This is a genomic window from Mesorhizobium sp. C395A (assembly GCF_030323205.1).
In the GTDB taxonomy this organism is placed as follows: domain Bacteria; phylum Pseudomonadota; class Alphaproteobacteria; order Rhizobiales; family Rhizobiaceae; genus Mesorhizobium.
Genome location: NZ_CP100473.1, coordinates 1,630,755 through 1,687,994 on the forward strand (window position 1 = coordinate 1,630,755; position 57,240 = coordinate 1,687,994).

The window sequence follows — 57,240 nt, forward strand, 5'->3', positions numbered from 1 at the left end:
TCTCATAGGCCTGCGCCAGTGCGGGCGGGTCGAAATCGGCGCGGATCAAGCCTTTGGATGGGCTTGCCTTTTTGATCTCGGCGATCAGGCCGAAGCTGCCCGATCTGCGCTTCGCCTCAAGCGCCCTCAGAAAGCCACGCGGTGCGTCGGCATCCTTGGCTCGCGCCTTGATCTCGGCCAACGGTATACGCGCCTTCGCCGCCGCGATCTCGTCCCGCTTGTAGGCCTCGATCTTGCGCAGAATGTCAGCCACGGCTCATCCGTTCGAAATCTCGACCAGCCTGTCGAGCACGCCCAGCGCCCGGCCGCTGTCAATGGCCTGTGTGGCCGCGGCCATGCCGTCGGCAAGCGTCGTCGCCTTGCCGGCCACCACCATGCCGGCGCCGCCGTTCATCAGCACCGTATCGCGATAGGCCCCGGCAGCACCTCTCAGCATGTCGCGCAACGCCGTGGCATTGTAGGCGGCGTCGCCGCCGCGCAACTCGTCCTTGGTGTGGCGCTGCAGGCCGACGGCTTCCGGGGTGAGCGTGAAATGGCGGATCTCGCCGCCGGCCAATTCCGCCACCTGCGTTTCGCCGGTGGTGGTGATTTCGTCATAGCCATCCCCATGGACCACCCAGGCATGCTCGGTGCCCAACGCCTTCAATGTCTCGGCCACCGGCACGATCCATTCCGGCAGGAACACGCCGACCATCTGCCTGCTGACGCCGGCCGGATTGGACAGCGGTCCGAGCAGGTTGAAGATGGTGCGCGTGCCGAGCTCGACGCGGGTCGGGCCGACATGCTTCATCGCCGGGTGGTGCGCCGGCGCGAACATGAAGCCGACGCCGGCCTCCTGGATGCAGCGGCCGATCACCTCTGGCGGGATATCGATCTTGACGCCGAGCGCGACCAGCACATCGGCGGCGCCCGTCAGCGACGACAGGCCGCGATTGCCGTGCTTGGCGACCGGCACGCCGCAGCCGGCAATGACGAAGGCCGAAGCGGTCGAGATGTTGACTGAATGCGAATTGTCGCCGCCCGTGCCGACAATGTCGATGGCGCCCTCAGGAGCTTCGACGCGCAGCATCTTGGCACGCATGGTAGCGACGGCGCCGGAAATCTCGCTCACGGTCTCCCCGCGCACGCGCAACGCCATCAGGAAGCCGCCGATCTGGCCCGGCGTCGCGTCGCCAGACATGATGATGTCGAAAGCTTCGCGCGCTTCCTCGAAGGTAAGCCCGGTTCCCGTGGCGACCTTGGCGATATGGGTCTTCAGGGCGCTCATTGGGCCAAGACGTTCATTGGGCTAAGGCCATTCATTGGGCGAGGGCTTGGGCAACGGCGGCCTGGTCGACGCTGACCGCGTACTGCGTCTGCAACTGCGCCACCAGCTGGTCGAGCAGATCGTCGGACATGCCTTGCGTGAAGGATTTTTGCGCATCGTCGGGTACCGAGCTGGCGTCGGCTCCGGCCGGCTCGAACACTTCGGCGACCTTGAACAGGATCTGGCCGTCGCCGGTGGGCGAGGGGATCAGCCCGGTGCCGCCTTCGCCGACGCCGAACATCGCAGCAGCACCCTCCTTGCCGAAATCGACATCGTCGGCCTCGCGCTTCACGCCGCGCTTGGTCTGCTTTTCAAGCTTCAGTTCGCCGGCGATGACGTCGAGTGTGGTGCCAGCCTTGAGGCGCTTGTCGAGTTCGTCTGCTTTCGCGGTCAGCCGCTTGGTCGTTTCCTCTGTCGTCCAGTCCGCCACCACGCGCTGGCGGACTTCGTCCAGCGTGCGGTCGCGAGCCGGCGTGATCGATGTCAGTTCATAGAACACGAAGCCGTTGTTAGGCGTGGTCAGGGCTTGATTCTCGGTGTTGGGCTCGGCTTCGAACACCGCCTTGATGAGGTCCGGCGATGCCGGCAGGTCCTTGATGATGGTGCCGTCCGGCTTGAGGCCGGTGCGGTCTATGGCCTCGACGGTGACGTCCTTGAGCTTGAGTTTGGCGGCGGCTTCGGCCAGCGTGCTGCCGGCGGCGCGGGTGTCTTCGTAATTGTCGTGCACGTCGAGCAGGATGCGGCTTGCTTCGCCAAGCGCCAGATCCTTGCGGATCTGGTCTGACACTTCCGCCAGCGGCTTCACCGTTTCCGGTTTGATCTCGGTAACGCGCAAAAGCACCGGACCGAACGCGCCCTGGACGACCGGGCTGACTTCGTTGACGGCAAGCGCGAATGCGGCATCGGCGACCGCCTTGTCGGTGATCTTATCCTTGGAGAGCGTGCCGAGCAGCGTGTCGGCCGGGGTCTTGCCCTGCGCGGTGACGATCTTGTCGAAAGTGGCGCCCGTCTTCAGCGAATCGGATGCCGCCTTGGCGGCGTCCGCGGAAGGAAACACCAGCTGTTCGATGGTGCGCATTTCCGGCGTGGTGTAGCGCCCCTTGTTCTTGTTGTAGTCGTCGCTGACCTGCTGGTCGGTCACGGCGCTGACATCCATGATGTCTTCGGGCTCGAGCCGAACATAGGAGAATTTGCGGTATTCTGGCGCCGCGTAGGTTTTCTTGTTGGCCTCGAAATAGGCCTGAAGCACGCTGTCGGATGGCGCCTCGATCGGCTCCACCAACGCCTTTGGCAAGATCAGATAGTCGATGGTGCGGTCTTCGCCGCGATAGAGCGCAACTGCCTTGAAGAAGGTGTCCGGAGCCTTGAGGCCGTCCGAAACCGCTTCGACGATCTGCTGGCGCACCGCCACCTGAGCCCGGTTCTTGAGATAATCCTCCGGCCGCATGCCCAGTTCGCGCAGCCGGGATTCGAACAGCCGGCGGTCGAACTGGCCATTCGGGCCCTGGAAGGCGGGTTCCTGCCGCGTTAGTTCGGCCAGCCTGTCCTTGGAGAAGCCAAGCCCGAGCTTGCGCGCCTGTTCGTCGAGGACGGCGCCGGACACCAACTGAGCCAGCACCTGGTTGTCGATGCCATAGGCCTTGGCCTGGTCGCGGCTGATGCGCTGGCCGATCTGCTGTTGCAGCATGGCGATCTGGCGATCGTAGGCGAGGCGGTACTCGGTGATCGACACGGTGGTGCTGCCGGCGGTGATCACCGCATGATGGCCGGCCAGGAAGCCGCCCGTCATCCGCGTGGTGACGCCCCAGGCAAGGAAACTCAACACCAGCAGCGACAGCAGGGCTTTCGCGACCCAGGTCCCTGCCGCGCTTCTCAATATACCAAGCATTGTTACTTCCGAGTTTTGCGCAGTTTTGCGTGCGCCCGAGTCTGAAACAAGCGCAATAGCGCCCTTCCGGCTCACTGTCGATTGCTTTGTGGCCTGATTTTGATAGGGAGGGCGAGACCCCAATGTCGCCCGGAGAACCAGATCCCCATGACGCCAGGAATTCGACCGCTCGTTGCCGGCAACTGGAAAATGAACGGCACCAGCGCTTCGCTGAACGAGCTCAGGATGATCGGCAACGGCTTCATGAGCGGGCTCGACGCAGAGACCGAAGCATTGGTCTGCGTGCCGGCGACCTTGCTGTCGCGCGCCGTCGAAATCCTGTCGCGCACGCCGGTGCGGGCCGGTGGCGAGGACTGCCACATCAAGGAAAGCGGCGCCTTCACCGGCTGTGTCTCAGCCGAGATGCTGAAGGATGCGGGCGCCAGCCACGTCATTGTCGGCCATTCCGAGTGCCGCGAACAGCGCAGCGAGGACGATGCCATCGTCCTCGCCAAGGCCTCGGCGGCGTGGCGGGCAGGGCTCGTCGCCATCATCTGCATCGGCGAGACCAAGGCCGAGCGCGAAGCGGGCACAGCACTCGACGTATTATCGCGGCAGGTCGCCGGCTCGGTGCCACCGAGCGCAACGCCCGCCAACACCGTTATCGCCTACGAGCCGGTATGGGCTATCGGCACCGGCCTGACGCCGACCGCCGAAGACGTGGCGGAGGCGCACGCACATATCCGCCAAAAACTGGCGGAAGCGCTCGGCGCAGCCGTGGCCGGCAAGATGCGCATCCTCTATGGCGGCTCGGTCAAGGCGTCCAACGCGGTCGAACTGCTGGGCGTCAAAAACGTCGATGGCGCGCTGGTTGGCGGCGCCAGCTTGAAGGCGTCCGACTTTCTCGCCATCGCCGAGGCATACCAGAATATCGCGTAGGCCCCGGAATCCCGTTGCCGACCAGTTCCGTCATCGACTTATGAACGCAGCAGTTCGGCGGAAATCGTTGCAAAGGGCGCATTGCTTCCCATATTCCGGCCACGGGCTTGGAAATGCCGTTAAAGCATTGTATGGAGCCGCCTCCAAATCACCGGCCCTGATCGCCAGGGAGCGGCAGGGCTTGCCAGGATAAAATATGGAAACCGTACTGATCGTCATCCACCTCATGGTCGTGCTCGCCCTTGTCGGCGTGGTGCTGCTGCAACGCTCCGAAGGCGGTGGTCTCGGCATTGGCGGCGGTTCCGGTTTCATGACCGCGCGTGGCGCCGCCAATGCGCTGACGCGGGCGACGGCGATCCTGGCCGCGGCCTTCTTCGTGACGTCGCTGACACTCTCGATCGTTGCCCGCTATGGCGAAAAACCGATCGACATTCTCGACCGCGTGCCGGCCGACAGCGGCAACGGCGTGCTCAATCAGTTGCCCGGCACGACGGCGCCGACGCCGCCTTCGGGCAACACCGCACCGGCCGCGCCCGCGGCCAACGGCGCCGCCACGACGCCGCCCGCGACGGCTCCCGCCACCACAGCCCCGGCGACGGCTCCATCTCCGGCGACGCCACCTGCAACCGACGATTCGGCTGCGCCGCCGGCTACCAATGGCGTTACCTTGCCGGTCACGCCGCAGGTTCCGAACCAGTAGTCGGTACGGTCAGATGCCGCGATCTGTTGTTGTTTCAACACAGTCGCGGCAAATGGCACACGATCACGAAGATTCGACCGCACCCCGTGCTTGAGGCCCGTACGCCACTTCCATTATAGATTGCCGGCGGCACTTTCTGCGCCCTTGGGGGGCGCCGGGCGACGCCGTGGGCAACAAGCATTGAACGATCGGATCTTCGCCATGCAGCTTCGCAGCTTCATTCTCATGGGGTTTTGTGCCGTATTCGGCATGAGCTCCACGGCCTTCGCCGGCACTCCGGCAATGACCTCACCGCAGGCGGTTGGCAAAACCGCTGTCATCAACGTCGCCGCCAAGAGCGATGCGACGCAGCTGAAGCTTCTCAAGAAGAAGAAAAACCCGAGCCCGGATGATCTGGCTCAGATCAGCAAGCTCGAAGACAAGATCGCCGCCGACAGGGATCTCGCCCGCGTCAAGGCGCTCGAGGCCCGCAAGGTGGCGATGCGCGATGCGGCGAAAGCCAGGGCCGACGCCCAGCGCCAGGCGTTCCTGGCCAGCAAGGGCAAGCCGGTGGTGATCGCTGACGCCAAGCCAGGCAAGAAGATCACCAAGATCATCGCTCCGGTTGACCCGATCGCGCCGGTCGAGCCGATCGAATCGGCCGAACCGCTTCCGGCCGAAGCGATGAATATCGCGCTGACCGGCAACAATGGCGAATTGCGCAGCGAGGCCCCGGGCCAGAAGCCGACGAGTGGCGGACTGTTCGCCGGCCTGTTCGGCGGCACGTCCTCTGCCTCGTCCATTGCCTATCTCCCCGAGACGCGCGCTCTCGACCAGGCTCTCGCCAAGCGGCAAGCCAAGAAACAGTTCAAGGTGAAGCCGGAATTCGTGCCGCAGGACGTCGAATTCAGCGGCTACGAGCCGGGTACGATCGTCATCGATACCAGCGCGCGCCGCCTCTACCTCGTCGAATCGGCTTTCACCGCCCGCCGCTATGCGATCGCGGTCGGCCGCGAAGGCCTGCAGTTCAAGGGCAAGGTTGCCGTTGGCGACAAGCAGGAATGGCCGCGCTGGATCCCGACGCTCGACATGCAGAAGCGAGAACCCAAGCATTATGGCCAGTACAAGGACGGCATGCCCGGCGGCGGCCAGAACCCGCTAGGCGCCCGCGCCATCTATCTCTACGACGGCAAGAAGGACACGCATCTGCGCATCCACGGCACCATCGCGCCGCAGTCGATCGGAACCAGCGCCTCCAATGGCTGCTTCCGCATGATCAACGAGCACGTCATGGACCTCTACAGCCGCGTCAGGGTCGGCACCAAGGTCGTCATCATCTGACGCTTTCACAAACCTGCCGAAAGGGCCGGCTTTTGCCGGCCCTTTTGTTTTGACCAAAACACCAGTCTCGAACCTCGGGACTATCGCGCCTTCTCTGGAAAAAGCCTCAGCGGCGGTTTTTTCTCTGGCGGAATCAATTCGGCCGCGTTAAGCGATGACTCCCATGGCGCGATATGTATTCATCACAGGCGGCGTGGTTTCCTCACTTGGAAAAGGCATCGCTGCAGCGGCCCTTGGGGCTCTCTTGCAGGCGCGAGGCTATCGCGCACGCATCAAAAAGCTCGATCCCTATCTCAATGTCGATCCCGGAACTATGTCGCCTTACCAGCATGGCGAGGTTTTCGTCACCGATGACGGCGCCGAGACCGATCTCGATCTTGGCCATTACGAGCGCTTCACCGGCCGCTCGGCCAACCAGCAAGACAACATCACCACCGGCCGCATCTACAAGAACATCATCGAGCGCGAACGGCGCGGCGACTATCTCGGCGCCACCGTGCAGGTCATTCCGCATGTCACCGATGAGATCAAGAATTTCGTGCTCGACGGCAATGACGACTATGATTTCGTGCTGTGCGAAATCGGCGGCACGGTTGGCGATATCGAGGCGATGCCGTTTCTCGAGGCGATCCGCCAGCTCGGCAACGATCTGCCGCGCAACAACGCCGTCTATGTCCACCTGACCTTGATGCCTTACATCCCCACGGCCGGCGAGCTGAAGACCAAGCCGACCCAGCATTCGGTCAAGGAACTGCGCGGCATCGGCATCGCGCCCGATATCCTGCTGGTCCGCGCCGACCGCGCCATCCCCAAGGAAGAGCGCAGAAAACTGTCGCTGTTCTGCAATGTGCGCGAAAGTGCCGTCATCCAGGCGCTCGACGTGCCCCACATCTATGACGTGCCGATGGCTTACCACAAGGAAGGGCTCGATTCGGAAGTGCTGGCCGCCTTCGGTATCGATCCGGCGCCGAAGCCGCGCATGGAGCCCTGGCAGGCCGTGTCCAACCGCATCCACAATCCGGAAGGCGAGGTAACGATCGCCATTGTCGGCAAATACACCGGCCTCAAGGATGCCTACAAATCGCTGATCGAGGCTTTGTCGCATGGCGGCATGGCCAACCGCGTCAAGGTCAAGCTCGACTGGATCGAGAGCGAGATTTTCGAGAAGGAAGACCCGACGCCGTGGCTGGAAAAGGTGCATGGCATCCTGGTGCCCGGCGGCTTCGGCGAGCGCGGCTCGGAAGGCAAGATCCTGGCGGCGAAATTCGCCCGCGAGCGCAAGGTGCCGTATTTCGGCATCTGCTTCGGTATGCAGATGGCCTGCATCGAGGCAGCGCGCTCGCTGGCCGGCGTCGAACACGCCTCGTCGACCGAATTCGGTCCGACCGACGAGCCGGTCGTCGGCCTGATGACCGAATGGCTGAAAGGCAACATGCTGGAGAAGCGCCGCGAAACGGGCGATCTCGGCGGCACCATGCGGCTTGGCGCCTATCAGGCTGAACTCGCCAAGGGTTCGAAGATCGCCGACATCTATGGCGACACCCAGATTTCCGAGCGCCATCGCCACCGCTACGAGGTCAATATCGACTACAAGGAGCGGCTGGAAGATTGCGGCCTGGTGTTTGCCGGCATGTCGCCCGACGGCGTGCTGCCGGAAACGGTCGAATACCCCGACCATCCCTGGTTCATCGGCGTCCAGTACCATCCGGAGCTGAAGAGCCGGCCGCTTGAGCCGCATCCCCTGTTCGCCAGCTTCATCTCGGCCGCGGTGGACCAGTCGCGACTGGTCTAGGGCCACGGTGAGGTTTCGCAGCTGATGCAGACCTATGTTGCGCTGCTCTACAGCATTATCCTCGGCGAAGGCCGCCGGGTCGTCATGGCCGACCTCAAGGCGATGGCTGAACAGCTTGGGCTGAAGAACCCGCGCACCCTGGTGGCGACCGGCAATCTGGTCTTCGAGACACGGGCGACCGGCATCGCCAAGCTGGAACAGCGGCTGGAAACGGCCTTCGAAAAAACCTTCGGCCGCAACGTCGTCATCATCGTGCGCACTGCCGAGGATTGGCTGAAACTTGCCGCCGGCAACCCATTCCCGGCCGACTCTGCCGAGGCAGGCGATCAGGTGGCTGTGCGGGTGATGCGCAAGCCAGCGCCAGCGGATGGTGTGGCCGCGCTCCAGGCCTATGCCGCCGAGGACGAGAAGGTGGCTTCGGTCGACGGCGACATCTGGGTCGTCTTTTCGCGCGAGCGGCCAAGCTCGCGGCTGCTCGCTGCCATGAACCACAAGCGCATGGGCATCGGCACCGCACGCAACTGGAACACGGTGCGGAGGTTGGCTGAGATGGTAGGGAGTAGGGAGTAGGGAATAGGGAGTAGGGAGTAGGGAGTAGGGAGTAGGGAGTAGGGAGTAGGGAGTAGGGAGTAGGGAGTAGGGAGTAGGGAGTAGGGAGTAGGGGTTATACTATTCCCTACTGACTACTGACTACTGACTACTGACTACTGACTACTGACTACTGACTACTGACTACTGACTACTCCCTACTCCCTATCTCTCATTTCACGCCTTCGCCGTCCTGGCCCCTGCGCCAAGGGCGGCGGTGCGAAGGACGTAGTAGATGACCCCTGCAATGCCGACGCCGAAAAACCAGCCATAAACGCCCCACCATGCCGGCAGCAGGTTCGTGAAGTTCGGCAGGACCGAGGAGAAGATGGCGCCGATGCCGGCGGCTATGAAGGCGTTGACGTGCCAGCCGCCCTGGAAGCGGAACTCGCCATCTTCGCGGTACAGTGCCTCGACGTCGACCTCGCCCTTCCGGATCAGATAGTAGTCGACCATCATCACCCCGAAGATCGGCCCCATCGTCGCGCCGATGACGTTGACGAAAGACGCGGCACTGCCTTCCCACGGCGCGAAGGGATAAAGCACCAGCGCGATCACGGCCGCGATATAGCCGCCCTTCTTGAAGTCGATCTGCCGGGGAAAGACATTGGAGAAGTCGAAGGCCGGCGAGACGAAGTTTGCCACCACATTGATGCCGAGCGTTGCCACGGCAAAAGTCAGGGCTGCAAGCGCTGCCAGGAACCAGCTGTCGAATTTCGCCGAGATCTGGTCGGGATGCAGAAGCACTTCGCCATAGACGTCGAAGGCAGCGATGGTGGTCACGCCGGCGACCAGCGAGAACAGGATGAGATTGATCGGCAGGCCCCAGATGTTGCCCTTGCGCAGCGATGCCTTGTCTGGGGCATAGCGGGCGAAATCGCAGAAATTGAGATAGAGCGCCGAGAAATAGGTGACCCAGATCGCGGCCACCGCAAACAGCGACGTCCAGGAGCCAGGGGTTCCGGGTACGCCGGCATCCTTTGTCTTGTCGAGCAGCACATCCATCGGGATGTCGCTGGTAAAGGCAAATCTCCCGGATTTTACACAGAGATAGATCGCCAGGATCAACATCATCACCCACACCGCCGGTCCGGCCCAATCCTGGAAGCGGCGCACCGTTTCCATGCCGTTCTGGATGATCAGCAATTGCAGTGCCCAGATGACCACAAAACAGATCACTTCCAGACCCGTATGGCCGAGGAAATGCGTGTTGGCGTTGAAATCGGCGAACCATTGCGAGCGGATCAGCAACGCCACGATCGCGCCCGATGCCGCTGCCGTCTGCGCGCCGTACCAGAAGCAGGCGACGATGGCGCGCACCAGGGCCGGAATGTTGGCGCCCCAGATGCCGAAGGACGCGCGCGCCAGCACGGGGTAGGGCACGCCGGTCTTCACGCCGGCATAGCCGACCATGTTCATCAGCGCGTAGATGATCAGCGAACCGATGCCGATGGCGATGATGAAATTGACGAAGCCGCCGCAAAACAGGAACAGGCTTGCGGCGAGATAATAGCCCCAGAGGCTGTGGACGTCCGACGTCCAGACGTTGAAGATCGAGAACGGCCCCCAGTTTCGGACTTTGGCCGGAGCCAGATCCTCATTGTATAGATCAGGTGATGCGCCTTGTATGGTCACTGCGATGTCCTCCCCTTGATGCCGCACGCGCCCTCACGCGTCGACTGCGCAGGTTATGCCTGACGCAGGGGAACCGGCAAGCAATCCATTTGCCGGCTTTGGCCTTAAAGATATTCAATGAGAACAGCGCTTATCGATCGGCTTTTGGCGAAGGTCGGCGCAATCGCGGCGATCTTGATTCGACCCGCAGACGGCAGGGATCAGGACGCTTTGCGGTTGAGGGCCGGTGATGCGTCGAAATTGGCGGCAATCCAAGCTATCGCGCAGGTGACATCATCGAGCCTGTAGTGGGCCACGGTCGGCCCACGCGGCTTGACCCGGATCGAGATGCCGCCGGCCTCGTTGATCGCCTCGAAACCGTTTTCGTCGGCGGTGTCGTCGCCGAGAAAGACCGGCCGGCGTCCGGCAAAGGGCGGGATTGCCATGAAACGCCGCACGGCAGCGCCCTTGGCCGCTTCGAGCGGCATGAGTTCGACGCCGGCATTGCCCGGGATAACCCGATAGCCCTGGGGAAGCTCGGTCAAAGCCTGTTCGACAAGATGCGTTGCCCTGGCCAGCAGATGCGGCGCCGCACGCGTATGGATGGCGAGGATCGGACCCTTGCGCTCGATATGAACAAGGCCGTCATCCAGTTCGGCCTCGATGGCGTCGGCAAGGGCAGCTATATCGGCGGGAGCATCCGCGGTAACGACCGGGCCGTCCGGCGTCAGCCGGTGTTCCAGCCCATAGAGACCGGCAACACGCAGCTTCAACGGATGAAACAGGCGGTCGGCGCCTTCGACCGAGCGGCCGGTGATAAAGGCGACAGCGCCGTCCAGCCGTTTGTCGACGACGCCGAGGAGGTTGCGCAGTTCGTCGCTTACGGACACGGCGTCGGGGTGCGCCGCGTGCTCCAGCAACGTGCCGTCGATATCGAGGAAAAGCGCCCATTGTCCTTCCGGCAGGTCGGGTGCGGTTGGCAGGCCCGGTGCTTTTGACAGGCTATTCATGACGCCACCTTCCGCATGCGGTCGAACAGCGAGACGATGTTGGTGTCGGTGTTTGCGGGCCGCTCGGCGACACTTGTCGCTCTTTCGAGGTCGCCGCGTTTGCGCAGGCGCGCCGCATCGAGCAGCATGCTGCCGGCCCAGCGAAAGACATTGTTGTCGCGCACTATTTCGCGCATCGGGCGCATGCGCTCGCGTTGTTCGTCCGGTGACATGGTTAGCGCCTGCAGCAGCACCTGGCTCATCATCGCCGCGTCGTAAGGATTGACGATCAGTGCTTCCAGCAGTTCGCGCGACGCGCCGGCAAACGTGCTGAGCAACAGCACGCCCTGTTCGTCGTCACGCGCGGCGACGAATTCCTTGGCTACGAGGTTCATGCCGTCATGCAGGCTGGTGACCATGCAGATGTCGGCGGCGCGATAGATCTCATAGACCTGTTGCTGCGAATGGTGCTCAGCCACCATGACCACGGGCTTGTAGCCGTCATGACCGTAGCGCTGGTTGAGCTCGTTGGCATAACGCAGGCATTCATCGTGCAATTGCTGGTACGCCGGCAGCGTGCCGCGGCTTGGGGCAGCAATCTGCAGGAACACTACCTTGCCGATCCACTCGGGGTGGCGCGTAAACAATTCGTCCAGCGCATGGAAGCGGTCGAGGATGCCCTTGGTGTAGTCCAGGCGCTCGACGCCGACGCACAGCTTGACGTCCGCCGACAGGCCGAACCGCTCACGCAGGCGGGCGCGGCTTTCCTCGACCGGTGGCAGTTTGGCCAGGAGTTCGGCCGGCCATTCGATGGAGATGGGATAGGCGTGCACCAGTGTCGTCCGCCCGCCATACGAGATCGCGGCGTCGGCGCGCTCGATGCGGCTTTCCAGGAACCGGTCTACGCTTTCAGTGAAATTATTGGCATGAAACTGGGTGTGAAAGCCGATGATCGAGCTCCCGAGCAGTCCATCAAGAACGCGTTCGCGCCATGGGCAGATGCTGAACACTTCGGAGTTCGGCCACGGGATGTGCCAGAAGGTGATGATGATCGCCTCCGGCAGGCGCTCGCGGATCATGCGCGGCAGGAGCGCGAAATGGTAATCCTGAACCAGCACGATCGGCCGCTCATTGCGCGCCTCGGCAACCACCATATCGGCGAATTTGCGGTTGACGGCCTCATAGGCCTCCCAGTCCGAGGCACGGAAGACCGGCCGGGTGAAGGCGATATGGCAGAGCGGCCAAAGTCCTTCATTGGCAAAGCCGAGATAGTAGCCCTGATATTCGTCGTCGCTCAGCCACACGCGGCGCAGCGTATAGGACGGACTGTCCGGCGGCACCTGAACCCGATCGTTGCTATCGACCGTCAGACGATCCGCCGTTCCGCCGCCATAGGCGATCCAGGTGCCGCTGCAGGCGCGGGTGATAGGCTCAAGCGCCGACACTAGGCCGCTGGCCGGCACCAGAAGCTCGACGCCGTCGTCCTTGATGTTGTGGATATAGGGTTCTCGGTTCGAGACGACGATGACCTGCGCGTCCGGCAGGTCGTCGGCAAGTATCTTGCGCAAGGTGTCGGGCGACCAGTTCACCAGCGCCGCGTCGGGAGATTGTCCATTCTTCTCGAACTCCCGCAAAACCTTGCGCGTCGCTTCCGATGCGACGTCCTCGCCGGCAGTCGGTGCAACCGTCAAGCTATGGCTACGACGTTGCCTGGAGATCGATAACAGAACGGCTAGAATCGAAAGGCCAAGGCTTGCAAGGATCAAGACCCAGAGCAGGGCCATGCCATAATCAGTCATTCCAATTCCAACTCAATTTTGGCCGTCAGGGCCTTTTTCTTCATGGTTCCATTCGAGTGTTCGCAGCCGACGATCGCCCGTGAGAACCTGTGTTTTTTGCAACGCACAAACCTTGGGATCGGTTCCCGTTGAAAGCCGTTCCGATCATGTCCGCACGATCAGCGGAACCAGTCCCTCATGGCGGTCGGCGAGAAAGGCGACGACGCGGTCGCCGACGCGCTGGAAGGTAAGATCGACCCTCTTTTCGCCGACACCCAGATGCCTGAGCGTCAGCGTATCGATGCCGATCGGCAAACGGGGTCGGGTCACATGGATTTCGCCGTTCCAGCCGTCGATTTCCAGACCGAGGCACGCCTGCATCAGCATGAAGGCCGAGCCTGCCGACCACGCTTGCGGCAGGCAGGCGACGGGGTAGGCGATCGGCGCTTCGCCCGGCGAGCGGGTGAAACCGCAGAACAGTTCCGGCAGTCGCATGTTGAAATGCACTGCCGATTCGAACGTACCGCTCATCAGCCGCACCACGCTGTCACGCTCGCCGAACCGCGCCAGGCCGGCGCCGCACATCGCCGTGTCATGCGGCCAGATGGAACCATTGTGGTACGACATCGGGTTGAACAGCACAGCATCGTCGGAAAGCGTTCGCACCCCCCAGCCGGAGTGGAAGGAGGCCGAAAGCAACTGGTCGGCGACCATCTTAGCCCGCGCCGGTTCGGGCAGGCCGACATAGAGCAGGTGTCCGGCATTCGAGGTGCGCACCTTGCACGGCTCTCCGGCGCCGTCGATCGCCAGCGCATAGAAGCCGAGATCGTCCAGCCAGAAATCACGCTCGACGGCGATCCGCATCTCTTCGGCGCGATTTTCCCAGTGCTCGGCCTGCGCGAACTCGCCCCGGCGGCGGGCGAGAGCGGCAAGGCCCCTGAAGGCGGCGAAGACATAACCCTGCACTTCGACCAGCGCGATCGGCCCCTTGGGAATGCGCCCGTCGGCGTGGAAGACGGAGTCGAAGCTGTCCTTCCAGCCCTGGTTCGCAAGGCCGGATTCGGCAGCGCGCTGATAGGTGACGAAGCCGGTTGCGCGGCTCGCCTCTTCCGTCCACTTGGCGGCGGCGCAGAGAGACGGCCACAGGCTGGCGATGAAGTCCATGTCGCCGGTGCGTTCGGCATAGGCGCAGGCGAGGTGGATGTAGAGCGGCGTGGTATCGACGCCGCCATAGTAGCGGCCGAAAGGCAGTTCCTGCAGCGCCACCATCTCGCCCTTGCGCGTCTCGTGCATGATCTTGCCGGGCTGCGAGTCGCTGAAAGGCGATGTCTCGGTCGCCTGGTGCTGGGCGAGGAAGGCAAGCACGCCGCGCGCCAGGCCGGGGTTGAGCCATAGCATCTGCAGCGCCGAGATGACGCCGTCACGGCCGAAGGCCGTCGAAAACCAGGGGATGCCGGCATAGGGGTAGGGGCCGGTCGACAACTCGGTGGTCAGCAAGGCGACATCCGCGCGGGCGCGTTCGACCCAATCGTTGAAGACGCGACCCGAACTGTGCACCGTCGCGCCATGGCGGCGCTTGGCCCGCATGCCGAAACGGGCGCGCGCCGCGGCCGCCCGGAAGCGGTCGCGGTCGGGCGTTTCGGTCAGTTCCGCGCCGACCTCGACGTAAAGCATCTTGCTGCTGCGCTTGGTCACTGCGATGAGGAAATCCGCGCGCTCGGCGCTCAACTGGTCTGGCGGCTGCGAGAACGAGATCGCCGACACCCGCGCCAGCCCGTCCAGTCCGTCATAGCGCAGCAGCACCGAGGCAGGCGCGATCTCCGCTGCATGCGCCATTCCGCGCTTCGGCCGGGTCGAACCGCGCACCTCGAACATGTCGCGGAAATCGGCGGCAAAATGCAGCGAGACGCGGATTGCCGAATGCTCCTGGCTGTAGTTGGAAAGGGTGATGCGCTCGAACAGCCGGTCCTGCCACAACAGCCTGACGCGCTCGATATGGATGGCGCCCTGCGGGATGTCGCGGCCACCGACGCTTTGCATCGGCAAATTGGTCATATTGCTGGTGAACAGCACATTGTCCTGGCTGAGCGACGCGCCGAGCAGCGATGTCTGCCGGCCGCCGACGGTGAGCCTGAACTCCGACAGCACCCGGGTGTCGTCACGGAAGAAACCGTCGCCCGCACCCCTGATATCGCCGTAGGCGTCGGCCACGGCAAAACAGTCGCCTTGCTTTAGGGCAAACAGCCGGTGCGGCTCGCGCGGCGCGGTTTCGTCCAGGGAGGCAAGGGCCACGGCAGGGTCGAGCTTGCGCTCGTCAAGTTCGGTCATCAGTCACAAATCTCTGTTTCGGGCTCGGAACGTCCGCCGTCGTTCACGACGCTTTCGATTCAGCGGGGGCGCCGATGAGACGCGCATAGGCAGTGAGATAGTCGCGCGCCATCCTGTTGGCGGAGAACCGACTTTCGAAGACGGCGCGCACCTTTCGCCGGTCGAGCTGCAGCAAGGCTGGCACTGCGGCGACCGCGGCATCGAGAGAATCGACGACAAATCCGGTGACGCCATGGTCGATGACTTCCGGCAACGCACCGCAGTCCCAGCCGATGGTTGGCGTACCGCACGCCATCGCCTCGATCGCGGCAAGGCCGAACGGCTCGGGCCAGTCTATCGGAAACAGCAGACCAGCGGCATTGCCGAGGAATTCAGTCTTCTCACCCTCGGCGATCTCGCCGATATAGTCGATGCGGTCGCCATCGATCAATGGCTCGATCGTCTCATCGAAATAGGCGCGATCATCGTCGCCGATCTTGGCCGCCAGCTTGAGCTTCATGCCCGAGCGCAAGGCGATGTCGATGGCCCGGTCCGGCCGCTTGTCGCGAGAAAGCCGGCCGAGAAAGGCAAGGTATGGTTCGCCCGCCGCCGTCTCGAAGGTCGGCTGATAGAGACCCGTCGGCAGCCCGTGATGGATGGTGGCCAGCCAATTGGCATTCGCAAGCCCGGTCTTCTGGCTATGTGAGATCGAGATCAGCGGAAAGCGCGGAAAACGCTCATAGGCTGGCGCCAGGTCGACATAATCGAGCCGGCCATGCGGCGTCGTCACCGTCTTGTCCGGCATGGTCTCGAAGAACGAGAAATGCAGGAAATGACTGAGGTGAAAATGAATGATATCAAAGTCGTGGGCTCGGTTCCTCACATCGGCAAGCATCGCAAGATGCGCCGCCGTGTCCGATTTCAGTGGACGCGGATCGAGGCGTAGCGCGCGTTCGCGACCTGGTATCAGTCTGGCCGACGTCCGGCTGTCGCCGCTGGCGAACAGCGTCACCTCATGGCCGAGTTCGACCAGCCCTTCGGTCAGATAGGAAACGATGCGCTCGGTGCCGCCATAGAGAAGGGGTGGCACCGATTCGTGCAAAGGGGCGACATGGGCTATCCGCATGGTTTGAACGTGTCCCTCAAGGCATCACGAGAGCGAAATGCATCAGCCGGCCTAACGTTCCGGACAAAAGCGGGCGTCGGCAACCCAAGCCCACCAGCGCAGATTTTTTTTCAATAAGCGGAACAAACGCGCCATCCGCGAATTTAGTAGGGTTGGTCCGCGCTGCGGCCGACCAGGGAGAGAACAAAATGGACCGCTTGCATTTCTTTACGCCCGTGCGCATTGCGCGCGGGCAGGGACACCCCGTCGAGGAAGTCGATAGCGTTGCCGAAGCGATGGTCTTTTTGCAGAAATGGCCATTGGGACGGCGTGGGCCTGTGTATCAATGCGCCGTGAATTGCTGCTCCGCGGCCCTGTCGGGCAGAATGTCGGCCGAAGCAGCCAGGAAGGCGTTTACGGGCTTTGCCCGCATCACCCGGCTGCTCGATGATGAGATGGCCCTGCCGATGGGCGGCGAAAGCATGGCGGAAGTCCACGCGCTGAGGCGCTAGGCGCCGGTCCAGCCATTTGGCTATTGAACACCCGGGCTTTGGCGGCGCGGGCATCATCTTTTCCGCACCGGAGTATTCCGGCGCGGCCCTTCACCTCATGGGCCACACTGTGCTTTCATGCGGCGTTTCGCATGACCGGTGGGTGACGACCATCCACAGGCGGCCCGAACGTGGAGGGGTAGACAATGCCGAAACTGATCCTGGGAACACTCGGCGCTATCGTCATCGCCCTCATCTGGGCGGTCCTTGCCAGTTTGATGGGCGCGCCATCGATCGTGATCACGGTCGGCGCGGTCGCCATTGGGGCCGGCGTCTGCACCTACGTCGACCGACGCTCGACTTGACGCGTCCCCGGTCTGCCGCGCGCTCGACCAATTGCACGCCGGGTTGATGCGCGCGGCAGCCGCGGCGGGCATTCTTCAAGGATGAGCTTGCTGGCCGCATAGAGAGCCAATGCTCCGCGAGAACTTGGGAGAGATCGTCAAAGATCTTTCAATCCGGCCAATCTAGATCGAACGGCGAATCCGTGGATTTCCGGTGGAACATCGTCGCCTCGAAACACTTCGGGCGTTGCACTGCCCCATCAGTGCACGTTCCCTTGTTCTGTTGGAACTGGCCGGCTGCCGAAAGGTGGCCGGCTTTTTTGTATATAAGCGGAACCTGAAATTACGGGGCTTGTTCTGGATGCGGCAGCGAGCCCCTCGCTGCTGGTCGAGGGCCGTAACCCTTGGCCGGGCCCGCATCGCTCCGCCAGTGGTGCGGGCCCACGGCCTCCGGTTTTTCCGGGCGTCTCGACTCGCCGATCCTCACCCTGGTCCGGCTAATGCATGTCACTCAAAAAATGGCTCGGTTGTGAGACAATGACATGCACACGCGGCGCGCTTTAGCACAATCATTCACAAAGCCGTGGGTTCAACTGTTGCTACCCTTCTTGGCTGGATTGTGCGAATGATGACTGTCCTTTTCACCGCCACCCCCTGAAACTCGGCTTTTGGATCGACGGTCTTCATCCGCCGGGGGTTTGTTGACCTGCAGGGGTTTTCTGGCGTTCTCGTGCGATGCGCCTGGCCCGCCCTGCCGGATCGTGTTCGGGTGTTTCTTCGATGTGGACATGATCACCGATCCTGCTGACGGCCCTGATGAGTGGTGTTGACCTTGGTGTTGGCTTGCTGCCCTTGGCGCTCCGGATCCGGCGCTCCGTGAGTGCCGTGCTGGGCATCATCGTGGCTAACCTGTCGCCCTTCTCCTCGACCCTTCTGGCTCTGGTTCTCAGGCGGCACGGGCGGCATTTTGCTCGACATCTGCATCTCCTTGGGTTGGTATCGTGACTCAAAACCGTGATCGTGGGGGGAAGTTCCGTCTGCTTCGTCAGCACCTGTGCTTTTCGGTGCCGACGGAATCTGACTCCCAACGCGGATTTCAAGGAACGGCAGCGGCCCGCCCGCGTCGCCCTGCCAGTGGTGCGGGCCTGCAATATAAATCCTAAGCCTGGGCTGCTATCGCTGTTTATTGCGAGCTTGCGGCGACTTGCGTAGCGGGCCGCCGTGGCTTTCAGGGGACAGCGTGTGTATCCGGTCGATCTGGAGCGACCGAAATACAGTGCTTGACCACGTTGCTGACATGATCGGTGAAGAGCGCGGTGTCGCCTGGATCGCGGCAGCAGCCTCTGGTCCGATCTGCCTGCAGCTGATGGCAGCTAAAACGACGTCAAAAGACCTAAGCCTCTTTGATCGCCCTCGCTGCTCGCACGAGCGATGACCAGTCAGCTCCCATGGCTGCGACAAGGTCTCGAGCATCTTCGTCTGATATTCCGGTACGGTCTACGAGCTTCCGTGCCAGCAATTCGAATGCCAATTCTATGATCGTCATAGCTCAGCCCCTACGAGAGTGCCCGTGACGATAGCTTGCAAATGGGTCTTCCGCATTTGCACATGTTAAGCGACCATCACGAATGTCTCATGTACCGCAGAATGTCTGCAGGACGCGCTCATCCGGGCGTGGCGGCTCAGCAAAGCGTTCCATTCCCGGCTGCTCATCGAAGGGACGGCTGACGACCGCCAGAATCTCCTCGAACGGTCTGAAGTCGCCGCCCAACGCCGCCTGGATCATCGCCTCGATGCGATGATTGCGGGGGATGAATTTGGGATTGACCGATTGCATGGCAGAACGGCGCGTGGCCGTGTCGCCCTCGCTTGCGATGCGCTGGCGCCACCGCGCCGACCAGGCATCGAATGCACCTGGATCCTTAAACAACTGCCGCGCCGTGCCTTGGCCGTCCGCAGCGTCGAGGTCATCGCCCAGGCGCCGGAAGCCGAGCGTAAAATCCGCTTCGCCGCGAGCCAGCACATCCAGAAAGTCGGCAGCGAGCTGCAAGTCGCCTTCCGCTTCGGTCAGCAGTCCGAGTTTTCTGCGGAAGCCGCGCTGCAACACAGCCTCATAGGAGGCCTGGAACGACCTCAGCACCTCTTCCGCTTCAGACACTGCTTCATTCTCGTCCGTGCTCATGAGCGGCAGCAGGGTCTCGGCAAAGCGCGCAAGGTTCCATGTGGCGACACGAGGCTGGTTGGCATAGGCATAGCGACCGGCGCGGTCTATCGAACTGAACACCGCGCTGGGGTCGTAAGCGTCCATGAAGGCGCATGGGCCATAGTCGATCGTCTCGCCCGAGATCGACATGTTGTCGGTGTTCATGACGCCATGGATGAAGCCGACCAGCATCCAGCGCGCCACCAGGTCCGCCTGTGCGGCGACAACGGCCTCCAGCAAAGCCCGGTACGGCCGTGCTTCCCCCGCCAGCTGTGGGAAGTGACGCTGAATGGCATAGTCGGCCAGTATCTTGAGCGCCTCGGTGTCGTGGCGCGCGGCGAAATATTGGAACGTGCCGATCCTGATATGGCTTGCCGCCACCCGTGTCAGGACGGCGCCGGGCAGCCGGACCTCGCGATAGACCGGGTCGCCGGTGAGCACCGCCGCAAGGCTTCGCGTCGTCGGAATGCCGAGCGCCGCCATCGCTTCGCTGACGACATATTCGCGCAGGACAGGGCCGAGTGCGGCGCGGCCGTCACCGTTGCGCGAGAACCGCGTTGGTCCCGATCCCTTCAGCTGGATGTCACGGCGAATGCCGTTGACGTCCACCACTTCGCCAAGAAGCAGAGCGCGCCCGTCGCCGAGTTGAGGCACGAAGTTTCCGAACTGGTGGCCCGCATAGGCCAGAGCGATTGCCTGCAAGCCTTCCGGAAATTTGTTGCCGGCCAGCATCGCCACTCCATCCGGGCTGGTAAGCAGGTCGGCATCGAGCCCGAGTTCCTCGGCGAGGGGCCGGTTGAACCGGATCAGCCGCGGTTCGGACACCGGCTTCGGATCTGTTTGCGCGAAGAAGCGCTCCGGCAGTTGCCCATAGCTGTTGCTCAGGGCGGGAAGCCCCATCTGAATGACCGGGGGTTGTTCAGCAGTCGCAGGTGACGTCATGACAAGCTGTCTCTGAAGAGGGGTTCAACAGCTCCCTTCTCGAGGAGCCTGTGTTCATTTGTGCATATAGGGACGCAACGTCGTTGGTGCCATCCGGATCCATCAGGCCGGCACGGGATACAAGCTGGGAACCACCCGCCTCGATTATCGAGGTTCGGGCTGCCGTGGGACGCCGGGCCGTGGCGGAATCCAGAGCTGACCCCCGCATCGCCACTATCTCCGAACTGAGCACCCGGCAATCTAGTCAGTGCGGGCGGGCAATGTCGGGGCAGGGTCTGCCTTGGGTGGCAGCGGCTCTCTCGGGGCCGCTCCCGGCGACGATGTTGAACCCGGTTCGACTCGCTCCTCGGCGATGAGCCGGGCGCCACGCTCATAGGTCAGGTAGCGCCAGAGCCACTGGATCGAGACCTGAACGCGGTGCTGAAAACCGACGAGCAGGTAGACATGGATGAGCGCCCAGGCAGACCAGGCGAACCAGCCTTTCAGTTTCAGCCTACCCGATTCGAACACGGCAGCGTGGCGGCCGACAATGGCCGTGTTGCCTCGATTGCTGAAGACAAAAGCGGGCAGCGTATCGCCAGCATCTATCCGGCGTGCCAGTGCCTTGCCGAGGTGCTCGCCCTGCTGCTTGGCGACCTGGGCAAGACCCGGCAATGGCTGGCCGTTCCCATCGAGGACCAGTGCGACGTCGCCAAGCGCGAAGACATCGGGATGGCCGACGACCTGCAGGTCGGATTCGACCTTCACCCGACCGCCGCGGTCGAGCCCGACACCAAGCTGGGCGACCAGCGGAGAAGCCGCCACCCCGGCGGCCCAGAGCGTCAAGGCCACCGGGATCACCTGGCCGCCGACGGTGATCTGATGCGCTTCGATCGCCTCGACCCGGTTGCCGAGCGCGACCTCGACGCCAAGGCTTTCAAGGCGCAGACGTGCATATCTGGAAAGCTCCGGGGCGAATCCGGCGAGCAGACGCTCGCCGGCTTCTACCAGTATGATCCTTGTCTTCTCGGGCCGGATGTTGCGGAAGTCGCGCGCCAGTGTGTGCCGGCTGAGTTCGGCGATCGAGCCCGCCAGTTCGACACCGGTCGGGCCGCCGCCGATAATGGCGATCGTCATCAGCCGGGATTGCTCGACTGGATCGGTGGTCCGTTCCGCGTGCTCGAACGATAGCAGCAGCCGTGACCGGATCGTGCGTGCGTCCTCGATGGTCTTCAAGCCGGGACAAACCCGAGCCCAGCTCTCCTGGCCGAAATAGAATGGCTGCGAACCGGTGGCCAAGACCAGGATGTCGTAGGGGACCGTGGTCCCATCGGCCAGCACCAGTATCCTGGCTTCGGTGACGATCTCGGTGACATCGCCGAAGAGAACCTGAACCGAGGGATAGCGGCCCAGGATCTTGCGGATTGGCTCGGCGATGTCAGGCGCCGACAAGGCGGCGGTTGCAACCTGATAGAGCAAGGGCTGGAACAAGTGGTGATTGTGGCGGTCGATGATCGTCACCCCGATTTCCGCCTTGCCGAGCGCCTTGGCAACCTCCAGACCGGCAAAGCCTCCGCCGACCACGACGATGCGCGGTGTCAGGCTCCGGCCGTGGCTGCTCTCGGTGGCGAACTGCATGCTTGATACTCCCCTATCCCTGTCCGGAAGTCATAGCCTGGCAGGAGTGCCTCGCTGCTGGCTGGAGCTACTGCTCATTCCGGCGGCATCGGTCCAGGCGAGGCATCCGGCAATGACAGGCGTTGTGCTGACCACAAGGGCGCCGCGCGCGTGAAGGGATACCAACCCGCGCCATGAGACGCGGTCGACCGCCCAGATGGTGCCGCTGGCGTCGACCCATTTGAGATGGGCGTCGGCGACTTCAACGGCCCGCATCATCGCCGCCGGTTCCATCCCGGCCCGAAAGACGATGATGGAATTGGCGGCACCGTTGAAGAACGGGCCGGCGCCGGCTGCCAATCCCGCGAGCAGGACGATGCTGGTAAGCGCTGCCGAAGCACCGCGTGCCGGTCCGCCGCGGTTGGGCAGCACCAGCACCAACACAAGCGGCACGATGCCGAAGATGACCAGCCACGCAATATCCCAGGCGAGCGGCAAGTCGCTGTTCATCTTGATCCGGTGCAGACCCAGCAGCCAGTGAAACACGACGGCATCGACGACATGCCAGACGCCGAACCCGGCGAAGGCGAGCCGCAGGATCTCCGTGGTGGTCCCGGGCCGCGCGCCGGCCGCCCTCGCGGCCACCAGCAGCACCGTGCCGGCGACGGCGAGCACATACATGAAAAGATGGAAGAGACCGTCGGCCATGATCTGGAAGCGCAGGTCGGAACCCACCGGATCGGCGACGCCCGAGAGAAGATGATGCCATTGCAGGATCTGATGCAGGACGATGCCGTCGAAGAAACCGCCGAGCGCGAAGCCGAGCAGCAGCCAGCCGGCTCGCGTTCTCGGGTCGAGTGTCGCGGTGATCGCGTCCATGTCAGGACCACCGGCTCCAGGCCGGGGCGTTCAGTTGCCTGCGCACCGACATGTCCGGCGGCATGGGGTCATGGAGACCATGACGCGCCTCGAGCCAGAAGGCGGATATCAGCCCACCAACCACCGTCGTCAGAACCAGTGTCGCAGCAATTATCGCCAGCATGGACGTCGATCCTCAGCCGCGCAGGGTCGGCCGCGCGGAACCTAACAGCGGCTTCCGTGGAATGTTCCTGGCTGTCGGTTCGGTGGAGGGAACAATCAAGTTCCAGCACGGTTCGATGCTGGCGACGGACGGCTCAAGCGGAGAAGGTCATGAACGAATATACGGCGGCAGATCCGGGCGGTCTCGACGGCCATCAGCCGAGCGGCATCACCCGATGGCTGTTTTCGACCAACCACAAGGACATCGGCACACTCTATCTGGTCTTCGCTTTCATCGCGGGGGTGATCGGCATGCTCTTGTCGGTGAGCATGCGAATCGAGCTGCAGCAACCCGGGATCCAGTTTTTCCCCGGACTGGCGTCGATGATCTACGGTTACCAGGGCGACGCGGCGATCGACGCCGGCAAGCAGCTTTACAACGTCTTCACCACGGCCCACGCGCTGATCATGATCTTCTACACTGTGATGCCCGCCCTGATCGGCGGCTTCGCCAACTGGATGGTTCCGATCATGATCGGCGCCCCCGACATGGCCTTCCCGCGCATGAACAACATCTCGTTCTGGCTGCTGCCGCCGGCATTGATGTTGCTTTTATTGTCGATCTTCATGCCCAGCGTCCCCGGCGGCTATGGCCCTGGGACCGGCTGGTTCCTGTACCCGCCGCTGTCGACCTCCGGCCATCCCGGTCCCGCCGTGGATCTGGTCATCCTGTCTCTGCACATTGCGGGCGCCTCCTCGATCCTGGGAGCCATCAACTTCATCACCACCATCTTCAACATGCGCGCGCCGGGGATGACCCTGCACAAGATGCCCCTGTTTGTGTGGTCGATCCTCATCACCGCCTTCCTGCTGCTGCTGGCTCTGCCGGTGCTGGCCGGCGCCATCACCATGCTCCTGACCGATCGCAATTTCGGAACCACGTTCTTCGCGCCGGACGGCGGAGGCGACCCGCTGCTGTACCAGCATCTCTTCTGGTTCTTCGGCCACCCGGAAGTCTACATCATGATCCTGCCGGCGTTCGGCATCGTCAGCCAGGTGATCTCGACCTTCTCGCGAAAGCCGATCTTCGGGTATCTCGGGATGGTCTACGCAATCGTGGCGATCGGGGTGATCGGCTTCGTCGTCTGGGCCCACCATATGTACACCAGCGGGATAGGCCTCGACACGCAGCGCTACTTCACCTTCGCCACGATGGTGATCGCAGTGCCGACCGGGATAAAAGTGTTCTCCTGGATTGCAACCATGTGGGGCGGCTCGGTCGGCCTGCGGACGCCGATGCTCTGGGCCCTCGGCTTCATATTCCTGTTCACCGTAGGCGGGGTGACGGGCGTTCAACTCGCAAATGCCGGCCTCGACCGTGAACTGCACGACACATACTTCGTCGTCGCGCATTTCCACTACATACTTTCACTGGGAGCGATCTTCGGCATCTTCGCGGGCTGGTATTACTGGTTTCCGAAAATGACGGGATATCTCTACAATCCGCTTCTGGCTGGGGTCCATTTCTGGACGACCTTCGTCGGCGTGAACCTCGTCTTCTTCCCCCATCACTTCCTTGGATTGGCGGGCATGCCGCGTCGCTATGTCGACTATCCCGACGCATTCGCCGGCTGGAACATGGCGTCCTCGTATGGATCGTACCTGTCGGCCGCGAGTGTCGTGATTTTCCTCTTCGGCATCTTGGAAGCTTTCTACCGGCAAAGAGCCGCCGGCATGAACCCATGGGGGCCAGGAGCTACCACATTGGAGTGGGAGCTGACCTCTCCACCCCCTTTCCATCAATGGGACAGGCTGCCGCAAATCAGATGAGGCCGGGTTGTCGAACTCCTGTGCGCAAGCCAGCCCGGTTCGCCGCTGAGGCGAACTTCAGCCTGCCGGTGGCAGACGTTGGCTGCAGCTGAGAACCGGATCGCTATCTGAAGCTGATTAACAGCACAGCGAACAAGCTTGCGAGCGCGACTGCCCAGCAGAATAACCAATTGGCGATCAGAAGAAGCGATTTGAGCACGGTGGCATGGCAGTAATCTTCGATGATCGATTGCATTCCAAGCCGCATGTGAACGCAGCTTACGAGAATGAAGCCAATAAGGGCTGGCGCGACATAGATCGATCCTACGACGCTGAGGACGGCGTCTCGAGGCTCACCGACCAGCATTATAACGACCGCGACGATGTAAATGACAAGGATCAACAGGGCAGCAGATGTCAGCCGCTCCAGCATGAACGTTTCGGTTCCGTGTTTCGCCGATCCAAGGCCCCGCACTCGAGCTAGCGGAGTTCTGATTGAGGGTCTGTCAGCCATGGCGTTTCCCCAAAATTACTTGGTTGACTTGCGGGCAACTCAAGCTGTTGCTGTTTCGATGCCCGGGCCGTCGGTGCCGACGGATAGTGGGCAAGCACGGTCTCCAGTCGAGCAAGGCGGGCTTTGTGGGCGTTCAGTTCGTATCCTGAACGCCATCCAATTTGCCTGGGTCTGCCATCTCTGCATAGCTCGCTTTCAAGCAGCGAGATACGAAGGCGGACCGCGTCGATCTCCTTGACGAGCGCGGCCTTCACCGATTTTCGACTCTGCATGGCTGTAGTTCCGGTGCAAGGATGGTTCCAAACCTGACGCGTCTGGAAATGTTCCCGGGTGCCGAAGGCGTGCTGAAGATTAATGCCTCAGTGCTGGACCCGCACAATGGGTCGCCATGAGCTAAAGCCGGGCACTAGCTCAACGGCCGCGATGTGCCCGGCGAATGCTTGTGAAAACGAGCGAACGCCTGGCCCGCCTCGTCCCGAGAGATAAGTAGCCCCTCAGAACAGCGACCGCACGTGGCCGAGATGACCAGAGGGTGTTCTTGGGCCAACATATGTTATCGGCCACTTTTGTTTCTCTCTCCTGCAAAAATATTTGGGCTGAAAGGCCGGGAACTAACCGATCCTCCGGATGTTGCGGAGTTAGTCAGGAGAAACGGACTATGTCGGACAAAGAAATTCATCGGGGCGCCTCGCGTTTTCGCCCTATCCGCGTCGTGGACGCCCGCGTGTTTCGCGGGCCGCACCTCTATAGCATGACGCCAATGGTCCAGATTCGGATCGACCTCGGAGCCCTTGAGGCGTTCCCGACAGACAAACTGCCCGGGTTTTCCGAACAAATCGTCCGACTGTTGCCCGGCCTTGCGGGCCATGGCTGCAGCTATGGCGCCGCCGGCGGCTTCGTCCGCCGCATGCAGGAAGGAACCTGGCTCGGCCACGTCGTCGAGCATGTCGCCCTGGAACTGCAGAGCATGCTCGGTCACCGGGTGACACGAGGAAAGACACGGTCGGTCAAAGGCAGTCCGGGCACTTATAATGTCATGTTCGCCTACAAGGACGAGCTTGTCGGGCTGCTCGCCGGGCGCGTCGCGCTCGAACTGGTGGACAGCCTGCTGCCGGCCAATCTGCATGGTGTCGAGGGGCTCGGCGACATTGCGGAAACGCAGGGGCCATTCGAGTTCGCAGCCAGGCTGCAGCAGCTCAAGCTTCTGGCCGCCGAGCGTGCCTTGGGGCCTACGACTGCTTCCTTGGTGCGCGAGGCCGAGAGGCGAGGCATTCCGGCGGCGCGGATCGACGACAGCAGCCTCGTGCTGTTTGGTCACGGAAAGCATCAGAAGCGCATCCGCGCCAGTTGCAGCGACCTCACTTCCGAGATTGCGACCGAGATCGCCTCGGATAAGGACCTGACCAAATTCCTGCTGCAACAGGCCGGCCTGCCGGTGCCACGCGGGGAGCTGGTGCGATCGGCGCAGGACGCGGTCGCGGCAGCCGCACGGCTGGGCTACCCCGTGGTCACCAAACCACTCGATGGCAATCATGGAAGCGGCGTCAACATCGGTCTGGCAACAGAAGACGACGTCCGCTGGGGTTTCGAACAGGCGCGAGAACACAGCCGCAGCGTTATCGTCGAGCAGCATTTCGTCGGCTCGGATCACAGGATCCTGGTAATCGGCGGAAAGGTGGTGGCGCTTGCCGAGAGGGTTCCGGCCCATGTGGTCGGCGATGGCCGGAGTTCTGTCGCCGAGCTCGTCGAGGAGACGAACCGCGACCCGCGGAGGGGAGAGGGCCATTCCTCGGTATTGACCCGCATCGAAATCGACGAATGCGTCGAGCATTTCCTGTCAAAATCGCAGCTCGCCCTGGCGAGCGTTCCAGCGCCGGGCCAAATGGTGCTCTTGCGGCCCACCGCCAATCTCTCCACCGGTGGGACCGCGATCGACCGGACGGAAGAAATCCATCCCGAAAACGCGCTGATCGCCAGGCGGGCGGCACAGATCGTCGGTCTCGACATTGCCGGGATCGACTTCGTCTGTCCCGACATCTCACGGCCGGTGAGCGAAACCGGCGGCGGCATCATAGAGGTGAATGCCGGTCCTGGCTTTCGCATGCATCTCGAACCCTCGTCGGGGCGCGCCCGCAACGTCGCACGGCCCGTGCTCGATCTTCTCTTCAAAGGCGGCAAGGACGGCCGGATTCCGATCTTCGCGATCACGGGAACCAACGGCAAGTCGACCACTGCCCGGATGCTGGCGCACATCCTGCAGGCGAATGGGGCAACCGTCGGGCTCACCTCCACCACCGGCGTCTACTTGAACGGCGAGCGGATCATGACAGGGGACTGCTCCGGTCCGCAGAGCGCCAGGATCGTGCTGCGCGAGCCGGGTGTCGATGTCGCGGTGCTGGAATGTGCGCGCGGCGGCATCCTGCGCGAAGGGCTTGCCTTCGATGCATGCGATGTTGGCGCCGTTCTGAACGTCCACGGCGATCATCTCGGGCTGAGGGGCATCGACACGATCGAGGACCTGGCGGAGGTGAAATCGGTCGTGGTCGAGTCCGTCCGCCGCGGGGGATGGAGCATTCTCAATGCCGACGACGTCCATACGTCCGCAATGTCGCGAGATGCCGGCGGCAGGATCTGCTACTTCTCGCTGGCGAGCAGGAGCGAGTGGCCCGATTTCTTGCGCAGCCACCTGGCGGAAGGCGGCCGCGCCGTGACGCGGGAGCCCAGCAGCGACGGCTGGGACATTTTCATCCACGAGGATGGGGAATCGATGTTCCTGATGAGCGTCGACGAAATTCCCGCGACCTTCGAGGGTTCTGCCGAATTCAACGTTGCCAACAGCCTGGCAGCCGTCGCCATGGCGCATTGCCACGACGTTCCGGCGGCAACGATCCGGGCGGCGCTGGCCGAGTTTGGCACCTCGTTCGAGCAATCTCCCGGTCGCCTCAACGTCTTCGACGGGCATGGTTTCCGCACGATCGTCGACTATGCGCACAATCCGGAAGGGCTGAAGGCGCTCGGAAAGCTCGTTTCCCACATGAGGCGCGGCTATCAGCGCACGATCGGCTTGGTCGCCATACCCGGTGACCGCCGCGATTGTGATATACGCGAGATGGGCGCGATCGCTTCGCGGATATTCGACGTCATCGTCTTCAAGGAGGATGAGCAGGAGCTGCGCGGCCGAGCCCCCGGAGCGATCGCCGGCTTGCTGCGGGAAGGTGCCTTGAACGCCGGCTGCGCCCCAGGCCGCATTCACGCCGTCTGTCCCGAGAAGGAGGCCGTCGACGTGTGTCTCAGGCTTGCACGGGAAAACGACCTTGTCGTGCTGACCGTCGACGACGTTGAAGCCGTGTGGCGGCAGGTAACCGGCTTCGGAGGCGCGACGCCTTCGAGGGGAGGGCCCGATCAGACCCATATTCGCCATCTGAGGGCTGGCTGATGTGGTCGCTGATCCTGCACGGCGGCGCCAAGAAGATCGATCCGCAAGAGGAGGAGGCGCATCGCAACGGATGCATCGAGGCGCTCGAGGCAGGTCGGGCCGTCCTGGCCGGCGGCGGAACGGCGGTCGATGCGGTGGAAGCGGCCGGTCGCATCCTCGAGGCGGACCCGACGTTCAATGCGGGATATGGAAGTGCCCTCAATTCGGACGGCGAGGTCGAGATGTGCGCTGGCCTGATGGAGGGCAGGGACTTCAATGTGGGTGCCGTCGCAGTGATCAAGGGCGTGCGCCATCCAATCAGTGTCGCGAAGGCCATGCTGCATGAGGAGCCGATCCTGCTGGCGTCGGAGGGGGCCCGGCGTTTCGCCGCCGAGAAGCAGCTGGAGCTTTGCGATCCGGCGGATTTGATCACGCCGCAGCAGCGCGACGCCTCCAGCAAGTCGGAGGCGAAGGATACGATCGGTGTGGTTGCCCTGGATCAGTACGGGGACATCGCCGTCGGCACTTCGACCGGCGGACTGGACGGCAGTGCTCCGGGTCGTGTGGGGGATTCTCCGCAACCCGGTTGCGGCTACTATGCCGACAACTGGTTGGGAGCCGTCGCCTTCTCGGGAGATGGTGAGCATATTGCGCGAAAGGCTCTCGCGGCCCGTGTCATGCAGGCACTCTCGGCGCGGCAGGCATTGTCCTCGGGGCAGGCTGAAGGCGGCCTGGAGCAGGTGCTGAATCCCGCGCTCAAGGAAGTCGAGGCGATCGGCGGCGAAGCCGGAGCCATAGTGCTTACCGCGACCGGCGTGTCTGGATGGGCGCATAACAGCAGGGAGTTCGCAGTCGCTTTCATGACCAGCGAGGACAACCACCCGCACGTTTTCCTGCGCAAGAAAGACGTGGGCAAATGACCGACAAGAAGAAAAAACGATCCTCGAACGGTAAAGCCGGAACGCTCGTCATCATCGGCGGCCACGAGGACCATGATGGCGATCGTGTCATCTTGAAGGAGGTGGCGAGCCTGGTTCCGAACGGCCGCCTGGTGCTTGCCACCATCGCGTCTCATGAGCCGGATGGCTATCTCGAGAAGTATCAGAGGTCCTTCGGTGAGCTGGGCATCAAGGATGTCATCGAGCTCTACGTCAACGACCGCCTCGAGGCAGCTCATGAAAAGAAAATAAGTGCGCTTGCAGACGTGAGCGCGGTGTTCTTCTCCGGCGGCGACCAGCTCCGCATCACCAGCCAGATAGGCGACACGCCCATCGACGAGCGGGTGCACGAAATCTATGAAGCCGGAGGCGTCATTGCCGGCACCTCCGCGGGCGCGTCGGTCATGAGCGACACAATGATGGTGAAGGGGCCGAACGCAGCGTCCTTTCGGATCGGCCACATTCGGATGGCGCCGGGACTGGGCCTGCTGCCGAATGTCATCATCGACCAGCACTTTGCGGAACGGGGCCGCATTGGGCGGCTCATCGGGGCGGTGTCGCAGAACCCGCGCGTCCTCGGCATCGGCATCGATGAAGACACCGCGATCGTGGTGAAGGGCGAGATGTTCAAGGTCATCGGCAGCGGCGCTGTCTATCTGGTCGATGCAGCCGGCGTGACCCATTCCAACATCGCGGAAGGTGAGCCTGATGCCGCCCTTTCCATCCATGATCTTAGGGTTCACGTGCTGAGCTCAGGCGACGGGTTCGATCTCGCGCTGCGACGGCCGGTGGGGATTCCTTAAGACTTCGCCGCACTCAAGCTGGTGGTGTGGCGCGGTCCGCGTACCGCGAAAACCGCATATATGAAGCAGTTCTCCTATTTGAAGTCGCCCAACCAGGATTGTCGCGTTGTTGCAGGCCCGGCAGGATTACAGACGGCCTCTCGTCGGCTCGAATCCCGCAAAGCTGAGACCTTCGCTCGCCCGGCGTTCTGCCGGGCTAACCCCGCCGGCGACTGGCCGGAATGGCAGCAAAGGTTACCGGACGATACCCCCATGCGTCGACGCCGACATCATGCTGGCGCGTCATCGGCTTCAGACGACCGTGCGAATGACCGTGCAGGTTTACCGATCTCTTGCCGATCTGGTTCCAGGTGCGAAAAGGATAGTGACACAGAACCAGCAAGCTGCCCTCGACAAGAAGCTCCATATAGTGGTGCACGCTCGCCCAGGCCGGGTCGCCAATGGTGGCAGCGCCATCATTGTTGCCAATTATCAGGTGCTTGGACCCGTTAAGAGACGACAGCAGTGAAGACACGGTCTCGGCTGGACCCTTGGCGAAATCGCCGAGGTGCCAGACCTCGTCGTTCGGGCCAACCGTTTCGTTCCAAAACGCAACCAGCGCCTGGTCATGCTCGACCAACGAGGCGAAGGGACGCCGGTCGAGGCGCAGAATGCGCGGATCGTTGAAATGCGTATCGGAAGTGAAGAAGATCATGCGCCGCGGCCGGCTGCGACGCGCGACCGGCGATCGCGTCTAAATGCCGGAGCGCTCTTCGGCTTCATCATCGATCCCGATCGGGGCTTCCCTGAGCATCTTGAGTGCCTCTTCCTTCGTAAGGCCGCACTTGCGCGCGAAGTAGAGCGCCTCGATCGCCTTTTCGCGATCCGCCGTGGATTTTGCGTGCTGTTTGGGCTTTTTGCCCATCGTTCTCTGCCACCTTCCGAGGCCACCAAACCATCACAGTGCCGCGTTGTTCCCGTGCATCGGCTGACCTGCCGGACTGCGCGAATGCCGATGTCGCCGGCATCCCGCGAGCCCCGGACAGCGCGTATATCAGCCGGCTCGCGACAACGGCGGAGCGACTCCAACCCCGACAGCGTGAATTCAAACGAAAGCCCGCGCCGTGGGAGGGGCCGGCGCGGGCGATCGGGCTACCGATCTTGCAGCGCGGGGGTCGACCGCTGCATGGCTCGAACTGTGCAAGCGAGCATTTGTTCCGGGCCGCATGCAAAGCATCGGCGTTTCATTGCAATTCTGGGGGACACAACCAGCATTTCGCTTCAGTCCGCCGCCGATGTGGGAGGATGAATACCGCCTTGCGCTAATTCGTCCGCCCTGGACACGAAACCAACCGCGCATTGAGCGCGTAGCTTCGGCGATTTAAAAACACCTGCACTGGAATATTTCCGGGCGCATGGAACATCTCCGGCCGCTGATGTTTAGGCCGGAATGACGATGATCTCTGTTCTTACAATGATTTACTCTCTCGCCATCTTTATCGGCGCGAAGCGGCGCAACCTCTTGGTGAATGCGAAACTCGATAGAGTTTTGCGCAATATGGCTGGCGCAGAACTGAATCAACGTGGCCAGTAAACCGCAACACCGCCGGTTCCAGTTCACAGCCAGTGTCCTCGCGGCCGCTACCTCGGTTCGGGTGGCAAGCGGCTCGGCAGGACTGCAAGGGCCGCCCCCTCTGGGCTGGCTGGTGCGTGGTCGATCCGATTTCGTCGATGAGGGCGGAGCACGATGCTCCCGCAGTGCGCCGTGCTGGCTCGAATTGCGGGGCCGCGTCCACGATCCGCTCACGGGGCACGCACCTTTAGGTCCGGCCCACGCGAGTGGCTTCGGAGGACCTATCCATGAACGATGATGATCCTATAAATTCGCTCGCCAATGCAATTCGTCATCGCAGCGCAATTTTGTTTGTGGGGGCGGGGGTATCGATCAGCGTCGGACTTCCGTCTTGGGAGAAGCTCATCGAGCGAATGGCAAAGGAGCTCGGCGTCGACGATGAATTTTCCACGCGACGCGATCGTTTTCAGACCTTGGCCGAATACTATCGGATCAAGCATGGCAGCATCGGACCACTTCGCAGTTGGATGGACAGAAACTGGTCTGTCGCCAAGGAACGGATCGAGAAATCGGAATTGCACCGTCTCATCGTGACGCTCGATTTTCCCGTCATCTATACGACGAACTATGACCGGAACCTGGAACTCGCTTTTGAAATCCACGGTCGAGAGTACGTGAAAGTGGCCAACGCACGGCACGTTGCGCAGGCCCGTCGAGGCATAACGCACATCGTGAAATTTCACGGCGACTTTGACGAGGACTCTTCCCTTGTCCTCACCGAAACCGACTATCTTGACCGCCTGTCCTTCAATTCTCCCCTTGATGTCCGCTTTCGCTCCGACGCTCTCGGCAGCACGATCTTGTTCATTGGCTATAGCCTCTCCGATCCAAACATCCGGCTGCTGTTGCACCGGCTTTGGCAAACCTGGCACCGGTCTGGATATGAGAAAGATCGTCCCCCTTCGTTCATCTTCATGCCCAGCCGCAACCCTGTGGAGGAGGCCGTGCTTGGGCGCTGGGGTATTTCGGTGCTCGTTGGCGCAGGTGATGATCCTGAAGCCGGTCTGACGGATTTCCTCAGGCGTTTGGTGGAAGCGGTGGGGGTGACCTGAGGCGCGCTCCCCAGTGGACTGCAGTTGGGTTTTCTCAGGTGCGCGGTGACCGACGCACCAGGCGGTGGCCGACAGGCACCAGATCAGCGACTGTTGGAGCTAGGACTTCCACAATCAATCCCGCCGCGATCATCTTGGCGTGAAGTCGATCTCCGGCGTCAATTGCCGGCAATATGCACAAACAAGGTCAATCGTCGTTTGCACATCATCCAGGCAAACAACTTCGGACGGGGTATGCATGTAACGCAAAGGCACGGAGAGCACTCCACTTGCGACGCCGCCTCGGTTCTGCTGCATGACACGCGCGTCGGTAGGGCTTGAGCTGCCCACCGCCTGAAGCTGATAAGGTAGGCCCTCTTTCTCGGCCACCGACTTCAGCAGATTGAACACCACCGGGTTGGTGTTCGCGCCTTGAGTGATTGCCGGCCCTTTCCCAAGGTCCAGTTTGCCCTGATCCTCGGCGCGAGCGCGCGGATAGTCCATCGCCACGCCCATATCGATTGCGAGGCCGGTTCGAGGTGCGATGTTGAACGCTGAGGTCATCGCGCCTCGGGACCCAATTTCCTCTTGAACCGTACCCAGGATATAGAGGCCCACGCCGGGGTGAACGCCTCCCTCCTCGGAGAGGCAGCGCAGGACCTCGGCGCCGATGAGGAGGCCAACCTTGTTGTCGAACGCTCGTCCGACAGCAAGGTTGGCCTGTAGCGCCGCAAACTCGCCGTGGATAGTGACCGCGCTGCCGACCTCTACGACCTTCAACGCTTCCTCTCGCGAACTCGCGCCGATATCGATCCACAGTTCCATCAGCGAGGGAGTCTGAGACGTGTCAGAGGCTTTGAAGGTCTGGATTGCTTTGCGACCCACGACGCCCAGGATCGGCTCCTTGCCGTGCACCCAGACACGCTGGCCGATTTCAGTGGCAACGTCCGTTCCACCTATGGTGCTGAAGAAAAGAAAGCCGTCATCGTCGATGTAATGGACGATGAAGCCGACCTCATCCATGTGCCCGGCATACATGAAGCGCATAGACGCCTCAGGATTGATGATCGCCGTGACATTGCCCATGACGTCCGTCGTCAACCTGTGGGCATAGGGACGAACATACTCGCGGAAAAGCTCCGCTACGGGTTGCTCAAAGCCGCTCGGCGACGGGGTCGCCACAATTTCCTTCAAGAACTTGAGTGATTCATCGCGCATCAAGCTGACTTTCACGGTTCACGGGGTGGAGGGCCATTCGAGCATGGTCATACTCGTCGGGCTTCGCGCCAATTTTGGCCTTCTTCGGTGCGATCGCCCGCGAATTGGTCAGCCCAAGGCAGGTTGTGGAGCCAGGCTTCGCGCCGGGGGGTCCAAAGCTCGTATGTCGGGAGAAGGTCGTTTGGCGCATCGTCGAGAGTGCCGGTCATGATCTCGGCTTCGTCGTCGCGGAGATTCACCACGCGCGACCCGCATGCCGGACAAAAACCTCTGCCGTTGAACGCCGCAAGCTCGCCCTTGCACTGGTAAGCCGACCGCGGCCACACGGCAAAGGCACTGTAGGTGCTGCCGCTGGTTCGCTTGCAATCCTGGCAATGACACAAGCCAACGCGCAACGGCGCGCCGGTAACAACATACCTCACAGACCCGCAAAGACAGCCGCCGGTCCGCTCTATCTTGTCAACCTCGTCGTTCATGGTCGCCGCCGACATGAGTGAGGGAAGCGTGTTGGACTCCGCTCTGCCGTTTGCATCGAGGCATCAAGTTAATGGGCAATGTCTTCAACAAGGCCTAGCTCCAAAGCTCTTGCTGCCATCAGGTAGCAGCTGTTCAGGGCATGGTCGCGCAGCTCTTCCAGCGATGTTCGAGAACCTTGGACGAGATCGGCGAACCCTTCATTCTCGAGTCGCTCTGCCGTTTCCAACAGCGCAAGTTGTTCGCGAACGATCTGAAGACAGCTTCGAATTGGTCCATTCAGAACCAAGTCTTTCTCAAGCCTTCTTTCATGAATCAGCAGGACTGCTTGCGGGCAAAGGAACCTGCAGGCTTTCGGGAAAGCGGCAAGGACCGTTACCCCGGCAGAGTAAACCGTATTCTTGCCAATGATGTAGCCGTTGCGGCCCGAGTGTTTCAGAAAAAGTTTGAACTCTAGAGCTAGACGTCGCGCGCCGTCGGCGTCGCCTCCGGGCGTGTCGATTTCAACGTAGAGATCGTCTTCCCCGGAACGCACGGCTTTCAAATCGTCCAAGGCTTTGGTGACGACAGTGTCATCAATCAAGCCGTGTATACGCAAGTTTGGATCGAACAAAAGCCGGTGAAGGTCTGGAGCGGGCGGCGGGGAGACGGTGTGTTCGGCTGACTGGGGCAACAGGTCCATATAGGCATCCTCATTATGGGGGCCGAACTTAGTTGGTACCCTTTTGTTCCCTTGAGGGAGTTCGAGCGGTGGTGATCACAGCCGCGTCTCTCGGCGGCTGTGGAGCTCCCTCTTTCATTGCAGATCCTTTTCGCACCAGGCCCGGTAGAGGCACCTCAGCCGCTAGGTTGGCTCCATCGGCATATCGGGCATTTGCCGGAGCTGACGCAGTCGCTTTGCTGATTTCTGCCACGTCCGGGACCAGTCCTGTGGACGGTTGAACTCAACGGCCTCAATGGTTCCCGGCTGCTGCCTTCCGGACCCCCGCGGTCGGGCTATTTTTCCTGGCCGTGCCATTTTTCCGGGGGGCTGAAACAAACAGCTTTGTTGGCAGTTCTAGCGTCCGGAGCACCGGCTCCGCGCGGCGCGGCCGAGCGGCCGGGGCTGTCCGGCAGGAGGTCCAGCAATGTCTCACGATATGCAAAGACGATTTGCAACGCGCTTGATCGCGGTTGCGCTGATGCTCTCGGCCAGTGGCGTGGCGCCTGTCCTGGCCCAGGATACCCCGACCGACTTCACAGCGATCATCCAGCAGAAATTGCCGGCCGTGGTCGCGATCACGACCCGGGAGGTTGTCCAGGACCAGACGACGACGGGCGACTTTACAAGTCCGTTCGACGGCCAGGGCCTCGGACCCGTTCAGCCGCAGGTGAGGGAGGCGCTTGGCTCCGGATTTGTGATCAGTGCCGACGGCTACATCGTCACCAACAACCATGTCGTTGCCGATGCGACAGAGATCCATGTCGTATTTTCCGACAAGGAAACGGCGCCGGCGCAATTGGTCGGCCGTGACCCCGCCACCGATATAGCGGTGCTGAAGGTCGACCCGCGGCCCAACATGACCACGACCAAATGGGGTGACTCGGATGCAATGCAGCCGGGCGCATGGACAATCGCGATCGGCAGTCCCTTCGGGCTCGGAGGGACTGTCACTGTCGGCGTTCTTTCGGCCCGCTCGCGAGACATTCAAGCCGGGCCGTATGACGATTTTCTCCAGACGGACGCGTCGATCAATCGAGGCAACTCGGGCGGTCCGCTGTTCAACGCACGTGGCGAGGTGATCGGCGTCAACACCGCCATCGTCTCGCCGTCCGGCGGCAGCATCGGGATCGGGTTTGCGGTGCCATCGCGCACCGCCCAAAGCATCGCCGACCAGTTGATCAGAACCGGCCGGATCGAGCGTGGCTTCATCGGGGTCCGCCTGCAGGACATCACGCCGTCGCTGGCTGAGGCCCTCGGGATGAAAGATGACAAGGGCGCGCTGGTTGCTTCGGTCGAGCCCGGCAGCCCGGCGGAGAAAGCCGGCTTGAAGCCGGGTGACGTGATCACCCGGTTCAACGGCAAGGGCATTGAGGGTGTCCATGACCTCACGCTTGCGACGGCTAGCCAGAAGCCTGGCAGCAAGGCCACTCTGACACGGAGTAACGGCGGAAAGGACCAGGAGATCGCGCTTGTCATCGGTGAGCGCAAGGATGCGGAGGTGAAGACCGGCGCTGTTCCCGACAAGAAGTCGGCGACCGAAGGCCTCGGCCTATCCCTCAGCCCGATTCCGGATCAGGCGCGTCAGCAGCTAGGCATCAAATCAGGAACAACCGGCGTCTTCGTCGTGGAAGTGGTTCCCGATGGCCTTGCCGCCCGGAGCGGATTGCAGCCCGGCGATGTCATCATATCGGCCAACAATCGCCGCGTGACGGAGCCTTCGGATATCGTCGAGGAGTGGGCGAACTCTCGCCGGCAGAGCAAGCCCATCCTGTTTCGGCTGGAAAGGCAGGGGCAGTCCGTGTTCGTGGCGGTCGCCGGGAAATGACCGTCTCCAGGACGGCCATGTGACTGCACCAGGATCCGCTTGCGGATCCTGCTCCAAGGGTGTCGGACCCCAGGTGCACCGGGGAAGCATCGCCGCAGAAAGTCTGCGGGATGCGCTCATCGGCCGGGTGCGCAACGCGCACTGATTCTGCAGCGCCATCGTGCTCGAAGGCGCTCGCCATCCTCAGGCAGTTTCGCGCCTTGCCGTAAGCCGTGCCTGGAGAAGGACGACGACGAGCAAAAACAGCCCGCGGATCACCGACTGCCAGTAGGCTGACAGCGAAATCCAGCCCATGCCGTTTTCGAAGTTCAGGACGTTGAAAAGGATGCCGAGCAACAGCACGCCGGCCAGCGTGGTCAACACCGAGCCAGAGCCGCCGGTCAGCAGCGTCCCGCCCACGACGACCGCTGCGATGGCAAACAGTTCCCAGCCGACGCCCTCGATCGGCTGGCCTGCGCCGAACTGAGAAGCGAGGACGACGCCGGCGAGCCCGGCCAGGCACCCGCTTGCGACATAGACGAGAAATTTGACGCCGTCCGTGCGCAGCCCCATCAGCCGCGAGGCATCCTCGCCGCCGCCGATGGCCAGCACCGTCCGTCCCGTGCTGGTGTAGTTCAGGACCACTGAGCCGACGGCATAGGCAACCAGGGCGATGACTGCCGGAATCGGGAAAATCCAGAAATTCCCTTGGCCGATGGCGGTGAAACCCGAATCGTAAGACACCGAAACGGTCTGGTTGCCGGCCAGAAGCAGCGCCGAGCCGCTTGCGGCCAGCATGGTGGCAAGCGTGGCGATGAAAGGCATCAGGTTGCCGCGCGTAACCAGGAGCGCGTTGATCAGCCCGGCTGCCAGGCCGGCGCCAACGCCCGCTGCAAGGCCTGCCACGATGCCGTGCGGGCTCGCCAGGGCTGACGCGACGCTGCCCAAGGCGGCGACGGAGCCGACGGACAGGTCTATGCCGCCGGTCATGATCACGAAGCACATGCCGAGCGCGACGAGCGCGAACATCGAGTTGTAGCGCAGAACGCTCATCACGTTGAAGAGGCCGAGGAAGCGGTCGTAGCGCAGGAATCCGAACAGGACGAGGGCTGCAAGCGCGATGACGACACCGTAAGTGCCGATGATGCGAACCAGTCTGGCGCTGTTCATGGATTACACCCGGTGTTGCTGCTGCAGCCAGACGGCGAATGCGATGATGCCGGCCTTGACGACGAGCGCAGCGGCGTCGGGTACGCCATTGGCGAGCAGCGTGTAGCGCACCAACTGGATGGTCAGTGCGCCCAGCAGGGTGCCGATGATTGTGGCCTTTCCGCCACTCAACAGCGTGCCGCCCACCGCGACCGCCGCGATGGCGTCGAGTTCCATGCCCAGCCCCACGAGATTGGCGTCGCTGGAGGAGTTGATCGCAATGACGACGAGACCGGCTAGCCCCGCGCACAGGCCGCTGATCGCATAGACAGCGAGCTTGATCCTCGATACGGCGATGCCGGCGAGTTCAGAGGCCTTTTCATTGCCGCCGACCGCCAGGATGCTTCGCCCGAACACCGTGCGGTGAAGGGCCCAAGCGGCCACCGCAACCAGCACGGCCATGATGATGACCTGCGCGGGAATGCCGAGCGGGCGGGCAAGTCCGATCCACTGGAATTGCGGCACGCGGAAGGTCTGCAGATTGCCGTTGGTCATGACCTGCGCGATCCCGCGCCCGGCGATGAACAGCACGAGCGTTGCGACGATCGGTTGGATGCGGAAACGCGAGACCAACCAGCCGTTGAACAGCCCGAACAGGCCGGCGACGAGGATCGAGGCAATCATCGCGACGGCTACCGCCAGATAGATGTTTCCGACCGGGAAGATTGTGCCCATGAAGATCATCGGCGCCAATGCGCCGGAGATCGCCATCAGCGAACCAACCGACAGGTCGATGCCGCCGGTGGCGATCACCAGGGTCATCCCCACCGCGACGATCACAATCGTGCAGACCTGGGTTAGGTTGACGTTGAGTGTCTGCAGCGTCGCGAAATTGCGCGTATAGGCAAGGTTGAAGACCACCAGCAGCACAAGCGCGATCACCGTGCCGTAGCGCGCCAGGAAACCGAACACATCAAAGCGGCGGTTTCCAGCGTCGTTGGCTGCGGATGGTGTGGCCAGATCGCTCACGCTGCCTCCTTCGCCGCGCCGCCATGCGCCATCGCCGCGAGCACGTCCTCCTCGTCGGCTGCCTGGCCTTCCAGTTCGGCCACCCTCACTCCTTCGCGCAGCACGAATATGCGGTCGGCTCCTTCCATCACTTCCTCGAGTTCCGAGGAGATCATCAGCACGCCGAGCCCGTCATCGGCAAGCTTGCGGATGAGGCGCTGGATCTCGGCCTTGGCCCCGACATCGATGCCGCGCGTCGGCTCATCGAGAATGAGCAGCTTCGGGTTCATTGCCAGCCAGCGGGCAAGCAGCACCTTTTGCTGGTTGCCGCCCGACAACTCGCGGACCTTCTGGTTAGGCCCCGAGCATTTGATGTCGAGTTCACGAATGAAGCGCTCGACGATCTCCTTCTGCCGGGCCTCGTTCAGGATGCCATTGCGGCTGATTTTCGGCAGCAGTGCCAGTGTTATGTTCTCCGCGACGGTCATTTCCGGCACGATGCCCTCGGCCTTGCGGTCCTCAGTGCAGAAGCCCATCCCTGCGGCGATTGCATCAGCGGCACGTGCGGGATGGTAGGACGCGCCCTCCATCGTCATCTCGCCTGCGCTCCGGCGGTCGGCGCCGAATACGAGGCGGGCTGTTTCGGTGCGGCCGGCGCCGAGCAAGCCGGCAAAGCCGGCGATCTCGCCGCGGCGCAGGTCGAAGCTCACGTCACGCACCAACTGGCCGGCCGCCAGCCCTTGCGCGGTAAACAGCACATCACCGATCCTCGACCGATCGCGTTCACCGAACGCGGTCGCATGGCCTTCGACGGCTGCGACGTCGCGGCCGAGCATGGCCGCGACCAGCTCCAGCTTGCCGATGTCGCTCATCGCCGCGCTTCGTACCGTGCGGCCGTCACGCATGATCGTGACCCGGTCGCAGACCTCGTACAACTCGTCGAGCTTGTGGCTGACGAACAGAACGGAGACGCCGTCGGCCTTGAGCTGACGGATAACGCTGAACAAGACCGAGACTTCACGCTCGTCCAGCGAGGAGGTCGGCTCATCCATGATCACGAGGCGGGCGGAAAAGCCGATGGCGCGGGCGATCGCCACCATCTGCTGCGTGGCGGTGTTGAAATCGCTGAGCGGGCGGCGCACGTCGATGCCGATCGAGAAGCGGCTGAGCAGGCGCTCGGCTTCCGCATGCATCGCGCTCCAGTCGAGCAGGCCGCGGCGGCGCTTCTCGCGTCCAAGGCAGATGTTCTCGGTCACCGAGCGCAGCGGTACGAGATTGATCTCCTGGTAGATGGTGCTGATGCCGCTGACCTGCGCCTGATGCGGAGACCCAACTTCGAACGGCTTCCGTTCGAACAGCACCTGCCCCGCATCCCGGCGGTAATAGCCGGTGAGCACCTTGATAAGTGTCGATTTGCCCGCACCGTTCTGGCCGATGAGTGCGTGGATCTCGCCCGGAAGAACCTGGAGCGAGGCATCGGCCAGGGCAGGGATGCCGGCAAAACGCTTCTGGATGTCACGCATGTCCAGGAGCAGCGCGGCTTGGTCCGGCTGAGCGGTCATCGTCAAACTCCCAAACCCTACCCGCCGAAGCGGGTAGGGCAACTGGAAAGAAAGTGGATATCAGAACGCAATATCGAAGTCTTTCTTCGCGTTCGTGGCGTCGAAGAAGGCATCCTCGTTCTTGATGAACGGCGGGATCTTCTTGCCGGCCGCATAGTCGGCCATCGTAGCGAAGGCCTTCGGCCCGAACAGCGGACTACAAGCGCAGATAGCGCCGATCTTGCCGTCAATGATCGCCTGGACGCCTTCCTTCTCGCCGTCGATCGACAAGATCAGCACATCCTTGCCCGGGGTCTTGCCGGCTGCTTCCAAAGCGGCGATGGCGCCCAGCGCCATCTCATCATTGTGCGCGTAGATGATATCCGCATCAGGGTGCGCCTGAAGCAGCGTCTCGGCGACCTGCCGGCCCTTGTCACGAGCGAAGTCGCCGGACTGCGACGCCAGGATGGTGAACTGCGAGTGCTTGGCGATGAAATCGTCGAAGCCTTTCTTGCGGTCGGTAGCGGCCGAGGCTCCGGTCGTGCCTTCCAGCTCGATGATTTTCGACTTGCCATTGGCGTTCTTGACCAGCCATTCGCCGACGCGGGTCGCCTCCTCGATGAAATCCGAACCGATGAAGCAGACATAATCCTCGCCCGGCTTGGCCATGGTGTGATCAACGTCGCGGTCGACCAGAAACACCGGTATGCCGGCATCGCGCGCGGCAAGAATGACCGGCACCAGGGGCTTGTCTTCGCGGGGCGGCAGGAAGATTGCGTCGACGCCCTGCGCGATCATCGAGTTCACGTCGGAGGCCTGCTTGGCCGACGAACCGGCGGCATCCGTGTAGACCAGCTGATGGCCGAGCTTGGCGGCTTCGTCCTGCATGCTCTTGGTCTCGGCAAGGCGCCACGGATTGTTGCTTTCCGTCTGGGCGAAACCGACCTTGTACTTGTCCTTCTTGGCGAGTGGCGGGAGCGCCGCGAAGGCGCGTGAGCCGAGTGTCAGCGCAACCGCGCCGGCAGCGGAGCCAACCAGTAGTTTTCGACGGGTAATGATCATGCTCTTTCCTCCTTTATTGTCGCTTTCAGCGACTGTGTAATTTCCTCACGATATCGGCCCAAACGGCTTCGGCGATGAGGCCGTCGGCAAGCTGGATCCGGCGCTATGCCGCCTCCAAAATAAAGTCGGCGCAGCGGTCGCCCAGCATCATGGCGGGCGCCGCCGTATTGCCGGCATTGATGTTGGGGCAGGCCGACATGTCGGCAACCCGCAGATTGTCTATTCCGCGCACGCGCAGCGCCGCGTCCAGCACCGCCATCCGGTCGCTGTCCGAGCCCATCCGGCATGTCCCGGCCGGATGGTAGTTGGTCTTCACAAAGCGCTTGCAATGCTTTGTCATGGCTTCGTCGCTGAGATCATCCTGGCTTGGCACGGCAATGGCCTTGACCCGATCGGCGAGCGGCTTGGTCTGAAAAGCCTGCAGGAAATAACGCTGGCCGGAGATCATTTCCCTCATGTCGTCGGGATGTTTAAGGAGGTTCGGCGAAACGATCGGCATGTCCTTCGGATCCGCCGAACGCAGCCTTACGAAACCGCGCGACTTTGGCTTCACCACCACTGTCGTCACGGTAAGCCCATAGGTGTTCTCGACCAAGGTCAGGATATCGCGGTCCAGATAGACGTGCGGCACGCAGAAGGCCTGGATCGTCGGTTCGCCCTCGGGATCGGCCGGATTGACGAAGGCTCCGGCCTCCACCCCCGCTGACAGGATCGTGCCGGTGCCGAAGAGCTTGAAATGCAGGCCGTTCCTGATCATCCTCCAACCTTGGCCCTGCCTGAAATAGCCGTATGGGCCGTTTGCGGTGGCGATGATCGGCACCTCTGGATGGTCGATCAGGTTTTCGCCGACCCCGGGCAGGTCGGCGACGCAGGAAATGCCGTGCCCGGCAAGCGCCTCGGCGGGGCCGATGCCGGACAGCATGAGCAGTTTCGGCGAGACGAGGGCACCGGACGAGACGATCACGTCGGCATCCGCATGGACGGTATGCTCGGCGCCCGACGCATCCGAATAGACGACGCCGGTGACCCGACCGTTTTCGATCAGCAGCCGGCTGACTGTGCAATTGAGTTTCAGCGTCAGCTTGGGATCATTCGTCAGCGGCTCGATGAAGGCATAGGCGGCGCTGCTGCGCTTTCCCCGCCGGTTCATGAACTGGTAGAAGCCGACCCCGCGCTGCGACGGTCCGTTGAAGTCATGGTTGTACGGCAATCCAAGGCCTTGGACGGCCTGGACGAACCAACGGGAAACATCATCGATGTGGCCTGGATCCGAGACCAGCAGCGGACCTTCGCTGCCATGCAGTTCGCCGCCGAGGCGGTTGTTTCCCTCCATGCCGGTGAAATGCGGCAGCACCGCCTGCCAGTTCCAGCGCACGCCGGCATTGTTGCCGCGCAGCAGTTCGTCCCACTCCTCATAGTCGGCCGAGCGGCCTCGCATGTAGACCTGGGCGTTGACCGAGGTGCCGCCGCCCAGCACGTTGCCTTGCGAGATTTCATGGACGCGGCCGTCGAGATGGGCCTGCGGCTCGGTGCGGTGATAGCGCATGAATTTCGAGCCGTTGATCATCTTGAAGATGCCGGGCGGCATGTCGAGCAAGGGGTGATGATGGGAATGGCCGGCCTCCAGCAGCAGGGTTCGCCGTCCCGCTTTGACAAGCCTTGCCGTCGCGACGCAGCCGGCTGCTCCGCCGCCCACCACGATATGGTCGTAGGACTGCGTCATGCTTCCGGCGCCTCACGGCTTTCGAATGTACCGCGGACATACTCCCAGGCCGCCGAGAGGTGGTTGAGCAGCGCCCGCTCGGCGCCGTCAGGATCTCGCTCAATGATGGCCGTGCAGATTTCACGATGGCTGAGGAAATTCACGCGGTTGCGCTCGGGCGACCGCGGCATGCGCATCCAATGCGGCGACAGCCAGGCGGTAAATGCCTTGTGCACGACAGGCAGCACCGGGTTGCGCGCGATGTCATAGAGCGCTGCGTGGAACGCCACGTCCGTCGCATAGAATTTCTCGGAATCCGGGATGGCCGCCTCGTTCATCGCCAGCGCCGCCCTCAGGGCTGTGACGTCATCCTTGCGGGCATGGATGGCGGCGTTGCGCGCCAGCGACGCCTCGAGGAAGACGCGCATGTCGTAGAGGTTCTTCACGCCCGCCTGGTCGCTCAGCAGATGTCCTACAATGCCGTCGAGGGCGCCGAGCGCGGCATCCAGGCCAGGCCGACGCGCCACGGGCCGGAACCGCGGACGCGCTTCCACCAGGCCGCGGCTGGCCAGGCGCGCAATCGCCTCACGCACAACGCCCCGGCCGACACCATACTCGATCATCAGTTCGCGCTCGGCCGGCAGGTAGCTGCCGTCGCCAAGCCTTCCGGACGTGATATCGGCCTCTATGCCGGCCACCATCGCGTCGGCCGCGCGGGCGGCGAGAATAGCCGCGGGCATCTCAGGACGCTCTTCCGTATCCAGCAAGCCTTTTCCTCCCAGATGGTCCTGTTATTAGAAGGTAAATCGGACCAAAGCACAAGCGGATTGATGCTTTTGTAGGACCAAAAATGAGGGATTGGCTTCAGAACCGCTGAAAGATCAGCCACATTGTTGCCAGTCAGCGCTGCCGGTGCAATTATGGTCCGATGAAAAACGTGAATGGAGCGCAGCATGAGCCGCACCGAAATCAAGGAAGTCGAGACCCGGCTGTTTCGGGTCCCACTGCGTGAGGTGATGACCGATGCGAAGCACGGCGCGCACACGCATTTCGAGCTGGTCACCGTCACGCTGAGGCTTGCCGACGGCACCGAGGGCACAGGCTACACCTACACCGGCGGCAGGGGCGGCTATGCGATCAAGGCAATGATCGATCACGACCTCGCGCCGTTCCTCAAGGCACGCGACGCAACGCAAATCGACACGATCTACGACGGCATGCTCTGGCACATCCACTATGTCGGGCGCGGCGGCATCACTTCTTTCGCGATCTCGGCGATCGACATCGCATTATGGGACCTCAAGGGCCGGCGTAGCGGCCTGCCGCTTTGGCAGATGGCGGGCGGGGCCGGGAAGAGCGCCAAGGCCTATCGCGGCGGCATCGACCTAAACTTTACCCTCGATCAGCTTTTGGCCAGCATCGATTCCTATCTCAATGCCGGCTTCACCGGGGTGAAGATCAAGGTCGGCAAGGACGACCTGGCCGAGGATGTGGCTCGGGTGAAGGCAGTCCGCGAGCGCATCGGCCCTCATGTCACCTTTATGGTTGACGCCAACTACGCGCTCGACGTCCCGCGAGCGATCGAGGCAGCGAGAGCATTCGCCGCCTACGATCTGCTGTGGTTCGAGGAGCCCATCATACCCGACGACTATGAGGGTTACGCCAGCATTGCCAAGGCGACCGGAATGCCCCTGGCAATGGGAGAAAACCTGCATGTCATCGAGGAGTTCGAGCATGCCTTCGCTTGGTCGAATCTCGCCTACATCCAACCCGACGCCTCCAACTGCGGCGGGGTCACCGGCTGGCTGCGCGTGGCAGCGCTCTCACGCAAGGCTGGCATTCCGGTCTGCAGTCACGGGATGCAGGAACTTCATGTCAGTCTCGTTGCAGGTCAGACAAATGCCGGCTGGGTGGAGGCGCATAGTTTCGATATTGACCTTTACACCACCGAGCCGCTTAGGCTTCAGGATGGTTTGGCGATAGCACCCGACGAGCCTGGAGTGGGCGTTGTCTTCGATTGGCGCAAATTGGCGGATTTTCGCCAATAGCGCCCCCTGAACGGCGGCACGGCCGCATGCATTTTGTCCAGATCCTGCTTCCTCGTTCCGGCAACGCGGAGAGCGCTTCGCCGAGGAAGACTTCGACCGTCTGAAGAACGAACTCGCCGCCGCCGCAGCCAGCGGGCATACCACTTATCGGATGCCACACTTACATTTGTAATTGCAGCGACGCTTCACCGGCTTTAACTCACGCGATCATAGCAGCGACACGACAAATGCAGGCGGCCGCCCGAAAACGGGCAGAAGCTGCAAGCATTGGGTGCGCCTGCAGGGAGGCGGCGATGGTTGCAACGCGTACGGACACTGCACATCCGGTTATGGAGGACTTCATTCTATCACGGCACCGCTCACCGGTCCGCGAAGTTGGATTTTACGAGGCTATGAGTCAAACCCGACAAGCGATCGCCACATCGCGCGAGGTGCTGAGGCGCTTTCGCGAACGTCAGGGCGACGACACTCCTCGAGCAAAGAATACAGACCGTGGTCCTGTCGCCGTGTCAGCCTTCGATGCCGACATCATACGCGCTGCATGCCGAGATCTGATCGCGGAGATGAACGTGCCCGAGTGTCAATGGCGCGAGCTGGCGCGAAGTCTGGTGCGCGAATTCGTGGCCTGCGAGCAGACCGAAGCCGGTTTGGTGGATTGGATCGTCCGCCGGCCAGCGATGACGGAGACGGACGAGGCCGGCTGACCGGAGCCAACTGGCGGGGCGGCGAATGAGCCAGGAGTCAGTCGACCGCAATTAACGCGAGCAAACAGGTCTCCCGGCGACTTGTTGCGCGGGAACTGCGGTGATCCGAGGATCGGAAATTTTGGCGAGCGGCTTGGACACATCTGATCCTCCTCGTCTGTAGCGTCGCGCTCGTGTTCGCATTTGAAGCATGTAGCGAGGACTGGCCGATGGCGTGACCTTTGGTTGAGTGGAGACGAATGCGTCCAGCCTACTGTACAAGGCACGGCGACGGCCATGTCGCGTTGCTCCCGGCCTTCGCACACAAGGAGCCCAGGCCGGATGCCAACCAGGCTGCATTAGGCCAGTGGGAACAATTTGCGCGGGCCGAGCTTGGGCTAGCGTCGTACAGAGGTGCAAGTATGCAAGATAATTTTGACCGAGCTTCATCCGTCGCGGAGGTTGCGGAATCCTTCGTGAGATCCCGGAGGCCGTTCTCTGTCGTATCGACTCGGGATGCGGTCACGATTGTCAGGAAACAGGCAGCTTTTTGCGAGCATACGGATGGCGAGCTTGCGGAGTTGGTGGCGGCAATTGCGGTCAGGCATGGTCGATTGGTCGCGTTCGATCTTGATCTCGACGACACAGGCTTGGAGATCGGTCGCGCAGCATAGCCAACGCCTCACGCAATGAGATAGCCACCGTCAACCGGCAGAATTGCCCCAGTGATGAACCCCGCGAGCGGAGAACACAAGAACAAGGCGGGGCCGGTCAGGTCGCCCGGCGTACCCCAGCGACCCATCGGAGTGCGTTTCATCAATTCCGCGTTGCGAACTGGATCGGCCCGTGGCGCGGCGGTCATGGCGGTCTCGATCCAGCCAGGCGCCAATGCGTTTACGCGGATGCCATCCCCGGCATAGGCGATGGCGAGCGACTTGGTAAGTTGCACGATGGCGCCCTTGGATGCGGCGTAAGCCGGGGCATGAGCCGCGCCGAAAAACGCGAACATCGAGGCGATGTTGACGATGGCGCCCCCGTTCGAGAGTGCCCCTCGGAACGCGCTCGCACTCCGCATGGAGCCGGTGAGATTGATATCGACCACCGTTTCGAAACCCTGGACAGTGAATTCGGCGGCGCGCAGGTTTACCCCTGCGCAATTTACGAGCGCTGCAACGGATGTGAACTGACTGGAATATCCTTCGACCGCAGTCATGTCCCGGACGTCGAGTACTGAATACGAGACGGCGGTGCCGTATGCACGAGCGGCCGCTACCTCGGCGGCCGTGGCCCCCGTCGCGTGGACAATTGCCCCGGCCTCGGCGAACGCCATGGCGATGCCGTTTCCGATACCTGTCGTGCCTCCGGTAATGACGACGGTCTTGCCCGCGAAGAAGGGCATGGCCCATATGGAGTCGGTCACCAATATCTCCTCGTTTCGCCTCTGTGGCGGACCGCGAACTCACCGCAGCGGAAGGCAAACGGGCGGATGTCTACCGTACGAATTGATCGACGAAATCGTCACCGAGACCCACGCTCGCATAGTGATTTCTGCACATGTCGATCTTGGTGAAAACGTCCTCGAAACCAATCTGCTTGTTATCCTTGTCCAGGTAAACCATGCAGCCGGAAATGTTGAAGAAGGTGATCATCTCGGGCACGTCGCTTGGAACCGTGAGCGTGTGGATTTCACCGGGCGGCTCGAAAACGTAAGATCCCGTCTCTGCCACCCAGTCGTGTTCAAGATAATGCCAACGCCCCTTGATCACATAGCCATGCACGGGGGCCGGATGCAGATGACGGCTTAATATCCCGGCCCGGCGTACGCGGAGCAGATTGCACCACTGCCCTTGCATTGTGTTGAGCATAAGTGGTCGGAACCACACGCCCTCCGCCTGTGGGACCCAGACACGCTCGTCTTCGGGGACGGCAGCGATCGCGATCTCTTTCGGTGCCAGGGGATGGGCGGAGCCGTTGAAGGATTGATACATAGGAACCTCTGTCACCAATTCATTGGAGTCCATATCAGCGCGATCCTAACAACTGGGCCGAGTTCTGCCGAGGCGCAATCGGGCGCCCACGCATTGGGAAAGTTGTCGGCGCGCGCCCGCCCGCTGCCGCGACCGCAAGCGGGAAGGGTTTCGGGATGGTCCGTTGGGCGTCGAAGACGATCAGTGGGTTCCTTCTTGCCTTATCATGGGGCTATCCGGGAGTGCACCGGGCTGGTCCTGGTCTGGAAGCCTCGGTTTCGGACTTCCAAGGCCAGCAAGGCGAGTTCGACCTCGTGCAATCGCGACGGGCGTGCATTTCCGGCATGCCTTCGGCGGTGGCCAGGTCGATCAGATACTCGTTCCAGGCCCAGTTCTTGAGCACGGCGCGTTTCTCGTCGGGTGCGAGCACCGGGTCGTCCACGACCTCCATCGGAGAGGCGTAGAATGTCTCGGGCTCCGAAAGCGCCGTCTGTATGTGCGCTGCCTGTGCACCGGCGCCATAGCCGTGGCTTGCCTGGAGCCAAGCCAACTGCAGCCGCTGCCAAACCAGGTCGGAAAAGGCCTGTTTCTCCTCCGATGCATGCTGGCGCCTGACCTTGGCCTGGGAAGCAGGAGGTGCAGCCTGCACGACATAGTTGAGGCCTTGACGCTCGGCATAACGGATCGCCGCTTCCAGCGTCGGAAAGTTCAGTTCAACCTGGGTCAGGGTGTCCCGGCCACCGGTATAGCCCATCAGCGGCTCGATGAACGGGGCTGTGCGGCGTTCGAAGACCAATCGCCAGGCCTTGCGGGGCTTTGCCGAGGTCATGGCCGGGCGGCATGGCTGGTAGATCCGCGCCGTTGCGCCGTCCGGAAACACTGACCGTCCCCATGACAAAGCCGGCCCGTCTAGACGAGGCCGATTGTCATTGTCCGGCCAGACGGACGTCTTGGTTGGGTTCCTGATGTTGTCGCTGCTTTGAACTGTCTCCATTGCCTGTCCCTCCCGTTATGAAGGGTCGCACGGGCAGCGGCCGTAAGGGCCGCCACCCATACTGCATCCGTCAGTTCTTCCCGTTGATTGCGATCCGCTTGGCCTTCGCCTGCGCCCGCTCGGTCTTGGGCAACGTCACGGTCAGCACCCCGTTCTTGAAGGCGGCGTTGACCTTGTCTTCTTCAACCTCGTAGCCGAGCGGAATGAGGCGCTCGAAGCGACCGTAGAAGCGCTCGGAGAACTGCCGGTCCTTGTCCTCGGTCTCGGAACGCTTCTCACCTTTAAGCTTGAGCGCCCCATTTTCCAGCAGGACTTCTATGTCGCTCTCGTCCAAGCCAGGTATTTCCGCCGTGACGCGGACTTCCTTGTCCGTGTCGGAGATTTCGACACTCGGCCAACTGGCGGCGAAAGAGGGACCGAAGGCCGGCAGTCTGGCGCCAAAGCTGCGGAAGGCGTCATCGAACAGCCGGTTTACCTCCCGGTGGAGGGAGACGAAGGGGTCTCGATCTCCGTCGGGGAAGAGACTGGGCGCCGAGTTTCCGTTGCCCCGGCCCCATGGGATCAAGTCACGTACGCTCATTGTCTTTCTCCTTTCGTAGGTCTCTGAGCCGGGCGGGACGCCCGGCTCAAGCGAAAGCCTTCATGGTGGATTGCTCAGGCGGCCAGCTTGTCGGTCTCGACCTTGGGCGCCTCGATTTTTGGCATGGGAGCCCCGCTGGAGATTTCGATCTTGCGCGGTTTCATCTCCTCGGGAACCTCGCGCTTGAGATCGATGCTCAGCAGCCCGTTCTCAAGGCTGGCGCCCTCGACTTTGACATGATCGGCCAGTTCGAACCGACGCTCGAAAGCGCGCCCGTTGATGCCGCGGTACAGATACCGGCCGTTCTCATCGCCGGATTGCGACCCGCTCACAACCAGCATGTTGGGCTGGTGGGTGACGGTCAGCTGGTCCTGCGAGAAACCGGCGACCGCCATCGTGATGCGATACTGATCATCATCAACCTTGGCGATATCGTAGGGCGGCCAGTTGTCGAACGAGGCCACACGGCTCGCACTTTCAAGCATGTCGACCATGCGGTCGAAGCCGATGCTGGACCGGTATAGAGGGGTAAAATCGAGGTTTGTCTTCATAGCCACATCCTCCTTTGAGCAACATGGACAACAGAAGGCGCCAAGAGCCTTGCCGCCTCCTGGTGTTGCCGGCCCCATTAGGCTGCCGGCGACCATCAATTTAGAATCGCGACTTACACCTTCAAGAGCAAGAATAGGAAAATTTTCATCGGCAATCTGGGCGAACGCACCAATGCCACCCCTTCCGCCGGCGGGGTCACTCGCCGACGGGTCCATGGCGCAAGAACAACGACGTCGCCCTTAAATCCGATCGACGAATGGTATGAACGCGGCCACTGCCGCGCTGTCACTGCAGTCAGGACCGGCACGCTCATCCGATTGATCCAACTGTTGCAACGCATCCATGATCGTGTCGAAGGTGACCGGTTCACCCGCTCGCGGCAGCATGCGAAGCGCTGGCACGGATTCTACGGCGCAGGCATCCGATGCCCATGACGAAAGAATGGCGCGCTTCTCCTGAGCGTCCAGGGCAACATCGGCCAAAACGTCGTGGGGATGTTTGAAATGCCGCGCCGGATGCAGCAAGCGGTCCAGAAAAACGTCAGGGGCCCACGGGTTCAATCGATGCAAAATAGCTCGAAATGGGTCCTTCCATGGATGGTCCTCCGCTTCAGACAATCTCATGCGTGTTTGAGTCTGGCGGCTCTCGCCATTCCCGCCGGCGAAATTTTGGAACGTCTCAAGCAAGTTTCAATGGCTCGGCACGGGTCACATTGCCGTCGTCAACGCCTTGGAACCATTTTATCGGGCCGGTCAAACAATCGGCGAGAATCTCAATTCTGACGTCGGGCGAACTCGAAGGCCGAATCCGGCAGGAGAAACAGTCATGTCTTACCCTCTCCAGGACCTTGTGCATTGGCTTGATCACTGAGCCCTGATGCTCTCGACCGGCCGCCTTGTTCCGGCCATCGCACAGGAAATTCCGAACGACTTCAGCGCAATCGTGTGTCAGAGACTGCCAGCGGCTGTCGCGATCACGACCAGGCAGATCATCCAGGATCAAACGACGCTCAACGACTTCCCCAGGTGATGTTGATACCGAGAGTCATCGTCCGGCACCCTGGGCGGCTCGACCACGACCGAAGCGAACGAGCCGTTCGCGATCGAGGGTGGCGGAGCATAGCGAGGGCTGCGGCCTTGGAGCGGCGAGGGGACTTGCCTACATCGCACATGTCGTCGATATGAAGGTCGATGAGTTCGCCGAAGGCTTCAGGCGCGCTAACAGGGCTTCGGCGTCTCACTGCGATCGACTTGGTGTCGGTGCCCTGGCGCCGCGCAACGTCGCGTTGCAGGAAGGTCTCGCTGACGCAGCGTGTGCGGTAGGTTCTAAGGTTCTGATGTTAAACAGATGCTGAAATACCAAGAGCATAAACTGGCCGTGGCCCCGATGATGGATTGGACGAACGTGGGGAAAAGCAACGTATATTCAACAACTAAGCGGTATGAATTCCTCTGAGTTGTACTGTTGTTGTACTCGTCCGGAGCGCTTGGGCAATCTCGGGCGAATTTCAGGGAGGGGGGGCACGAATGCCGGGCGCGAGGTGGGATCCTATCAGTCATCTAGGGACCGCTGAACTCCAAGCGCAAAGGAGCCCCGGGAGCGCTAGCTACGTCGGAAGGCGCGCACTTCAGACAGTGCGATTTCGCGCCGCTTATCGAGGTATGAAGCTAGGTCCTGCAGATGAACGCCTTTGGCACTCTTCTGGCTTCTTTCTGCTCGGGTTAGCGGAAGCTCAATTTCTCCAATGCTCACTTTGCGTAAGAACTTGGTGAGCGTCAGGTGGGGAAAATAGTCCTTGCACACGGTCTCAGCGGGGACAATCACGCGTCCCTCATACTGCGCCATGAGTAGGAAGAGTGTGTTCAGTTTCTTCGCTCGCCGCCAGCCATCCGAGGGATGATCAACGGGGTTGCAGCGAAGTACAATTGGAGCAATCGACGCCAAATGGATAGCGCGGTCGTTCAAAGCGTGTGCAAGGAAAGTACGGCGAGCAAGTTCGCAGTGAAAAAAAACTGTGCGGAGTGACGCCCCAGCATTCTGGCATGGAAAACTCATAATCTGAACTTGGTAGGTTCGAATCCTACCCCCGCAAAATTCCTACGCTGCACTATTCCACAGTAGCCAAAACTGCGATCCAGGGCGCTAGGGTCCTACGATGTGGAGAGCGGGATGGAGCAAGCGAGCGAACAGAAGGCGCGCTCGAGCGGTGGCGGCAGGCGCCGCGGGCGCGGCAAGAAGGCAAGCCGGTCTCGACGGTCGCGAGGCTGCTCGGAGTTCATCGATCAACGCTGTATCGAGCGCTCCAGGATTGAACCCTTTGGACCTCGACGGGCCGCGGATGCATGGCTGAATTTTTTCTGAAGGCAGTTGGGAAGAAGACGAACTCACGAAGAGCGTTGGTTACGCCCGAGTAGAACCCGGTGGCAAGATCGCAGAGCAGAAGGAGCGCCTGCATAACCAAGCTGGCTGTTCGGAGCGCGACTCCGAGGAGCATCGCGGGGTCTTTCCGAAAGCGAAGAAGCAGTCGTTTGCACATGCTGTCCGTTCCCTGAACGCCGGTGACAGGTTTGTCATCGACAGGCAGGCGCGTATCGGCCGCGATGATCGCGAGGCCGACGCTTCTGACTGGCCTACTGAAGAGGGGCGTTCGCGTCAGTGTGCTTGACGAAGGCATCGAAGCTCAGAACGATGGGGGCGCCTTCAGAAATGCGCTCGTTGCCAAGCTGGCGGAGGCCGGGATCTCGGACGACGACATCGAGGCGACCATAAAGGACGCCGAGAAGGAAGGCGAGAAGACGCTGCGCTCCAAGATCCGTCCTGAAGATTACCCGGACATCACGCAGCGGTTCACGCGCGGCCAGACGAGGAAAGAGATCGCGAAGGCGTACGGCGCGAACGCGACCGCGGTCCGGAGGGTGAACAGAAAGATCGGCCTCGGTGCGCAACCCCATGCCGGCGGGCGGTAGACGATACCGTCTCGCCCGCCTCAAAGCTCTCCTCGATGATCTGCGCTAATAAAGTTGGTCAATTCTCATGGGCTTCCACCGTCTCCGACGAGGACGAATGGTGCCCAGTAGCTGGGGTGAGCCTTGTCGATCTGAGTGGGCGCGGCGATGGGACTGACGGGTTCGCTGGACAGCAGCTCGAGCATGGATCTGCGCAGCGCCTCGGCGCGGCTCAGCGAGCCGTCCGCGGCTTGCAGCCGCTGAAGGGTGGCGGTCGTGATCTCGACGGCGGCAGAGGACGCTACCGGCCAATGCGACACCAGGAGGGCGCGGCTGCCGGCATAGAAGAAGGCACGCGCCAATCCGGAGAGTGCCTCGGTGCCCGGCTTGTCGCCGGCTGCCGTATTGCAAGCCGACAGGATCACCCAGTCCGCATTGAGCTTGAGCGCGGCGATCTCGGAGGCGGTCAGCAGGCCATCATCCTGATCTGTCTCTGACCCGGGCGGGGGCGGTGTTAGCACGAGACCGGCCTCCTGCAGCTGGCTGCCCTGCGGCGTGCCATCCCCGCCGGTGAGTTGGCCAGCCAGCAGCCCGTGGGTGGCAAAGTGGACAACCCGGTAGCGCAACAGCCGATCCGAACTGCTGAGCGCCTTGACCGCCGTCTCGGTGGCCGCAGCATCGAGCAGGAGAGCCTTGGGGTCGGCCTTGAGGGTGGTCCCGACACAGCGGAGCTCGAAGGCCGTATCACACAGCCTGGGCAGTTTGTTCAACTCCCCGGCCTCGGCCAGCCCACCGCGAAAGTTCGATGAGGAATACCGGCCACTGACCCTGTCGCTGCTGGCGATCATGGTTCGGCTCGGGGTGCCCTTCGGACAAGCGCTCAGCGGTGGTGGTGACGGGCATGTCGTCTCACCCAGCACCGGATCGCCAATACCGATGAACGGCTCGGGCGCGGGCGTTCGGGTCGGGGTGGTCTGCCGCAGCGCCTTGAGGCTGGCGACCGCCGGCAGCATGGTAATGGCGTGCGAGCGCACAAGCCATGCCGCCTTCCGGTGGGCCTCGGTGATAGCGGCAATCGTCATATCGGGGGGCGCGGTGAGCAGGATATGGAACGGTAGCGCCGTCAGCGGTCCTGTCGGGACAATGATCAGCTCCTTGCCTGCAATTAGATCCTCTGCGGGCGCCAGCAGCTCCTGGTAGAGCTCATGCGCGATCGCCAGCGCCTTGTTGTTGAACGGAAGCCGCCTCACGAGGCGTTTCCCACCCAAAAGCTCGCGGCAGCGCTTTGCCTTGGCCTCATCCTCCCACTCGCCATTATCAAGCCCGCAGCGCAGTGCCGTCACCCGTTCCGACAGGCCCAACTCGCCGAGCTTGCTGCGGAACCAGGTCGACTTCTCCTTCGTCACCACCCAGATGAAGGTCTCCTCGGGGGTCGGCGTCGCCGCTGGCGTGACCAGAAGGAGAACGAGCGCCTCCTGCGGCCCAAGCATCCCCTGCACGTCCTCGCTCGCCAGCGGCGCCACCGCGTTGATGATATCTGCTGACTGAGGAAACTGGTGCGTTAGTACTTCAAACGCCGCGGAAATGGCTACCTCCGTTTCTCTGATCGCTGCCCGAAGGTAGGCCTCCCTTTGCGAACGCTGCTTGCCGCCTTGGTTCCATTCCGTGACCAGCGCATGGTCCAAAGCGGTCGATTGCGCAACAAGGTCCTGCCAGCGGCGAACGGCTGCCGCGGCGCCTGGTTCATTTGAGGTAAAGCGCTCCGACATTTGGGCAATAGCTCGAGCGGACGCCCACCGACCGGCTAGTTCCGCGACCTCTAGACCGAACCTACTCGCGTTGTCCCAGTCAAGTTTACCGGAAGTGGCCGCGGCCCACAACACATCCAAATGAGTATGAAAGACGTCGGCCAACATGTCATTGTCATACGCAGCTCTACCCTGGCGCTTGTCATAGTTCAATCTTATTAGCTGTTTAACAATATCGACGGCGCGGCCGCTCAGCACTAGCGCACGATCAATTTGGGCCAATTCAAATGCCACTGCAGCTTGCCGGTGCAGGATGCTTGCGGTCCGCGGGTTCACTAGCCCGAAGGCGTCGCTCCGTATGGTCAAACATCTCTGATATGCAGCGTCCGCCTCCTCGTAGCGCCGTCCTGCCCGTAGGATATTTCCCAAATCCTCTAATGCGTCAGCGACGTTGAGATGGTTCGGGCCAAGGTGGGCCTCGAACTCCTGCAAACTTTGGCGTACCAGCCGCTCGGCTCGCTCGAGATCACCGTTCCTGAAATGGATCCGCGCGATGCTGACCCGCGCTGCCGCGGAATTTATATTCAAGTCCAAGCCCTGGCGATCGTAGATCTCCAGGGCGCGAGTGAACGCCGCCAGCGCTTTCTCGTCATTGCCTCGCGCTACCTGGGCCTCGCCAAGCCCCATCCAAGCCAACGCATGATCGAAATCGCTTGGACCATTGGCCCGCCCCTTAGTATCAATCGCACTTTGGAAGAGAGCCGCTGCCTCCTCGAAGCTTCCCTGGCTGATATACAAGGTCCCCAAATTCCGCATCGCCGTCACAGTCTCGTTATGGGTCGGCCCCCTGGCTGCTCTTAGGATATCGATCGATCGTTTCAGCCTCTCCTCGCTCTCTCGGAACCGACCATAAAAACGCAAGTCCTGACCAAGGTTGTTCAGGACGAATCCGACTAAAGGGTGATCAGGCCCAAGAGCGTTCTCGTAAAAATCTAGTGCTTTCGAATGCATCTCGATTGCAGCGCCAACTTTTCCTTGTTGCAGAAGGACCTGTCCGAGATCACTCAGCACCCGTGCTGTATTAGGATGATTTGGTCCATCTAGTATCCGGCTTACGTCGTATTCCTGGCGATACATTTCCTCCGCCTCGCTATATCTCAGACGCTGAAGGAGCAGGCGAGCGCTGTTGTCGAGAAGGTCGGCATGAACATGAGAATTGGCGAGTTGCCCCTGTCGTGCAACGTTGAGCGCACGCTCGATCCATACGAAGGCGTCGTTGTAATCGAGCATCCGTTCGTGGATCGCCCCAACATTTGAGATTGCCCTGACGTACTGCTCGGAACTAATACCATATAGGCGCCGCGCAATACCCGCGAGCGAGCGAGCTGAGAGCAGCGCGCGAGCAAATTGGTTCTGACCCACGCTTTCTTGGAAGAGCGCTTGCTCCTGATCTAGCATAGCTACCAATTTCTCATGCAGGGCACGCAGCTCCTTCACGCGCCGTGACGTTTTGGCGAGGGCATGTTGATCGCCGGATTTGATGTAAATATACGCAAGCCGCCGGTAGACCGCCGTGCGTTGCTCGAGAAGCACCTCGTCGCGCCGCTCATAAACTACGCTAATTCTTTCGAGAATTGGCCTTGCGAGATCATCTCTTCCAGCCTCTTGCATCAAGAAATCCATCGCAGGCAACAACACCACGAAAAATTCAGATGGCCTTTCCGGGATTGATTTCTCAAAAATCTCGACGGACTGGATGAACAGACTGGTGGCCTTCTCCAGATTATTCAAACCATAGAGCCCCGCTAGGTTAAAGATGGCGCGCCCATACGGCTCGCTGCCCGTGCCAGAGTTTTCCTCGGCAACACTGACAATCCTCTCGGCGAGGGGCAACGCCGACTGTAGGTCCTGAGCAGCGAGCAGATCGTCTAGTTGCTGCTCCAGTACAATCTGCTCGTTTTGCTCGGGCAAAGGGCTCTGCGCGCGAGCTGAGGTTGCGTCGAGGCGTTCGACCTTCACAATACTTGGTTCAGCGCCGT

At 61.9% G+C, this 57,240-nt stretch carries 51 protein-coding genes (2 of these 51 running past the window's edge); 17 read left to right on the forward strand and 34 right to left on the reverse strand.

Annotated elements, in window-relative coordinates; genetic code table 11:
* The 3 genes in view from trpC to NLY37_RS08135 are tightly spaced (at most 31 nt apart) and all read right to left on the reverse strand, a layout consistent with a single transcriptional unit that may run on beyond the window.
* Positions 1-253, reverse strand: partial view of an indole-3-glycerol phosphate synthase TrpC gene (gene trpC / locus NLY37_RS08125; RefSeq protein WP_023671049.1) — the 5' portion only. Its footprint begins 560 nt before the window's first position; 253 of the gene's 813 nt are visible here — the first part of the coding sequence; its start codon is at positions 251-253; its stop codon lies beyond the left edge, outside the window.
* Positions 254-256: 3 nt separating this feature from the next.
* Positions 257-1,267, reverse strand: a complete 1,011-nt coding sequence (gene trpD / locus NLY37_RS08130) for an anthranilate phosphoribosyltransferase (protein WP_023742433.1) — start codon at positions 1,265-1,267, stop codon at positions 257-259.
* Positions 1,268-1,298: 31 nt separating this feature from the next.
* Positions 1,299-3,194 carry a peptidylprolyl isomerase gene (locus NLY37_RS08135; protein ID WP_023738725.1) on the reverse strand — a complete coding sequence of 632 codons (1,896 nt, stop codon included), beginning with the start codon at positions 3,192-3,194 and terminating at the stop codon, positions 1,299-1,301.
* 147 nt (positions 3,195-3,341) lie between these two features.
* Between NLY37_RS08135 and tpiA the strand changes: the two genes are divergently transcribed.
* The 5 genes from tpiA to NLY37_RS08160 all read left to right on the forward strand — a co-directional run bounded on the left by tpiA (position 3,342) and on the right by NLY37_RS08160 (position 8,494).
* Positions 3,342-4,112 carry a triose-phosphate isomerase gene (tpiA, locus tag NLY37_RS08140; protein ID WP_023671052.1) on the forward strand — a complete coding sequence of 257 codons (771 nt, stop codon included), beginning with the start codon at positions 3,342-3,344 and terminating at the stop codon, positions 4,110-4,112.
* A gap of 196 nt (positions 4,113-4,308) precedes the next feature.
* Positions 4,309-4,812, forward strand: coding sequence for a preprotein translocase subunit SecG (gene secG / locus NLY37_RS08145; RefSeq protein WP_023715810.1), 504 nt, complete (start codon positions 4,309-4,311; stop codon positions 4,810-4,812).
* Between the two features lie 201 nt (positions 4,813-5,013).
* Entirely contained in the window at positions 5,014-6,132 is a 1,119-nt protein-coding gene (locus tag NLY37_RS08150; RefSeq protein WP_023752239.1) for a L,D-transpeptidase, read from the forward strand.
* A gap of 154 nt (positions 6,133-6,286) precedes the next feature.
* On the forward strand, positions 6,287-7,924 hold the full coding sequence (gene pyrG, locus NLY37_RS08155) for a CTP synthase (RefSeq protein ID WP_081725397.1): 1,638 nt from the start codon (positions 6,287-6,289) through the stop codon (positions 7,922-7,924).
* A gap of 24 nt (positions 7,925-7,948) precedes the next feature.
* A complete protein-coding gene (locus tag NLY37_RS08160; RefSeq protein ID WP_023743360.1) occupies positions 7,949-8,494 on the forward strand; it encodes a DUF1697 domain-containing protein in 546 nt (181 codons plus the stop codon).
* Positions 8,495-8,689: 195 nt separating this feature from the next.
* Here the strand turns inward: NLY37_RS08160 and NLY37_RS08165 are convergent, their stop codons facing one another.
* From NLY37_RS08165 to NLY37_RS08185, 5 genes are all read right to left on the reverse strand, one after another.
* A complete protein-coding gene (locus tag NLY37_RS08165; RefSeq protein WP_023688556.1) occupies positions 8,690-10,147 on the reverse strand; it encodes an NCS1 family nucleobase:cation symporter-1 in 1,458 nt (485 codons plus the stop codon).
* 200 nt (positions 10,148-10,347) lie between these two features.
* The gene (otsB, locus tag NLY37_RS08170) at positions 10,348-11,136 is read right to left on the reverse strand and encodes a trehalose-phosphatase (protein ID WP_023743361.1); all 789 of its coding nucleotides are present in this window, start codon (positions 11,134-11,136) and stop codon (positions 10,348-10,350) included.
* Positions 11,133-12,914, reverse strand: coding sequence for an alpha,alpha-trehalose-phosphate synthase (UDP-forming) (locus tag NLY37_RS08175; protein ID WP_023752241.1), 1,782 nt, complete (start codon positions 12,912-12,914; stop codon positions 11,133-11,135). The genes otsB and NLY37_RS08175 overlap by 4 nt, the downstream gene beginning before the upstream one ends.
* 144 nt (positions 12,915-13,058) lie before the next feature.
* Positions 13,059-15,221, reverse strand: a complete 2,163-nt coding sequence (locus NLY37_RS08180) for an amylo-alpha-1,6-glucosidase (protein WP_023672688.1) — start codon at positions 15,219-15,221, stop codon at positions 13,059-13,061.
* Positions 15,222-15,264: 43 nt separating this feature from the next.
* Positions 15,265-16,326, reverse strand: coding sequence for a glycosyltransferase family 4 protein (locus NLY37_RS08185; protein WP_023707494.1), 1,062 nt, complete (start codon positions 16,324-16,326; stop codon positions 15,265-15,267).
* A gap of 188 nt (positions 16,327-16,514) precedes the next feature.
* Here NLY37_RS08185 and NLY37_RS08190 point away from each other — a divergent pair, with 188 nt between their 5' ends.
* A complete protein-coding gene (locus NLY37_RS08190; RefSeq protein ID WP_023707495.1) occupies positions 16,515-16,817 on the forward strand; it encodes a DUF982 domain-containing protein in 303 nt (100 codons plus the stop codon).
* A 185-nt stretch (positions 16,818-17,002) separates the two neighbouring features.
* Positions 17,003-17,161, forward strand: coding sequence for a hypothetical protein (locus NLY37_RS08195; protein ID WP_023743363.1), 159 nt, complete (start codon positions 17,003-17,005; stop codon positions 17,159-17,161).
* Positions 17,162-17,729: 568 nt separating this feature from the next.
* On the opposite strand, the gene NLY37_RS08200 is transcribed toward NLY37_RS08195, so the two are convergent.
* From NLY37_RS08200 to NLY37_RS08225, 6 genes are all read right to left on the reverse strand, one after another.
* Positions 17,730-17,930 carry a hypothetical protein gene (locus tag NLY37_RS08200; protein ID WP_081725396.1) on the reverse strand — a complete coding sequence of 67 codons (201 nt, stop codon included), beginning with the start codon at positions 17,928-17,930 and terminating at the stop codon, positions 17,730-17,732.
* 2 nt (positions 17,931-17,932) lie between these two features.
* Positions 17,933-18,118: a hypothetical protein gene (locus NLY37_RS08205; protein ID WP_023688550.1), complete on the reverse strand. Its 186-nt coding sequence runs from the start codon at positions 18,116-18,118 to the stop codon at positions 17,933-17,935.
* 655 nt (positions 18,119-18,773) lie between these two features.
* Entirely contained in the window at positions 18,774-20,243 is a 1,470-nt protein-coding gene (locus tag NLY37_RS08210) for a protein adenylyltransferase SelO (RefSeq protein ID WP_023743364.1), read from the reverse strand.
* Between the two features lie 282 nt (positions 20,244-20,525).
* Positions 20,526-21,902, reverse strand: coding sequence for an NAD(P)/FAD-dependent oxidoreductase (locus tag NLY37_RS08215; protein ID WP_023743365.1), 1,377 nt, complete (start codon positions 21,900-21,902; stop codon positions 20,526-20,528).
* Between the two features lie 30 nt (positions 21,903-21,932).
* Complete coding sequence (locus NLY37_RS08220; RefSeq protein ID WP_023696175.1) at positions 21,933-22,760, reverse strand: DUF2243 domain-containing protein; 828 nt, start codon at positions 22,758-22,760, stop codon at positions 21,933-21,935.
* Position 22,761: 1 nt separating this feature from the next.
* Positions 22,762-22,923: a hypothetical protein gene (locus NLY37_RS08225; RefSeq protein ID WP_023710465.1), complete on the reverse strand. Its 162-nt coding sequence runs from the start codon at positions 22,921-22,923 to the stop codon at positions 22,762-22,764.
* Between the two features lie 149 nt (positions 22,924-23,072).
* Between NLY37_RS08225 and ctaD the strand changes: the two genes are divergently transcribed.
* Positions 23,073-24,731, forward strand: coding sequence for a cytochrome c oxidase subunit I (gene ctaD / locus NLY37_RS08230; protein WP_023743366.1), 1,659 nt, complete (start codon positions 23,073-23,075; stop codon positions 24,729-24,731).
* 103 nt (positions 24,732-24,834) lie between these two features.
* On the opposite strand, the gene sdhD is transcribed toward ctaD, so the two are convergent.
* Positions 24,835-25,224 (reverse strand): succinate dehydrogenase, hydrophobic membrane anchor protein, encoded by a 390-nt coding sequence (gene sdhD / locus NLY37_RS08235; protein ID WP_027050929.1) that lies wholly within the window; start codon positions 25,222-25,224, stop codon positions 24,835-24,837.
* A 658-nt stretch (positions 25,225-25,882) separates the two neighbouring features.
* On the opposite strand from sdhD, the gene cphA reads away from it, so the two are divergent.
* Genes cphA through NLY37_RS08250 form a run of 3 tightly spaced genes read left to right on the forward strand, consistent with a single transcriptional unit; the run spans position 25,883 to position 30,380 of the window.
* A complete protein-coding gene (gene cphA / locus NLY37_RS08240; RefSeq protein ID WP_050588476.1) occupies positions 25,883-28,660 on the forward strand; it encodes a cyanophycin synthetase in 2,778 nt (925 codons plus the stop codon).
* The gene (locus NLY37_RS08245; RefSeq protein WP_023743368.1) at positions 28,660-29,559 is read left to right on the forward strand and encodes an isoaspartyl peptidase/L-asparaginase family protein; all 900 of its coding nucleotides are present in this window, start codon (positions 28,660-28,662) and stop codon (positions 29,557-29,559) included. Before cphA ends, NLY37_RS08245 begins: the two co-directional genes overlap by 1 nt.
* Positions 29,556-30,380, forward strand: coding sequence for a cyanophycinase (locus NLY37_RS08250; RefSeq protein ID WP_023688542.1), 825 nt, complete (start codon positions 29,556-29,558; stop codon positions 30,378-30,380). The genes NLY37_RS08245 and NLY37_RS08250 overlap by 4 nt, the downstream gene beginning before the upstream one ends.
* A 196-nt stretch (positions 30,381-30,576) precedes the next feature.
* Here the strand turns inward: NLY37_RS08250 and NLY37_RS08255 are convergent, their stop codons facing one another.
* Both NLY37_RS08255 and NLY37_RS08260 read right to left on the reverse strand, forming a co-directional pair.
* On the reverse strand, positions 30,577-31,074 hold the full coding sequence (locus NLY37_RS08255; RefSeq protein WP_023743369.1) for a hydrolase: 498 nt from the start codon (positions 31,072-31,074) through the stop codon (positions 30,577-30,579).
* Between the two features lie 39 nt (positions 31,075-31,113).
* Positions 31,114-31,284, reverse strand: a complete 171-nt coding sequence (locus NLY37_RS08260) for a hypothetical protein (RefSeq protein WP_023688540.1) — start codon at positions 31,282-31,284, stop codon at positions 31,114-31,116.
* 935 nt (positions 31,285-32,219) lie between these two features.
* On the opposite strand from NLY37_RS08260, the gene NLY37_RS08265 reads away from it, so the two are divergent.
* Positions 32,220-33,044, forward strand: a complete 825-nt coding sequence (locus NLY37_RS08265) for an SIR2 family NAD-dependent protein deacylase (RefSeq protein ID WP_031246669.1) — start codon at positions 32,220-32,222, stop codon at positions 33,042-33,044.
* A gap of 129 nt (positions 33,045-33,173) precedes the next feature.
* On the opposite strand, the gene NLY37_RS08270 is transcribed toward NLY37_RS08265, so the two are convergent.
* The 3 genes from NLY37_RS08270 to NLY37_RS08280 form a co-directional block, all read right to left on the reverse strand.
* On the reverse strand, positions 33,174-34,241 hold the full coding sequence (locus NLY37_RS08270) for a M42 family metallopeptidase (RefSeq protein WP_023696168.1): 1,068 nt from the start codon (positions 34,239-34,241) through the stop codon (positions 33,174-33,176).
* A gap of 47 nt (positions 34,242-34,288) precedes the next feature.
* A complete protein-coding gene (locus tag NLY37_RS08275) occupies positions 34,289-34,717 on the reverse strand; it encodes a GFA family protein (RefSeq protein ID WP_050587750.1) in 429 nt (142 codons plus the stop codon).
* 68 nt (positions 34,718-34,785) lie between these two features.
* Positions 34,786-35,397, reverse strand: coding sequence for an ATP-dependent Clp protease proteolytic subunit (locus tag NLY37_RS08280; protein WP_023672669.1), 612 nt, complete (start codon positions 35,395-35,397; stop codon positions 34,786-34,788).
* 445 nt (positions 35,398-35,842) lie between these two features.
* Between NLY37_RS08280 and NLY37_RS08285 the strand changes: the two genes are divergently transcribed.
* Positions 35,843-37,243, forward strand: a complete 1,401-nt coding sequence (locus tag NLY37_RS08285) for a Do family serine endopeptidase (protein ID WP_031246671.1) — start codon at positions 35,843-35,845, stop codon at positions 37,241-37,243.
* A gap of 183 nt (positions 37,244-37,426) precedes the next feature.
* Here the strand turns inward: NLY37_RS08285 and NLY37_RS08290 are convergent, their stop codons facing one another.
* The 6 genes from NLY37_RS08290 to NLY37_RS08315 form a co-directional block, all read right to left on the reverse strand.
* Positions 37,427-38,392, reverse strand: a complete 966-nt coding sequence (locus tag NLY37_RS08290; RefSeq protein ID WP_023682464.1) for an ABC transporter permease — start codon at positions 38,390-38,392, stop codon at positions 37,427-37,429.
* 3 nt (positions 38,393-38,395) lie between these two features.
* Complete coding sequence (locus NLY37_RS08295) at positions 38,396-39,400, reverse strand: ABC transporter permease (RefSeq protein ID WP_023693472.1); 1,005 nt, start codon at positions 39,398-39,400, stop codon at positions 38,396-38,398.
* The gene (locus NLY37_RS08300; RefSeq protein ID WP_023707501.1) at positions 39,397-40,941 is read right to left on the reverse strand and encodes a sugar ABC transporter ATP-binding protein; all 1,545 of its coding nucleotides are present in this window, start codon (positions 40,939-40,941) and stop codon (positions 39,397-39,399) included. The genes NLY37_RS08295 and NLY37_RS08300 overlap by 4 nt, the downstream gene beginning before the upstream one ends.
* A gap of 60 nt (positions 40,942-41,001) precedes the next feature.
* Positions 41,002-41,982 (reverse strand): ABC transporter substrate-binding protein, encoded by a 981-nt coding sequence (locus tag NLY37_RS08305; RefSeq protein ID WP_023672664.1) that lies wholly within the window; start codon positions 41,980-41,982, stop codon positions 41,002-41,004.
* A 103-nt stretch (positions 41,983-42,085) separates the two neighbouring features.
* Positions 42,086-43,705, reverse strand: a complete 1,620-nt coding sequence (locus tag NLY37_RS08310; RefSeq protein ID WP_023743374.1) for a GMC family oxidoreductase — start codon at positions 43,703-43,705, stop codon at positions 42,086-42,088.
* Positions 43,702-44,451: an FCD domain-containing protein gene (locus NLY37_RS08315; RefSeq protein WP_023682469.1), complete on the reverse strand. Its 750-nt coding sequence runs from the start codon at positions 44,449-44,451 to the stop codon at positions 43,702-43,704. The genes NLY37_RS08310 and NLY37_RS08315 overlap by 4 nt, the downstream gene beginning before the upstream one ends.
* A gap of 186 nt (positions 44,452-44,637) precedes the next feature.
* Here NLY37_RS08315 and NLY37_RS08320 point away from each other — a divergent pair, with 186 nt between their 5' ends.
* On the forward strand, positions 44,638-45,732 hold the full coding sequence (locus NLY37_RS08320; RefSeq protein WP_031246673.1) for a mandelate racemase/muconate lactonizing enzyme family protein: 1,095 nt from the start codon (positions 44,638-44,640) through the stop codon (positions 45,730-45,732).
* A 293-nt stretch (positions 45,733-46,025) separates the two neighbouring features.
* Complete coding sequence (locus NLY37_RS08325; RefSeq protein ID WP_023738748.1) at positions 46,026-46,436, forward strand: hypothetical protein; 411 nt, start codon at positions 46,026-46,028, stop codon at positions 46,434-46,436.
* Between the two features lie 661 nt (positions 46,437-47,097).
* Here NLY37_RS08325 and NLY37_RS08330 read toward each other — a convergent pair.
* From NLY37_RS08330 to NLY37_RS30925, 7 genes are all read right to left on the reverse strand, one after another.
* Positions 47,098-47,835 carry an SDR family oxidoreductase gene (locus NLY37_RS08330; protein ID WP_245263955.1) on the reverse strand — a complete coding sequence of 246 codons (738 nt, stop codon included), beginning with the start codon at positions 47,833-47,835 and terminating at the stop codon, positions 47,098-47,100.
* A 70-nt stretch (positions 47,836-47,905) separates the two neighbouring features.
* Positions 47,906-48,403 carry a 2,4'-dihydroxyacetophenone dioxygenase family protein gene (locus tag NLY37_RS08335; protein ID WP_023710477.1) on the reverse strand — a complete coding sequence of 166 codons (498 nt, stop codon included), beginning with the start codon at positions 48,401-48,403 and terminating at the stop codon, positions 47,906-47,908.
* Between the two features lie 211 nt (positions 48,404-48,614).
* The gene (locus tag NLY37_RS08340) at positions 48,615-49,262 is read right to left on the reverse strand and encodes an NADH dehydrogenase ubiquinone Fe-S protein 4 (protein WP_023743379.1); all 648 of its coding nucleotides are present in this window, start codon (positions 49,260-49,262) and stop codon (positions 48,615-48,617) included.
* 184 nt (positions 49,263-49,446) lie between these two features.
* Positions 49,447-49,956, reverse strand: coding sequence for an Hsp20/alpha crystallin family protein (locus NLY37_RS08345; RefSeq protein WP_023696160.1), 510 nt, complete (start codon positions 49,954-49,956; stop codon positions 49,447-49,449).
* Between the two features lie 74 nt (positions 49,957-50,030).
* Positions 50,031-50,507 carry an Hsp20 family protein gene (locus NLY37_RS08350; RefSeq protein ID WP_023743380.1) on the reverse strand — a complete coding sequence of 159 codons (477 nt, stop codon included), beginning with the start codon at positions 50,505-50,507 and terminating at the stop codon, positions 50,031-50,033.
* A 240-nt stretch (positions 50,508-50,747) separates the two neighbouring features.
* Positions 50,748-51,194 (reverse strand): hypothetical protein, encoded by a 447-nt coding sequence (locus NLY37_RS08355; RefSeq protein WP_245271030.1) that lies wholly within the window; start codon positions 51,192-51,194, stop codon positions 50,748-50,750.
* 916 nt (positions 51,195-52,110) lie between these two features.
* The gene (locus NLY37_RS30925) at positions 52,111-52,563 is read right to left on the reverse strand and encodes a pyocin activator PrtN family protein (RefSeq protein WP_502882100.1); all 453 of its coding nucleotides are present in this window, start codon (positions 52,561-52,563) and stop codon (positions 52,111-52,113) included.
* A 77-nt stretch (positions 52,564-52,640) separates the two neighbouring features.
* Here NLY37_RS30925 and NLY37_RS30755 point away from each other — a divergent pair, with 77 nt between their 5' ends.
* Positions 52,641-52,820 carry a helix-turn-helix domain-containing protein gene (locus NLY37_RS30755; RefSeq protein WP_353621644.1) on the forward strand — a complete coding sequence of 60 codons (180 nt, stop codon included), beginning with the start codon at positions 52,641-52,643 and terminating at the stop codon, positions 52,818-52,820.
* 345 nt (positions 52,821-53,165) lie between these two features.
* On the forward strand, positions 53,166-53,474 hold the full coding sequence (locus tag NLY37_RS08365; RefSeq protein WP_023743384.1) for a hypothetical protein: 309 nt from the start codon (positions 53,166-53,168) through the stop codon (positions 53,472-53,474).
* 65 nt (positions 53,475-53,539) lie between these two features.
* Here the strand turns inward: NLY37_RS08365 and NLY37_RS08375 are convergent, their stop codons facing one another.
* Positions 53,540-57,240 carry the 3' portion of a CHAT domain-containing tetratricopeptide repeat protein gene (locus NLY37_RS08375; RefSeq protein WP_286442095.1) on the reverse strand. Its footprint extends 199 nt past the window's final position, so only the last 3,701 of its 3,900 coding nucleotides appear in the window; its start codon lies beyond the right edge, outside the window — the gene reads right to left on this strand; its stop codon occupies positions 53,540-53,542.

Coding starts and splice junctions, on each gene's coding strand:
- trpD (WP_023742433.1), bottom strand. CDS start 1,267: ATGAGCGCCCTGAAGACCCATATCGCCAAGGTCGCCACGGGAACCGGG.
- NLY37_RS08135 (WP_023738725.1), bottom strand. CDS start 3,194: ATGCTTGGTATATTGAGAAGCGCGGCAGGGACCTGGGTCGCGAAAGCC.
- tpiA (WP_023671052.1), top strand. CDS start 3,342: ATGACGCCAGGAATTCGACCGCTCGTTGCCGGCAACTGGAAAATGAAC.
- secG (WP_023715810.1), top strand. CDS start 4,309: ATGGAAACCGTACTGATCGTCATCCACCTCATGGTCGTGCTCGCCCTT.
- NLY37_RS08150 (WP_023752239.1), top strand. CDS start 5,014: ATGCAGCTTCGCAGCTTCATTCTCATGGGGTTTTGTGCCGTATTCGGC.
- pyrG (WP_081725397.1), top strand. CDS start 6,287: ATGACTCCCATGGCGCGATATGTATTCATCACAGGCGGCGTGGTTTCC.
- NLY37_RS08160 (WP_023743360.1), top strand. CDS start 7,949: ATGCAGACCTATGTTGCGCTGCTCTACAGCATTATCCTCGGCGAAGGC.
- otsB (WP_023743361.1), bottom strand. CDS start 11,136: ATGAATAGCCTGTCAAAAGCACCGGGCCTGCCAACCGCACCCGACCTG.
- NLY37_RS08175 (WP_023752241.1), bottom strand. CDS start 12,914: ATGACTGATTATGGCATGGCCCTGCTCTGGGTCTTGATCCTTGCAAGC.
- NLY37_RS08180 (WP_023672688.1), bottom strand. CDS start 15,221: ATGACCGAACTTGACGAGCGCAAGCTCGACCCTGCCGTGGCCCTTGCC.
- NLY37_RS08185 (WP_023707494.1), bottom strand. CDS start 16,326: ATGCGGATAGCCCATGTCGCCCCTTTGCACGAATCGGTGCCACCCCTT.
- NLY37_RS08190 (WP_023707495.1), top strand. CDS start 16,515: ATGGACCGCTTGCATTTCTTTACGCCCGTGCGCATTGCGCGCGGGCAG.
- NLY37_RS08195 (WP_023743363.1), top strand. CDS start 17,003: ATGCCGAAACTGATCCTGGGAACACTCGGCGCTATCGTCATCGCCCTC.
- NLY37_RS08200 (WP_081725396.1), bottom strand. CDS start 17,930: ATGTCCACATCGAAGAAACACCCGAACACGATCCGGCAGGGCGGGCCA.
- NLY37_RS08205 (WP_023688550.1), bottom strand. CDS start 18,118: ATGTCGAGCAAAATGCCGCCCGTGCCGCCTGAGAACCAGAGCCAGAAG.
- NLY37_RS08210 (WP_023743364.1), bottom strand. CDS start 20,243: ATGGGGCTTCCCGCCCTGAGCAACAGCTATGGGCAACTGCCGGAGCGC.
- NLY37_RS08215 (WP_023743365.1), bottom strand. CDS start 21,902: ATGCAGTTCGCCACCGAGAGCAGCCACGGCCGGAGCCTGACACCGCGC.
- NLY37_RS08220 (WP_023696175.1), bottom strand. CDS start 22,760: ATGGACGCGATCACCGCGACACTCGACCCGAGAACGCGAGCCGGCTGG.
- NLY37_RS08225 (WP_023710465.1), bottom strand. CDS start 22,923: ATGCTGGCGATAATTGCTGCGACACTGGTTCTGACGACGGTGGTTGGT.
- ctaD (WP_023743366.1), top strand. CDS start 23,073: ATGAACGAATATACGGCGGCAGATCCGGGCGGTCTCGACGGCCATCAG.
- sdhD (WP_027050929.1), bottom strand. CDS start 25,224: ATGGCTGACAGACCCTCAATCAGAACTCCGCTAGCTCGAGTGCGGGGC.
- cphA (WP_050588476.1), top strand. CDS start 25,883: ATGTCGGACAAAGAAATTCATCGGGGCGCCTCGCGTTTTCGCCCTATC.
- NLY37_RS08245 (WP_023743368.1), top strand. CDS start 28,660: ATGTGGTCGCTGATCCTGCACGGCGGCGCCAAGAAGATCGATCCGCAA.
- NLY37_RS08250 (WP_023688542.1), top strand. CDS start 29,556: ATGACCGACAAGAAGAAAAAACGATCCTCGAACGGTAAAGCCGGAACG.
- NLY37_RS08255 (WP_023743369.1), bottom strand. CDS start 31,074: ATGATCTTCTTCACTTCCGATACGCATTTCAACGATCCGCGCATTCTG.
- NLY37_RS08260 (WP_023688540.1), bottom strand. CDS start 31,284: ATGGGCAAAAAGCCCAAACAGCACGCAAAATCCACGGCGGATCGCGAA.
- NLY37_RS08265 (WP_031246669.1), top strand. CDS start 32,220: ATGAACGATGATGATCCTATAAATTCGCTCGCCAATGCAATTCGTCAT.
- NLY37_RS08270 (WP_023696168.1), bottom strand. CDS start 34,241: ATGCGCGATGAATCACTCAAGTTCTTGAAGGAAATTGTGGCGACCCCG.
- NLY37_RS08275 (WP_050587750.1), bottom strand. CDS start 34,717: ATGAACGACGAGGTTGACAAGATAGAGCGGACCGGCGGCTGTCTTTGC.
- NLY37_RS08280 (WP_023672669.1), bottom strand. CDS start 35,397: ATGGACCTGTTGCCCCAGTCAGCCGAACACACCGTCTCCCCGCCGCCC.
- NLY37_RS08285 (WP_031246671.1), top strand. CDS start 35,843: ATGTCTCACGATATGCAAAGACGATTTGCAACGCGCTTGATCGCGGTT.
- NLY37_RS08290 (WP_023682464.1), bottom strand. CDS start 38,392: ATGAACAGCGCCAGACTGGTTCGCATCATCGGCACTTACGGTGTCGTC.
- NLY37_RS08300 (WP_023707501.1), bottom strand. CDS start 40,941: ATGACCGCTCAGCCGGACCAAGCCGCGCTGCTCCTGGACATGCGTGAC.
- NLY37_RS08305 (WP_023672664.1), bottom strand. CDS start 41,982: ATGATCATTACCCGTCGAAAACTACTGGTTGGCTCCGCTGCCGGCGCG.
- NLY37_RS08310 (WP_023743374.1), bottom strand. CDS start 43,705: ATGACGCAGTCCTACGACCATATCGTGGTGGGCGGCGGAGCAGCCGGC.
- NLY37_RS08320 (WP_031246673.1), top strand. CDS start 44,638: ATGAGCCGCACCGAAATCAAGGAAGTCGAGACCCGGCTGTTTCGGGTC.
- NLY37_RS08325 (WP_023738748.1), top strand. CDS start 46,026: ATGGTTGCAACGCGTACGGACACTGCACATCCGGTTATGGAGGACTTC.
- NLY37_RS08335 (WP_023710477.1), bottom strand. CDS start 48,403: ATGTATCAATCCTTCAACGGCTCCGCCCATCCCCTGGCACCGAAAGAG.
- NLY37_RS08345 (WP_023696160.1), bottom strand. CDS start 49,956: ATGAGCGTACGTGACTTGATCCCATGGGGCCGGGGCAACGGAAACTCG.
- NLY37_RS08350 (WP_023743380.1), bottom strand. CDS start 50,507: ATGAAGACAAACCTCGATTTTACCCCTCTATACCGGTCCAGCATCGGC.
- NLY37_RS30925 (WP_502882100.1), bottom strand. CDS start 52,563: ATGAGTTTTCCATGCCAGAATGCTGGGGCGTCACTCCGCACAGTTTTT.